General features: G+C 66.7%; 53 protein-coding genes, 2 pseudogenes and 1 riboswitch (2 of these 56 cut by a window edge). Of the genes and pseudogenes, 28 read left to right on the plus strand and 27 right to left on the minus strand.

All coding sequences use genetic code 11. From position 1 onward, the window contains the following. The 13 genes from CHB73_RS17045 to CHB73_RS02880 all read right to left on the minus strand — a co-directional run. Nucleotides 1–1619, minus strand: partial view of an efflux RND transporter permease subunit gene (locus CHB73_RS17045; protein ID WP_179216866.1) — the 5' portion only. The gene continues 1075 nt to the left of window position 1, outside the view; 1619 of the gene's 2694 nt are visible here — the first part of the coding sequence; it begins with the start codon at nucleotides 1617–1619; its stop codon lies off the left edge, out of view. Nucleotides 1620–1673: 54 nt separating this feature from the next. Then, nucleotides 1674–2138: a MarR family transcriptional regulator gene (locus tag CHB73_RS02825; protein ID WP_089271845.1), complete on the minus strand. Its 465-nt coding sequence runs from the start codon at nucleotides 2136–2138 to the stop codon at nucleotides 1674–1676. Between the two features lie 207 nt (nucleotides 2139–2345). Continuing rightward, nucleotides 2346–2588, minus strand: coding sequence for a DUF2188 domain-containing protein (locus CHB73_RS17305; protein ID WP_089271847.1), 243 nt, complete (start codon nucleotides 2586–2588; stop codon nucleotides 2346–2348). A gap of 60 nt (nucleotides 2589–2648) precedes the next feature. Then, nucleotides 2649–4709 carry a ribonucleoside triphosphate reductase gene (locus tag CHB73_RS02835; protein WP_089271849.1) on the minus strand — a complete coding sequence of 687 codons (2061 nt, stop codon included), beginning with the start codon at nucleotides 4707–4709 and terminating at the stop codon, nucleotides 2649–2651. Continuing rightward, complete coding sequence (locus tag CHB73_RS02840) at nucleotides 4657–5331, minus strand: anaerobic ribonucleoside-triphosphate reductase activating protein (protein ID WP_089271851.1); 675 nt, start codon at nucleotides 5329–5331, stop codon at nucleotides 4657–4659. The genes CHB73_RS02835 and CHB73_RS02840 overlap by 53 nt, the downstream gene beginning before the upstream one ends. A 459-nt stretch (nucleotides 5332–5790) precedes the next feature. Continuing rightward, complete coding sequence (gene proB / locus CHB73_RS02845; protein ID WP_089271853.1) at nucleotides 5791–6957, minus strand: glutamate 5-kinase; 1167 nt, start codon at nucleotides 6955–6957, stop codon at nucleotides 5791–5793. Next, nucleotides 6957–8072 (minus strand): GTPase ObgE, encoded by a 1116-nt coding sequence (gene obgE, locus CHB73_RS02850; protein WP_089271855.1) that lies wholly within the window; start codon nucleotides 8070–8072, stop codon nucleotides 6957–6959. Before obgE ends, proB begins: the two co-directional genes overlap by 1 nt. Before the next feature lie 90 nt (nucleotides 8073–8162). After that, on the minus strand, nucleotides 8163–8432 hold the full coding sequence (gene rpmA, locus CHB73_RS02855) for a 50S ribosomal protein L27 (protein ID WP_089271857.1): 270 nt from the start codon (nucleotides 8430–8432) through the stop codon (nucleotides 8163–8165). Nucleotides 8433–8449: 17 nt separating this feature from the next. Further along, a complete protein-coding gene (gene rplU, locus CHB73_RS02860) occupies nucleotides 8450–8761 on the minus strand; it encodes a 50S ribosomal protein L21 (RefSeq protein ID WP_089271859.1) in 312 nt (103 codons plus the stop codon). Nucleotides 8762–8854: 93 nt separating this feature from the next. After that, a complete protein-coding gene (locus CHB73_RS02865; RefSeq protein ID WP_089271861.1) occupies nucleotides 8855–9592 on the minus strand; it encodes a ComF family protein in 738 nt (245 codons plus the stop codon). Further along, nucleotides 9585–10199, minus strand: coding sequence for a flavodoxin family protein (locus tag CHB73_RS02870; protein ID WP_089271863.1), 615 nt, complete (start codon nucleotides 10197–10199; stop codon nucleotides 9585–9587). The genes CHB73_RS02865 and CHB73_RS02870 overlap by 8 nt, the downstream gene beginning before the upstream one ends. Next, nucleotides 10196–10387: a hypothetical protein gene (locus CHB73_RS02875; protein WP_089271865.1), complete on the minus strand. Its 192-nt coding sequence runs from the start codon at nucleotides 10385–10387 to the stop codon at nucleotides 10196–10198. Before CHB73_RS02875 ends, CHB73_RS02870 begins: the two co-directional genes overlap by 4 nt. 70 nt (nucleotides 10388–10457) lie before the next feature. Further along, entirely contained in the window at nucleotides 10458–11084 is a 627-nt protein-coding gene (locus tag CHB73_RS02880) for an MBL fold metallo-hydrolase (protein WP_089271867.1), read from the minus strand. Nucleotides 11085–11366: 282 nt separating this feature from the next. On the opposite strand from CHB73_RS02880, the gene CHB73_RS02885 reads away from it, so the two are divergent. The 7 genes and pseudogenes from CHB73_RS02885 to CHB73_RS02910 all read left to right on the plus strand — a co-directional run bounded on the left by CHB73_RS02885 (nucleotide 11367) and on the right by CHB73_RS02910 (nucleotide 21608). Next, nucleotides 11367–14528: a bifunctional diguanylate cyclase/phosphodiesterase gene (locus tag CHB73_RS02885; protein WP_089271869.1), complete on the plus strand. Its 3162-nt coding sequence runs from the start codon at nucleotides 11367–11369 to the stop codon at nucleotides 14526–14528. Between the two features lie 23 nt (nucleotides 14529–14551). Beyond that, entirely contained in the window at nucleotides 14552–15805 is a 1254-nt protein-coding gene (locus CHB73_RS02890; RefSeq protein ID WP_089271871.1) for a THUMP domain-containing class I SAM-dependent RNA methyltransferase, read from the plus strand. Nucleotides 15806–15883: 78 nt separating this feature from the next. After that, the gene (locus tag CHB73_RS02895; RefSeq protein WP_235641480.1) at nucleotides 15884–16669 is read left to right on the plus strand and encodes a LytR/AlgR family response regulator transcription factor; all 786 of its coding nucleotides are present in this window, start codon (nucleotides 15884–15886) and stop codon (nucleotides 16667–16669) included. Between the two features lie 12 nt (nucleotides 16670–16681). Next, nucleotides 16682–18394, plus strand: a complete 1713-nt coding sequence (locus tag CHB73_RS02900; protein ID WP_089271873.1) for a LytS/YhcK type 5TM receptor domain-containing protein — start codon at nucleotides 16682–16684, stop codon at nucleotides 18392–18394. Between the two features lie 189 nt (nucleotides 18395–18583). Next, nucleotides 18584–19354 (plus strand): annotated as a pseudogene (locus CHB73_RS17310) (carbon starvation CstA family protein); the annotation flags it as partial. Between the two features lie 129 nt (nucleotides 19355–19483). Then, a pseudogene (locus CHB73_RS17315) lies at nucleotides 19484–20005 on the plus strand (carbon starvation CstA family protein); the annotation flags it as partial. A gap of 178 nt (nucleotides 20006–20183) precedes the next feature. Next, on the plus strand, nucleotides 20184–21608 hold the full coding sequence (locus CHB73_RS02910; protein WP_089271877.1) for a carbon starvation CstA family protein: 1425 nt from the start codon (nucleotides 20184–20186) through the stop codon (nucleotides 21606–21608). Between the two features lie 85 nt (nucleotides 21609–21693). On the opposite strand, the gene cmk is transcribed toward CHB73_RS02910, so the two are convergent. The 3 genes from cmk to CHB73_RS02925 all read right to left on the minus strand — a co-directional run bounded on the left by cmk (nucleotide 21694) and on the right by CHB73_RS02925 (nucleotide 24042). After that, nucleotides 21694–22371: a (d)CMP kinase gene (gene cmk, locus CHB73_RS02915; protein ID WP_089271879.1), complete on the minus strand. Its 678-nt coding sequence runs from the start codon at nucleotides 22369–22371 to the stop codon at nucleotides 21694–21696. Then, complete coding sequence (hisC, locus tag CHB73_RS02920; protein ID WP_235641481.1) at nucleotides 22364–23464, minus strand: histidinol-phosphate transaminase; 1101 nt, start codon at nucleotides 23462–23464, stop codon at nucleotides 22364–22366. Before hisC ends, cmk begins: the two co-directional genes overlap by 8 nt. 134 nt (nucleotides 23465–23598) lie before the next feature. After that, the gene (locus CHB73_RS02925; protein WP_089271883.1) at nucleotides 23599–24042 is read right to left on the minus strand and encodes a universal stress protein; all 444 of its coding nucleotides are present in this window, start codon (nucleotides 24040–24042) and stop codon (nucleotides 23599–23601) included. A gap of 334 nt (nucleotides 24043–24376) precedes the next feature. Here CHB73_RS02925 and CHB73_RS02930 point away from each other — a divergent pair, with 334 nt between their 5' ends. Further along, a complete protein-coding gene (locus CHB73_RS02930; protein WP_089271885.1) occupies nucleotides 24377–24874 on the plus strand; it encodes a hypothetical protein in 498 nt (165 codons plus the stop codon). Here the strand turns inward: CHB73_RS02930 and thpR are convergent. Together thpR and CHB73_RS02940 are read right to left on the minus strand one after the other, a co-directional pair. Next, nucleotides 24871–25488 carry an RNA 2',3'-cyclic phosphodiesterase gene (gene thpR, locus CHB73_RS02935; protein WP_089271887.1) on the minus strand — a complete coding sequence of 206 codons (618 nt, stop codon included), beginning with the start codon at nucleotides 25486–25488 and terminating at the stop codon, nucleotides 24871–24873. The two genes, CHB73_RS02930 and thpR, sit on opposite strands and share 4 nt — an antisense overlap. Nucleotides 25489–25494: 6 nt before the next feature. After that, entirely contained in the window at nucleotides 25495–26028 is a 534-nt protein-coding gene (locus tag CHB73_RS02940) for a CinA family protein (protein WP_235641483.1), read from the minus strand. A gap of 65 nt (nucleotides 26029–26093) precedes the next feature. On the opposite strand from CHB73_RS02940, the gene CHB73_RS02945 reads away from it, so the two are divergent. From CHB73_RS02945 to CHB73_RS02960, 4 genes are all read left to right on the plus strand, one after another. Continuing rightward, entirely contained in the window at nucleotides 26094–26546 is a 453-nt protein-coding gene (locus CHB73_RS02945) for a hypothetical protein (RefSeq protein WP_089271889.1), read from the plus strand. 102 nt (nucleotides 26547–26648) lie between these two features. Next, complete coding sequence (serS, locus tag CHB73_RS02950) at nucleotides 26649–27926, plus strand: serine--tRNA ligase (RefSeq protein ID WP_089271891.1); 1278 nt, start codon at nucleotides 26649–26651, stop codon at nucleotides 27924–27926. A 320-nt stretch (nucleotides 27927–28246) separates the two neighbouring features. Next, nucleotides 28247–28464, plus strand: a riboswitch (cobalamin riboswitch). A gap of 129 nt (nucleotides 28465–28593) precedes the next feature. Next, nucleotides 28594–30774: a ribonucleoside triphosphate reductase gene (locus tag CHB73_RS02955; RefSeq protein ID WP_089271893.1), complete on the plus strand. Its 2181-nt coding sequence runs from the start codon at nucleotides 28594–28596 to the stop codon at nucleotides 30772–30774. A 26-nt stretch (nucleotides 30775–30800) separates the two neighbouring features. Further along, the gene (locus tag CHB73_RS02960; RefSeq protein WP_235641484.1) at nucleotides 30801–31514 is read left to right on the plus strand and encodes an anaerobic ribonucleoside-triphosphate reductase activating protein; all 714 of its coding nucleotides are present in this window, start codon (nucleotides 30801–30803) and stop codon (nucleotides 31512–31514) included. A gap of 64 nt (nucleotides 31515–31578) precedes the next feature. Here CHB73_RS02960 and CHB73_RS02965 read toward each other — a convergent pair whose 3' ends face one another. Next, nucleotides 31579–31869, minus strand: coding sequence for a hypothetical protein (locus tag CHB73_RS02965; protein ID WP_089271897.1), 291 nt, complete (start codon nucleotides 31867–31869; stop codon nucleotides 31579–31581). Nucleotides 31870–32399: 530 nt separating this feature from the next. Then, entirely contained in the window at nucleotides 32400–33704 is a 1305-nt protein-coding gene (rimO, locus tag CHB73_RS02970) for a 30S ribosomal protein S12 methylthiotransferase RimO (protein WP_089271899.1), read from the minus strand. Between the two features lie 154 nt (nucleotides 33705–33858). On the opposite strand from rimO, the gene CHB73_RS02975 reads away from it, so the two are divergent. The 4 genes from CHB73_RS02975 to CHB73_RS02990 are packed head-to-tail and all read left to right on the plus strand — an operon-like array spanning nucleotide 33859 to nucleotide 39352. Then, nucleotides 33859–35343, plus strand: coding sequence for a two-component system sensor histidine kinase NtrB (locus CHB73_RS02975; RefSeq protein ID WP_235641485.1), 1485 nt, complete (start codon nucleotides 33859–33861; stop codon nucleotides 35341–35343). A gap of 9 nt (nucleotides 35344–35352) precedes the next feature. After that, nucleotides 35353–35985: an XTP/dITP diphosphatase gene (locus CHB73_RS02980; RefSeq protein WP_089271903.1), complete on the plus strand. Its 633-nt coding sequence runs from the start codon at nucleotides 35353–35355 to the stop codon at nucleotides 35983–35985. Between the two features lie 34 nt (nucleotides 35986–36019). Continuing rightward, a complete protein-coding gene (glmS, locus tag CHB73_RS02985; protein ID WP_089271905.1) occupies nucleotides 36020–37846 on the plus strand; it encodes a glutamine--fructose-6-phosphate transaminase (isomerizing) in 1827 nt (608 codons plus the stop codon). A 54-nt stretch (nucleotides 37847–37900) separates the two neighbouring features. Then, nucleotides 37901–39352 carry a sensor domain-containing diguanylate cyclase gene (locus CHB73_RS02990; protein ID WP_218819329.1) on the plus strand — a complete coding sequence of 484 codons (1452 nt, stop codon included), beginning with the start codon at nucleotides 37901–37903 and terminating at the stop codon, nucleotides 39350–39352. On the opposite strand, the gene pabB is transcribed toward CHB73_RS02990, so the two are convergent. The 3 genes from pabB to rpmB form a co-directional block, all read right to left on the minus strand. Then, a complete protein-coding gene (gene pabB, locus CHB73_RS02995; RefSeq protein WP_143337295.1) occupies nucleotides 39349–41007 on the minus strand; it encodes an aminodeoxychorismate synthase component I in 1659 nt (552 codons plus the stop codon). The genes CHB73_RS02990 and pabB overlap by 4 nt on opposite strands. A gap of 161 nt (nucleotides 41008–41168) precedes the next feature. After that, entirely contained in the window at nucleotides 41169–41654 is a 486-nt protein-coding gene (locus tag CHB73_RS03000; protein WP_089271909.1) for a C-GCAxxG-C-C family protein, read from the minus strand. A 192-nt stretch (nucleotides 41655–41846) separates the two neighbouring features. Next, nucleotides 41847–42062, minus strand: coding sequence for a 50S ribosomal protein L28 (gene rpmB / locus CHB73_RS03005; RefSeq protein WP_089271911.1), 216 nt, complete (start codon nucleotides 42060–42062; stop codon nucleotides 41847–41849). 178 nt (nucleotides 42063–42240) lie between these two features. Here rpmB and CHB73_RS03010 point away from each other — a divergent pair, with 178 nt between their 5' ends. The 12 genes from CHB73_RS03010 (at nucleotide 42241) to CHB73_RS03065 (ending at nucleotide 51662) form a co-directional block, all read left to right on the plus strand. Beyond that, the gene (locus CHB73_RS03010; protein WP_089271913.1) at nucleotides 42241–42759 is read left to right on the plus strand and encodes a YceD family protein; all 519 of its coding nucleotides are present in this window, start codon (nucleotides 42241–42243) and stop codon (nucleotides 42757–42759) included. A 63-nt stretch (nucleotides 42760–42822) separates the two neighbouring features. Continuing rightward, entirely contained in the window at nucleotides 42823–43002 is a 180-nt protein-coding gene (rpmF, locus tag CHB73_RS03015; protein WP_089271915.1) for a 50S ribosomal protein L32, read from the plus strand. Continuing rightward, a complete protein-coding gene (gene plsX, locus CHB73_RS03020) occupies nucleotides 42995–44035 on the plus strand; it encodes a phosphate acyltransferase PlsX (RefSeq protein WP_089271917.1) in 1041 nt (346 codons plus the stop codon). The genes rpmF and plsX overlap by 8 nt, the downstream gene beginning before the upstream one ends. Nucleotides 44036–44114: 79 nt before the next feature. After that, on the plus strand, nucleotides 44115–45104 hold the full coding sequence (locus tag CHB73_RS03025) for a beta-ketoacyl-ACP synthase III (RefSeq protein ID WP_089271919.1): 990 nt from the start codon (nucleotides 44115–44117) through the stop codon (nucleotides 45102–45104). 85 nt (nucleotides 45105–45189) lie between these two features. Further along, nucleotides 45190–45933, plus strand: a complete 744-nt coding sequence (gene fabG / locus CHB73_RS03030; RefSeq protein WP_089271921.1) for a 3-oxoacyl-[acyl-carrier-protein] reductase — start codon at nucleotides 45190–45192, stop codon at nucleotides 45931–45933. Between the two features lie 38 nt (nucleotides 45934–45971). Continuing rightward, complete coding sequence (acpP, locus tag CHB73_RS03035) at nucleotides 45972–46202, plus strand: acyl carrier protein (protein WP_089271923.1); 231 nt, start codon at nucleotides 45972–45974, stop codon at nucleotides 46200–46202. A gap of 120 nt (nucleotides 46203–46322) precedes the next feature. Beyond that, complete coding sequence (gene fabF / locus CHB73_RS03040) at nucleotides 46323–47561, plus strand: beta-ketoacyl-ACP synthase II (protein ID WP_089271925.1); 1239 nt, start codon at nucleotides 46323–46325, stop codon at nucleotides 47559–47561. Nucleotides 47562–47613: 52 nt separating this feature from the next. Then, nucleotides 47614–48852: a serine hydroxymethyltransferase gene (glyA, locus tag CHB73_RS03045; RefSeq protein WP_089271927.1), complete on the plus strand. Its 1239-nt coding sequence runs from the start codon at nucleotides 47614–47616 to the stop codon at nucleotides 48850–48852. Nucleotides 48853–48935: 83 nt separating this feature from the next. After that, nucleotides 48936–49400 carry a deoxycytidylate deaminase gene (locus CHB73_RS03050; protein ID WP_089271929.1) on the plus strand — a complete coding sequence of 155 codons (465 nt, stop codon included), beginning with the start codon at nucleotides 48936–48938 and terminating at the stop codon, nucleotides 49398–49400. Next, nucleotides 49366–50541, plus strand: coding sequence for a bifunctional diaminohydroxyphosphoribosylaminopyrimidine deaminase/5-amino-6-(5-phosphoribosylamino)uracil reductase RibD (gene ribD, locus CHB73_RS03055; RefSeq protein WP_235641486.1), 1176 nt, complete (start codon nucleotides 49366–49368; stop codon nucleotides 50539–50541). The genes CHB73_RS03050 and ribD overlap by 35 nt, the downstream gene beginning before the upstream one ends. After that, nucleotides 50542–51204, plus strand: coding sequence for a riboflavin synthase (locus CHB73_RS03060; protein ID WP_089271933.1), 663 nt, complete (start codon nucleotides 50542–50544; stop codon nucleotides 51202–51204). 53 nt (nucleotides 51205–51257) lie between these two features. Further along, a complete protein-coding gene (locus tag CHB73_RS03065; RefSeq protein ID WP_089271935.1) occupies nucleotides 51258–51662 on the plus strand; it encodes a hypothetical protein in 405 nt (134 codons plus the stop codon). Nucleotides 51663–51754: 92 nt separating this feature from the next. Here CHB73_RS03065 and ilvN read toward each other — a convergent pair whose 3' ends face one another. The 4 genes from ilvN to CHB73_RS03085 form a co-directional block, all read right to left on the minus strand. Further along, nucleotides 51755–52090, minus strand: a complete 336-nt coding sequence (gene ilvN / locus CHB73_RS03070) for an acetolactate synthase small subunit (RefSeq protein WP_089271937.1) — start codon at nucleotides 52088–52090, stop codon at nucleotides 51755–51757. 12 nt (nucleotides 52091–52102) lie between these two features. Then, nucleotides 52103–53872 carry an acetolactate synthase large subunit gene (gene ilvB, locus CHB73_RS03075; RefSeq protein WP_089271939.1) on the minus strand — a complete coding sequence of 590 codons (1770 nt, stop codon included), beginning with the start codon at nucleotides 53870–53872 and terminating at the stop codon, nucleotides 52103–52105. A 323-nt stretch (nucleotides 53873–54195) separates the two neighbouring features. Further along, on the minus strand, nucleotides 54196–55158 hold the full coding sequence (locus CHB73_RS03080) for a chemotaxis protein (RefSeq protein WP_089271941.1): 963 nt from the start codon (nucleotides 55156–55158) through the stop codon (nucleotides 54196–54198). Between the two features lie 58 nt (nucleotides 55159–55216). Continuing rightward, nucleotides 55217–55461 carry the final stretch of an N-acetylneuraminate synthase family protein gene (locus CHB73_RS03085; protein WP_089271943.1) on the minus strand. Its footprint extends 850 nt past the window's final position, so the window shows 245 of its 1095 coding nt (coding positions 851–1095); its start codon lies beyond the right edge, outside the window; its stop codon occupies nucleotides 55217–55219.

Here is a 55461-nt window from a genome sequence, read left to right on the forward strand (position 1 = left end):
GCCGCTGCGCGGGAGAACAACTCATCCGTGCTGGCCGCCTTGGCGGCAACGGCCTCCACGCGCACGGCCAGGGTCCGGGCGCAGTCCTGCGCAAGTTGGCCGCCGTCGGGAATTTCCCGCGCAGCCTGTTCCAGCCGATGGGTCAGGCGCTCCACATCGGTGTTCGAAGGCGCTTGCGGCGCGGCGGTGAGCACCAGGGAGGCGGAGTACACCCCGCCGAAGTGGCTGTTGATGGCGGTGTCGGCCTCGCGGATGGGGTGGCCCGTGGCGAAGCGCTTGGCGTAGTTGTCGTTCACCCGCACCTGGGACACGCCCCAGGCCGAACCCAGCATGACAAGCGCGCACAGCGCCAGCACCAGCCTGGGCCTGCGGCAGGCCAGGGCCCCCATGCGCGCCAGGGGACCGGCCAGGCGCGAGGGCTTCTGGGCCTGGCGGGCCGCATGTCCGAACCGTGACAAAATCCTGTCTGGCAGCAGCATGATGTAGGCCGGAACAAAGATGATGGTCACCAGCCAGGCCACAAGCACGCCCACGCCCACGAAAACGCCGAACACGCGGGCCGGCGGAATTTCCGTGCTGACAAAGGAGAAGAATCCGGCCGCCGTGGTGAGCGAGGTGTAGAGCATGGGCATGAACAGGGTGCCCATGACCTCGCGCACGCTTTGGACGCGGCCCTTCTCAGGGGTGTACACCTCGTAAAACTCCGAGAGGAAATGAATGGAGTCGCAGAGCGAAATGGACATGAGGAAGACGGGCAGCATGGAGCTCAGGATGTGCACGGGGAAGCCCAGCCCCACCATGGCCCCGAAGGTGATGACCACGGCCGCCGTGGACACGATCATAGGCAACACCACGATGCTCCAGCGGCGGAACATGACGTAGAGCAGGCCGAAGAAGAGCACCATGGTCAGGGGGGTGGCCACAACCATCTCGCTGAACATCTCCACGCCGATGGCCCCCTCGGCCACGGGCAGGCCCGCAATGTGGTAGCGCTCAGAACCGCCGAATTCAGCGATCTTCTTCTGCAAATCCTCGTACACGCGGTAGCTCAGCAGCTTGTCCGTAAGGGGCAGATAGAGACACAACGCCTTGCCGTCACGCGAGACAAGCTGCCCCACCAGCAGCGGATTGGACAGCGCGCGTTCGCGCACGGCCAGCGCCTCCTCCCGCGTTTCCGGGGGGCCGGGCATAAGCCATTCAAAGGCGATGGACCCCGGCCCGTTCTGGCGCATGTGGTCCACCACGGAGGGGGCCACCATGTCCACCTCGATGACGCCCCCGCCGCGTCCGGGCTCGTCGGGATCGTCGTAGCGCAGCGTGGCGGCGTAGCGCGCCAGCTCGTACACGTGGCGCAGCGTTTCCGCATTGAACGCCCCGTCGGGATTCGCCTCGCAGGTCACGCCCACAAGGATGGTTTCACTCAGGTTGAAGCGCTTTTTGACTTCGTTGTGGAACACCCGGACAGGCTCGTCCGGCTCCAACAAGTTTTCTGGGTCCGTGTCCATGACCATGGACGGAAAGAAAGAGGCGCACACCGCCAGCAACGCCAGCAGTCCGGCCGCCACAAGCCTTGGTTTCAGCAGGCCCAGCGAGGTGAGCCAATCCCGGAGCGCATTCACGCATACCTCATTTAGTTAAGCAGATTAACCATTATGGCAAAAAAAGGGCGCGGCCTAAGGCCGCAACCGCCGGTCCAGCACATCGTCCAAGGCCTCCAACAACACGGAAACCGTGGAGATCTGGCCAAGAGAGAAAGCCTCCAGACGCTTGAGCAGCTCTTCCCGGTCCGCGCCGTGGAAGCGCTCATGGGCCTTCTGCACCTTTTCCCCAAGATCGGTAAGGCTCAGCTGGAACTCCTTGCCGCTGCGCGGAGACGGCTCCTTTCGCAGAAAGCCCTTGTCCACCAGGCGCGTCACGGTCTGCGACGCGGCGCTTTTGGTCACGCCGAAAAACTTCGCCAGCTCGGTGACGCTCATGTGCCCGCGCAGCCCCACAGCCTCCACGGCATGGGCCTCGCGCGTGGTCACTTCAAGCCCCTCCTCCACCGGAATGGGCATGTCCTCGATGCGGGCGTACTTGGCCGCAAAGCGCTGCAACTGGCGCACCGTGTTCAGAATGATCTCTTCCTTGCTTTCCATGGAGCCTCCCTGGCCTCGCCGTACGGCGTTCACGAGCCAACAAGTAAAGCAGCTTAACCATAGTGTCAAGCGCCGGTCACTCGTAAACAGCGAAAAACCACGGCGCCCTCTTCAGGGAATCGTTTTCTGCGATGGGAGGGCGAAGATAGCGGCAGCCTGATGCAAGCAGCCCCAGACAGCCTTGGGAACTTTTGCCGTTCCAGTCGCTTAATGCTTGGAGTCTTGAGAAGATTTTGGATCGTTCCCCGGTGCAACGGTATCGGAATCTCTCCACTTCCCGTCATGGCCCTGTATGCGGACCTCACCGCCTCCAAGATTGGACACGATAGCTTTGGCGCGTCTCTCGGCCTCCGTCTGGGTGCCAAAAACTCCGCTGGCGCGTTCAGCACCAGCCTTTTTCACTGCCCAATCTTCGCCATGCCGTACCACGTAGCGGTCGTTCCCACCCATGGCGCACCTCCTCTGGTTGGCGGAAGCCAACAGGAAACCGAAATCGACACAGACCGCACCCTACCGCCCGCAGTCGCACAGCCCCGAATACACGACCCTGTCCGAGTATTCGGCCTGCTTGCCCTTGTTCCAGCGGGAAACCGGCCGGTAATAGCCCACAATGCGGGTGAAGACCTCGGCCTCGGCCCCGCAGGTCGGACAGTGCTCGTGCTCTCCGGGGATGTAGCCATGGTCCTTGCACACGCTGAAGGTGGGCGTGATGGACAGAAACGGCAGCTTGGTGTTGCGGAAGCTCGTGACGATGAACTCGCGCAAGGAGGCCACATCGGCCACGGACTCGCCCAGGAAGGTGTGGAACACGGTGCCGCCGGTGTACAGCGGCTGGAGCTGGTCCTGGTGCTCCAGGCAGGCGAGCACGTCGTTGGAGTGGCCCACGGGCAGGCAGGTGGAGTTGGTGTAGTACGGGGTGGCGTCGCCGCTGGTGATGATGTCCGCGTAGAGGTTGCGGTCGATCTTGGCCAGGCGGTAGCTGGTGCCCTCGGCGGGGGTGGCTTCGAGGTTGTAGAGGTTCCCGGTCTCCTCCTGGAAACGGCTGGTGATGTCGCGCAGGCGGTTCAGGGTGCGCCGCATGAGGCGCATTCCGTTGTCGGTCTCGATGCCTTTGCCGATCAGGTTCAGGCAGGCCTCGTGCCCGCCCAGCAGCCCGATGGTGGAAAAGTGCCCGCGGAAGCCCTGCTTGAGGTAGCGCCGCGTCCAGGGGAACATGCCGCGCTCCAGGTTGCCGGTGATGAGCTTGCGCTTGAACTCCAGCGCGTCCTTGGCGAGGCTGGCGTACTCCTCCACCAGGGTCAAAAACTCGTCCTCGCCTTGGGAAAGGTAGGCCAGCTTGGGCAGGTTCAGCGTCACCACGCCGATGGAGCCGGTGAGGTCGCCCGCGCCGAAGAGCCCGCCCACCTTGTTCCGCAGCTCGCGCAGGTCCATCTTGAGGCGGCAGCACATGCTGCGCACGTCCTCGGGGGAAAGCTCGGAGTTGATGAAATTCTGGAAGTAGGGCGCGCCGTACTTGGCGGTGAGTTTGAGCAGCAGCTCGCCGATGCGCGACTTCCAGGGGAAGTCCTCGGTGACGTTGTAGGTGGGGATGGGGAAGGAGAAGATCTGGCCGGAGTAGTCGCCGTCGAGCATGACCTCAAGGAAGGCGCGATTGAACATCTCCATTTCCTCGGCGTATTCGCCGTAGGTGGAGTCCATGAGCTCGCCGCCGATGATGACGGCCTCGTTCGCAATATGTTTGGGCGGGGTCAGGTCCAAGGTGAGGTTGGTGAAGGGGCTCTGGCCGCCCCAGCGGCTGGTGGTGTTCAGGTTGAACACGAACTTCTGCACGGCCTGCCGCACCTTTTCATAGGAGAGGCCATCGTGCCGGATGAACGGCGCGAGGTAGGTGTCCACGTTGTTGAAGGCCTGGGCGCCGGCCCACTCGTTCTGCAGGGTGCCAAGAAAGTTCACCATCTGGCCCATGGCGGAGTCGAAGTGCCGGGCTGGTCCGGCGCAGGAGCGGCCCTCCAGGTTGAAGCCCTCCAGCAGCAGGTCGCGCAGGCTCCAGCCCGCGCAGTACCCGGCCAAACCGAAGGACAGGTCGTGGATGTGGAAGTAGCCGTGCTCATGGGCCAGGCGAATCTCCTCGGGATACTTCTCCAGGGCGTAGCGCGCCTGCACCGTGCCGGAGAGGTGCAGCATGAGGCCCTGGAAGCTGTGGCTCATGTTGGAGTTCTCGGCCACGCGCCAGTCGCTCTTGTCCAGGTACTCGTCGATGGTCTCCTTGATGTCGAGGAAGGCCTCCTGCTGATTGCGAAGCTGGCGGCGCTTCTCGCGGTACAGAATGTACTTGCGCGCCACGGAGAACTGGCGCGACTCCATAAGCACCAGTTCCACCATGTCCTGCACGTGCTCCTGCTCCGGAATGTCCACATCCTTGAGCTTGGCCTCCACCTTGTGGGCAAGGCGGCGGCCCAAAAGCGGGTCCTTGATGCCGCTGGCCGAAAGGGCCTTGAAAATGGCCTGGGCGATGCGGTCAGTGGACCAGGTTTCCAGGCGTCCGTCGCGCTTCAGAATCTGCGAGGGCATGTGGCCTCCTTGGCGGGATGTAGTCTTGCAGGGTCAGGGCGAAGCCGGGGGGCAGCAGGTCGCGCACGGTTTCGATGTCGGCGTCGTCGAGCAGAGGCACCTTGGTGGTGCGGAAAAAGAAGGCATCCGGGCGTTTCTCGGCCATGGCAAAGATGCGTGAGAGATTCCTGCGCGCGGCGACCTCGTCCACCGCGCCGCCGGTGAGGGCCGGATACTTGGCAAAAGGGCCTTTTACGTCCACGGCGAAGCGCTGCACCAGCCCCTCGGCCAGCATACACTCCACCACCTCGGGCAACATGCCGTTGGTGTCGAGCTTCACGGGCAGGCCGCTCTTGGCCAGTTCGTGCAGCACGGCCCCCACGCCCGGCACCGTGGTCGGTTCGCCGCCGCTGACCGTGATGCCCGCAAGCCAGCGCGCGCGGCGTGCCAGAAAAGAACGCAGAGCAGGCCGCTCCACCACGGGCAGGGTTTCCATGCTCCAGGCCAGGGCGCCGTTGTGGCAGGTGGGGCAGCGCAAGTTGCAGCCCCCAAGAAAAACTACGCAGCAGGGATGGCCGGGCCAGTCGCACAGACTGAGAGGGGTCAATCCCCGCACATGGTTCCAGGCGATGCTGTCGCTCATTCCCGGTGGTCTCCCCCTGCAAGTGGCGTTTGCCGCGGCCTCTGCACAGGCCCGCCCCAAGGCGACGGCACACAAGTGGAGACCCTACTGCAACAGGAGTTTTCTGTACAGGCGTTGCACGGCCTTCGGCCATCGCCACAAGCTATTTTCAGACTTTTTGACCGATTATTGTCAATGAGCAACAAAAATATCTATTTTTCCACAGGGAGAAAGCATTGCGTGGGCCGGAATACTCACATTTATTTCTAGACAAGGTGTAGAAGAAAATTCCCTGCCTCGCCTGCCCGGCGTTTTCGACATGCCGACCTGTCGGCAGGCTGGGAAAAACGCCTAAAAGCCGCGCGGGAACTCAGCTCGGTCCTCAACACCCCGGCCAATTCCCGCCACAAGCGCACGGGCCGCCCTGTCCCGGAGAGGAACAGAGCGGCCCGTCATGGCTGCCGCGTCGGAAAAAGACGCTCAGAGCGCCGCGTCCAGCAGCAGATTGTCGCGATGGATGGCCTCGGCAAAGGGTGCTTGGCCCAGGACTTCCGCAAGCTCTGCGCTCTTCCTGCCCATGATGCGGCGCATCTCGGCGGCGGAATAGTTGGACAGGCCCACGCCCACTGTGGCCCCGGCCTCGTCCTCAATGCGCACCAACGCGCCGCGCGCAAAGCGCCCCTCAACGGCGCGCACGCCGGCGGGCAACAGGCTCTTGCCCTTTTCGCGCAGGGCCTTGGCCGCGCCCACGTCCACCTGCACGCTGCCGGCCGGGGTGTCGTGGTAGGCCAGCCAGAACTTGCGGTGCGACACCGTGCGCGCCAGGGGCAGCACGAGCGTCCCCAGGGCCTCGCCCCGGAACACGCGGTCCAGGGGAATACCCTCGCGCCCGGAGACGATGAGCGTGGCCACGCCCAGTTGCGCGGCCCGGCGGGCGGCCCTCAGCTTGGAGTACATGCCCCCGGAGCCCACGCTGGTCTTGCCGTCGCACATGCCCTCGATATCCAGGGACTCCACGTCCTCAATGACCGGCAGACAGCAGGCGTCCGGGTGCTTGTCCGGATTCTTGTCGAACACGCCGCCCGCGCTGGTAAGGTTCACAAAAAGCTCCGCGCCCACCAGATCCACGATGAGGCTGGCCAGGGTATCGTTGTCGCCGAACTCCAGCTCGGCCACGGCCACTGTGTCGTTCTCGTTGATGACCGGGATGACGCCCCAGTCCAGCAGGCGGCGCATGGTGTTGCGCGCGTTCAAAAAGCGCTTGCGGCTCTTGAGGTCCTCCCGCGTGAGCAGGATCTGCGCCACGGTCTTGCCGAAGCGGCCGAACTCTTGGTCGTACTCGTGCATGAGGCGGCTCTGCCCGATGGCCGATGCGGCCTGGCGGGAGGGCAGTTCGGAAAAGTCTATGGACTCGGCCCCGGCCACGCTCTGGCGGATGCGCGTACGTCCGGCGGCCACCGCACCGGAGCTCACCAGCACCACCTTGAGGCCCCGGTCGTGCAGCATGGACAGCTGGTCCACCAGCCGCCCGATGGCGCGGGCGTCGAGCCCGGCTCCGCAGGTGAGCACCGCGCTGCCGACCTTCACCACCACTGTGCGCGCACGGGACAGGATGTCCGCACGCAGGCTCTCCGCCGCCCCGACCATCACTCCTCCTCGTCCTCGAAGCCCGCTGCTTCGCCCCAAGGCTCGGCGCCGAAATTCCGCGCCCCTTCGGCATCGGCCTGGTCCTCTTCAGCCCAGTCGACGGCGCCGGCGTCGCCCATGCGCCGCCACATCTCGTCCAGAAGCGCGGGCAGCCCCTCTCCCGTAAGGGCGGAGACGAAGAGCACGCCTTCAGGCGCGTTGGCGCGCAGGGCCTCCATACGTTCAGCGGACAACACGTCGATTTTGTTGATGACGCGGATCTGCGGCTTTTGGGCCAGCTCCGGGTCAAAGGCGCGCAGTTCCTCGTCCAGCATGGCGAAGCCCGCAGCCGGGTTCTCCGGGTCGGCGTCCTCGCCGCTCAAGATGTGCACCAGAAATCGCGTGCGCTCCACGTGCTTCAAAAAGGTGTGGCCCAGGCCCAGGCCTTCGCTGGCCCCCTCGATGAGGCCGGGAATGTCGGCGATGATCAGCCTGCGTCCGGCGAGCTCCGGGGTCTGGCCCTCCACCACGCCGAGGTTTGGCGTAAGGGTGGTGAAGGGGTAGGCGGCGATCTTGGGCCGCGCGGCGGAAACGGCCGAAAGGAAGGTGCTCTTGCCCGCGTTGGGCAGGCCGAGCAACCCCGCATCGGCAATGACCTTGAGCTCCAGGCGCAGGCGTTTCTCCTGGCCTGCCCTGCCCGCCTCGGCGCGCTTGGGCGCACGGTTCACGGAGCTCTTGAAGTGCAGGTTGCCGCGTCCGCCATCGCCGCCGGGGCAGGCCACGAAGCGCTGGCCCGCGCGGCGGAGGTCGGCCAGCATATGGCGCTCGCCGTCGTCGGCCTCGAAGAACAGCTGCGTGCCCACGGGCACCTCGATGACCAGGTCCTCGCCACCGCGCCCATTCTTGTCCTGGCTCTGCCCGTTCTGGCCGTTTTCGGCCTCGAACAGGCGCTGGGCGCGGAAGTCGTACAGGGTGAGCAGCCGCGGGCTGGCGCAAAAGACCACGTCGCCGCCCTTGCCGCCGTCGCCCCCGTCGGGGCCACCCTTGGGCAGGTTCTTAGCGCGGCGCAACGAGGCGCTGCCGTTGCCGCCCTTGCCCGAGCGAACCGTGATGACCGCCTCGTCCACGAATCTCATGTCGCTGCACCCCGAAATGGAAAACGGGCAGGAGCCGCTGTGTCAGCCGCTCCTGCCCGCGCTATGGTTCAATCCTGGAGCCGCCTGCGATTAGGCGCTCACGGGGAGGATGTGCACCCTGGTCTTGACCTTGTTGTTGCGGGTGTACTTCTCGTACTTCACCTCGCCGTCAACAAGGGCGAACAGGGTCCAGTCCTTGCCCACGCCCACGTTCTTGCCGGGGTGGATGCTGGTGCCCACCTGGCGAACGAGGATGTTGCCAGCCAGGACTTTCTGGCCGCCGAAGCGCTTGACGCCGCGGCGTTGGCCGGCGCTGTCGCGTCCGTTTCTGGAGCTGCCGCCCGCTTTCTTGTGAGCCATTGTCTCCTCCTTGCCTCTTAGGCCTGGATGGCCTTGACCTTCAGGCTGGTGTAGTCCTGACGGTGGCCGGTCTTCTTGTGGAAGTCGTTGCGGCGCTTCTTCTTGAAGATGATGATCTTCTCGCCACGACCATGGCCCAGGACCTCGCACGCCACGGTGGCGCCTTCGACGTACGGGGCGCCGATCTTGGCCTGGCCGCCGTCGGACACAAGCAGGACTTTGTCCAGGTTCACCTCGGCGCCGGGATCGGCCTGAAGAAGCTCAACCTTGAACTCGAGTCCCTGTTCCACGCGGTACTGCTTACCGCCGGTCTCGATGATTGCGAACATTGCGAATACCTCCATCGCGTAAGAGGCGTTCTCTTATCTTGAGGTTCATCAAAAAGTCAAGGGCCGTGGCCGCATTTTTTCGGCTCCGGCCTTTTATGCGCGCGCAACGGCCAGCACGTCCACACTTTTCGCACCAGCGGCAAAAAGGATCCTGGCGCACTCCTCTAGGGTCGCGCCCGTGGTCATGATGTCGTCCACCACAAGCAGGGCCGCGCCGGACACCCGCCATTCCCCGGCGGCAAAGGCCCCACGGATGTTCTGCGTCCGCTCCTCGCGGGCCAGGCGCATCTGCGGGGTGGTGCGCCGGACGCGCCGCAGGGCATGGTCCCATATGGGCAGATCGTGGCGCGCGGCGATGCGCCGGGCCAACTCACGGCTCTGGTTGAACCCTCGGGCGAGCAACCTGCGCGGATGCAGCGGCACGGGCGCAAGCGCATCGTAACGCCCCGCGCCGCCAGCAACACCAGCTTCATAGGCGCGCAGGGCGAAATCCTGCAGCAACCGTCCGCACCCAAGGCGTCCCTCGAACTTGTAGGCCCAGATCAGCTCCTTGAGCCGCCCCTGGTAGCGCCCGTAGCACAGCGCCCGGCCCCAGGCGCGCGGCGTCTCCAGGCAGCGCGCGCACAGCGCCCCCCCCAAGGACGGGACGGGCAGGGGCTCGCCGCAGCCCAGGCAACATGCGCCCGCTTCCGGGGCAAGCTCCTCCCGGCAATCGGGGCACAGGCCGTCACCGGGCACCGACAGCACCGCCCCGCACGCCGCGCAGCGCGATTCCGCAAGCAGCAGTCCGCCCCAAAGCCCGCGCGCGCGCATCGCAAGCGATTCACGCATTGCGCGCCGCCTGCACGGCCGCCTGCCCGGCTTGGCGACCCAGCCCGCGCACCGCGTCCAGGGCATCGGCGTTGGCAGCGAATTCGCCCCGCGCATCCACACCGCGCAGGCCCAGGGGCTCGGCCAACTCCAGGCCGAAATTCACCAGAAAATATTTGAGGGTGAGCCGCGCGCCCTCGAAAACCATCCGCCCGCCCGGCTGCCCCGCCACCAGGCAGGCGAAGGCCCGGCGCTGCGGCAGGGCCGCGATCCAGGCCTCGCCCTTGCGCCGCGCCTCCCAGAAACGCTGGGAGCGGTCCACCCAGGTTTTGCAACGCGACGGGAGCCCATAAAAGTAGATTGGCGACGCCACGACCACCGCATCCGCGCGCATGAGCGCGGCGAAAAGTTCCTCGGCCTGGTCCTTCCCGGCCAGCACGCAGCGCGAGCCGTTGTCCTTGGCGCAGGCCAGGCAGGCCAGGCAGGGCAGTACGGAGAAATCGCGCAGGGCCAATACGCGCGCCCGCGCTCCGGCCTGGCCCGCAGCTTCGGCCACAACCTGCGCCGCGGCGTCGGAATTGCCGCCCGCCCGGTGGCTGCACGCCAGCACCAACACCTCGCCCGTCATCGATCGTTCCCCGGCTTGCGGCGCGCCACGGCCGTCACCTGCCCCTTGTCCTCATCCGCGCGGTCCCATTCCAGCGTCCAGCCACCGGCGATGAACACCGCGTCCTCCACGTTGGGCGCAAGCTGCGGCTTCACCAGAAACAGCAACTCGTCCTCGCGGCTCAAGCGGAGGTGCCACCCGACCTCCATGCCAACGCCTCAGCACTTGTCGCGCAAATCTATGGTCGCCATGGGCTCCCCTGTACCGTCTCCCGCCGACCTAGAACATATCGTGCAGAAAGAACGGGTTGTGCGTACGTTCCGCAGCCACTGTGGTGTCCAGGCCATGGCCGGGGTACAGCGCGGTATCATCCGGCAGGGTGAAGATTTGCTCCAGCACGCTTCGTTTGAGCGCCTCGGCGCTGCCGCCGGGGAAATCCGTGCGGCCGACGGAGCGGTAGAAGATCAGGTCGCCCACAAAAGCGGCCTTGGCCTGGGGGAAATAATAGGTGACGCTTCCGGGCGTGTGCCCCGGCGTGGCCAGGCAGCGGCATTCCAGGCCGATGTAGCGGGATTGTCCAAGCGGAACAGGCTGGCTCGCAAAGGGGGTGACCACGGGAAACCCGAACACGCCGCCCTGCCCCAGTTCGGTGTCCATAAGATAGGCGTCCGCGGCCGGGGCCAGCACCGGCGCGCCAGTGGCCTCGGCCAGGCTGGCGCAGCCGTAGATGTGGTCAAAATGCAGATGCGTGACGAGGATGTGCTCCACGCTGAGCCCTTCCGAACGCAAAAAAACGAGCGCCTCGGCGGGATCGCCGCCAGGATCCACCACAAGGGCGCGGCCCTGGTGATCCAAAATGTGGCAATTGGTCTCAAGCGGTCCCAGGGGGAAGGACGTGATGCGCATGGGGACAAGCCTCCGAAGGCGTTCTTGACCGTACGGTAGCCGCAAGCCAGCCCCCTTGGCAAGCAGCCCCTTCACAAGACGGCCCCACTTCCTGTACTGTACGTATATGGGCAATACCTCCGCGCGGCAGCATTCCGGAATCACAAACAATACTTGGAGCCACACCGCGAATGAGGAAATGCCCGCCTTTTTTCTGCTCCGCATGGTACAAATGGACACTGTTTTGATATACACTCGGCTTCCCGCCGGACAGGGCGGAGACCGCAGCCTCACGGGACACGGATGACGCTACGCAAGGCAACCTTTCTTTGGCTGACCGCCAGCACCCTGGCGCTCATCGGCGCGCTGGCGCTCATTTTACATCTGGTCATCAGCTCCACCTTCAGCGGGCTGGAGCGCGAGCACGCCATGCGCGACATGGAGCGCGCGCGCAACGCGCTGGCCCAGGAGCTCGCCGCCCTGGACGAGACGGCCGTGGACTGGGCCGCCTGGGACGACGCCCGCGAGTTCTTGCTCCGCAAAGGCGGGCACGACTTCGTGGAATCGAACCTGAACGACCGCACGCTGGCCTCGCTCCGGCTTTCGGCCCTCGCCTTTCTGAACCGCCAGGGCGAGCCCGTGTGGGCTCACGGCTTTGTGCCCATGCAGGGCACGCAGGCGCCCCTGCCCCGCGAGCTGAGCGACGAGTTCACGCCCGGATCGCCCCTTTTGGCGGCGAACAGCGTCGAGGACCGCGTCAAGGGCTACATGCTGCTGCCCCAGGGGCCGATGCTCGTGGTCGCCTGCCCGGTCACCGGCAGCGAAGGCGTTGGCGAACCCGTGGGCACGCTGGTGATGCTACGCGCCCTGGGACCGCAGGAAACGGCGGCCCTGGCCGAGCGGGTGCGTCTGTCCCTCTCCATAGAACGGGCGGACGCGCCGCCCAGCGCCGATGTGTCGCAAATCGCCGGCACACTCACCGGCGGCATGGCTCTGGGTCCGGTTTCCCCGGAGCGGTACTGCGCCGTACGGATCCTGCCGGACCTCTGGGGTCGGCCGGCCCTCCGGCTGGTGCTGCGCGACACGCGGGAGATCATGAACCTGGGCGACAGGGCCATGCTCGTCTCCCTCGCCTGGATGATCGGCGGGGCGGTGCTGGCCTTCGTGGCCCTTTTGGCCCACCTGGAGCGACACCTGCTACGCCGTCTGCGGCTGCTCAACGAGCAGGTGAAAAACATCGGGGCGGACGCCGACATCCTGCTGCCGGAACTGGGTTCGGCCTGCCCCATCTCCGTTCCGCTGGGCCGCGTGGACCTTCACGGAAGCGACGAGTTGTCGGCCCTGGCCATGCGCATCAACGGCGCAATCCGGCAACTGGAACGCTCACGCGAGGGGCTGGCCACCCAATGCGCGCTTACCCAGGAGCAGGAAAGCTATCTCCAGCAACTGCTCGACTCCATTCAGGCCGGGGTGATCCTCATCGACCCGGACACCCGCCTCATCCGCGAGGTCAACGCCTTTGCGGCGGCAAGCGTCGGCCGCACGCGCGACGAAATTGTCGGGAACCTGTGCCACGGATTCATCTGCCCCACCGCCGAAGGCAGATGCCCGGTGGCCGACCTGGGCAAACCCGGCGAGCACGCGCTGGGCACGCTCCTGCGCGCCGATGGTTCGCAGCTTCCCGTGCTCAAAAGCGTCTCGCGCATTGAGCGCAGCGGCAAGCCCTTGCTCCTGGAGACCTTCATCGACATCACCGACCTGCAACAGGCCCAGGAGGCCCTCAAGCGATCCGAAGAGAGCTACCGCGCCATCTTCATGAACACCGGCACGGCGACCATGCTCGTCGACCCGGACACGACCATCGCCCTCGTCAACCAGGAATTCGAGAAGCTCTCCGGCTTCTCCAAGGCCGAGGTGGAGGGACGGCGCAGGTGGACGGAGTTCTTTGTGGCCGACGACGTGGAGTGGATGCTCCAGCACCACGTGCGGCGCCGCCAATCGCCGGAGCTGGCCCCCCGCAATTATGAAGCGCGCTTCCTCACCAGCAGGGGCGACGAACGCGTGGTGCGCATGACCGTGGGCATGATTCCGGAGACCAAGGTCAGCGTGGCCTCCATTGAGGACATCACCGAGCGCAAGAAGGCGGAAGAGCAGTTGCTCCACCAGGCCCTGCACGACGGCCTCACCGGTCTGCCCAACCGCCAGCTGCTGCTCGACCGCCTGGAGCACGCCATAGAATCGGCGCGCGGCGAGGGGCATGAGCTGGCTATTCTGCTCATGGACCTGGACCGCTTCAAGGACGTGAACGACTCCCTGGGGCACGGCGCCGGGGACCGGCTGCTCAGGATCGTGGCCGGGCGGCTGCGCGAGGCCGTGCCCCGCAGCGACACCGTGGCCAGGCTGGGCGGCGACGAGTTCATCGTGGTGGCCGATTGCGCCCATGGCCGGGAGACCGGCGCGCAGCTGGCCGAAACGCTGCGCGCGGCCTTTTCGGCCCCCTTCGAGCTGGATGGAGAAACGCTGCACATGGACATCTCCGTGGGCATCGCGCTGTTCCCGGCCCACGGCGAAACCCCAGAAACGCTCCTCAAATGCGCCGATCTGGCCATGTACCGGGCCAAGGAAGGCGGACGCAGCACGTACGCCTTCTTCACCAGGGAGCTGGACGAGCAGGTGGCGCGACGCATGACCGTGGAAGGCTGGCTGCGGCGCGCCCTGGACACCGGGGGCGTGGAGGTGTTCTTCCAGCCCAAGATATCGCAGCCCGGAAACCGCATCGCCGGGGCCGAGGCCCTTGTGCGCCTGCGCCATCCCGATGGCGCGCTCATCCCTCCGGCGGAGTTCATCCCCGTGGCCGAAAACACCGGCCTCATCATGCCCCTTTCCGCCCTGGTGCTGCGCGAGGCTTGCCGCTGCGCCACCGCCTGGCGCACCGGCCCCCACCAGGACTTCGTCATGGCCGTGAACCTCTCGCCCAGGCAGTTCCAGCAGCCCGGCCTGGCGGACCGCATCCGCGCAATACTGCAGGAAACCGCGACCCCGCCGGAAGCCCTTGAATTCGAGATCACCGAAAACCTGCTCCTGGACAACAGGCCGGAAACCCTGGAGACGCTCTCCGAACTGCGGCGCATGGGCGCGGGCATCGCCCTGGACGACTTCGGCAAGGAATATTCGTCCTTAAGCTACATAAAGAAGCTTCCCGTCCAGGCCATCAAGATCGACCGCTCCTTCATCGACGGCCTGCCGGGCGACGAGGACGACGCCAGCATCGTCAAGTCCGTGCTCTCGCTGGCCCAGGGGCTGGAGCTGCGCGTGGTGGCCGAGGGCGTGGAAACCCGCGCCCAGCTCGATTTCCTTGTGGGGCTCGGCTGCAGCGAATTCCAGGGCTATCTGTTCAGCAAGCCCCTGCCCGCCGTTGACATGCAGACGCTTCTGGGGCAGTCGGACCCGTTCCCCCTGCCCTAAGCACCTTCGCACAAAGGACCGCCATGCCGTTCTCCTCCGCCCAGCGCCAACTGCTCGTCACCTGCCCCAAAGGGCTGCCCCCGCTGCTGGCGAAGGAAATCGCCGCGATGGGCCTGCCCGCGCGGGAGCTGACCGCCGGCGTGCTGACCACTGGAGACATGCGCCAGTGCATCCGCCTGAATCTGGCCCTGCGCACCGGCCACCGCGTGCTTCTGGAGCTGGCGAGGCTGCGCGCCCCGGACCCGGCCGCCCTGGAGCGGGAGCTTTCCCGCCTGCCCTGGGAGGACATGATCCCGGCGGACGGGCACCTGACCGTTGATTCCAGCGTGCAGAACGAGCATGTGCGCGATGGCCGCTTCGCCAACCAGAAGGCCAAGGACGCCATCGTGGACCGCATCGCCTCGCGCAGGGGGCGCAGGCCGAACTCCGGGCCCGAGCCGCTGGGCGCGTGCGTGTTCCTGCACTGGCGCGGCGATGCCGCCACCGTGTACCTGGACACCACCGGCGCGCCCCTTGCCCGCCGGGGCTACCGCAAAATGCCCCACAGGGCCCCCCTGCAGGAGACGCTGGCCGCGGGCATCGTGCTGGCCACGGGCTTCGACGGCTCCGGGCACTTCCTTTCCCCCATGTGCGGCAGCGGCACGCTGGCGGTGGAGGCGGCCCTCGCCGCCCTGGGCCGCGCGCCGGGGCTTCTTCGGCCGGACTTCGCCTTCCGGCACCTGCTGGGCTTCGATCCAGAGGCGTACGCCGCGCTCCGGCGGGAGGCCCAGGCCGTGGCGCGCAAGACCTTCCCCGGCCGCATCGTCGCCAGCGACAACGACCCCGAGGCCGTGGCCGCGGCCCGGCAAAACGCCCGCACGGCAGGCGTGGAGGAGCACATCGAATTCGCCGTGTGCGACTTCCGCGAAAGCCCCGTGCCCGACGAAGGTTCCGGCGTGTGCGTGTTGAACCCGGAATACGGCGCGCGCCTGGGCGACACGCCCGGACTTGAGGCCGTGTACGCGGGCATCGGCGATTTCTTCAAAAAGCGGCTCGCCGGATGGCGCGGCTTCGTGTTCACCGGCAACCCAAGCCTGGCCGCGAAGGTGGGCCTCAAGCCCCGCCGTAAGACGCCCTTCTTCAACGCCAAGATCGAATGCCGCCTGCTGGAGTACGAACTGTACGCGGGCAGCCGACGGACCCCGCGCCCCGGCCAGGACGAAGCGTCCGGCCAAGTCGAAGCGTCCGGCCAGGCCGAAGGCCCGATGCAGCCAGCCGGGCCTGAACAGGCCGATTGACTCCGGAGCGCGGCAAAGGTAGTCCACGGCCATGCGCCCGCCACTTCGGCCCGGAGCGCCACCGCACCGGAGAATCCCGTGACCGCACCGCATCTGCGCGCCCTCATCGTGGACGACGAGGCCCCTGCCCGCGACGAACTGCTGTATCTGCTTGAGGCCCACCCGGACGTGGAGGCCGCGCAGGCGGCAGGCGCGCGCGAGGCCATGTCGGCCCTGGCGCACGGCGGCTTCGACCTCGTGTTCCAGGACATCCAGATGCCCGGCGAGGACGGCTTCGCCGTGCTGGCTGCGGCCCAGGAACTGGAGCGGCCGCCCCTGTTCGTCTTCGTCACCGCCTTTGACCAGCACGCCATACGGGCCTTCGAGGAAAACGCCGCGGACTATCTGCTGAAGCCCGTGGCCCCGGACCGGCTGGCCAAAAGCCTGGGCCGCGTGCGCAGGGCGCTTGCCGAACCCGCGCCCCAAGATCTGAGCCTGGCCATCGAACGCCTGCTTTCTTCGGCCGGAAGAGACGCCGCGCGGCCGCTCGGGCGCATCGCCGTTGAGCAGGGGGGCCGCATCGCCCTCATCCCCACGTCCAGCATCCTCTTCATCGAGGCCGACGAAAAGCGGCTGGTGGCCGTGACTGCCTGCGAGCGCCTGACCTGCCACGGCCTGCCCACCCTGGCCAAGGCGGCGGAGCGTCTGACCGGACAGGCCTTCTTCCAGGCCAACCGCGCCCAGTTGGTGAACCTGGAGCACATCGTCGAGTTCACGCCCTGGTTCGGCGGCAAGTACTGCGTGGTCATGGCCGACCCCGCCAGAACCGAAGTGACCGTGAGCAGAAACCGCGTGCGCGCCTTCAAGCAGCGCCTGGGCATCTAACACGCCGCCGTCATGAACGACTTCTTCAATCCCCAGGTTCCGGAGCTGTTCCTCAACCTCTCCCAGCGCTTCGGCCTGCTTTTGGCGGGCTGCTTCGCGGTGATGACCGTCACCGCCATCGACAAGCTGGGGCCGCGACGCGACAGGCCCGCCTGGGCCACGGCGCTCTTGACCGTGCTCTTCGGCCTTTTCGGGGTGCTGGGCACCTATTCCGGCAACACGGTGTTCCAGTCCTTCGCCAATCTGCGGGGCATGGTGGTGGTCACGGCCGGGCTCTTCGGCGGTCCAGTGGTGGGCGTCGGGGCCGGGCTTATCGCCGGGGGGCACCGCTACCTTATGGACATCGGCGGGTTTTCCGCCCTGCCCTGCGGATTGGCAACGCTGCTGGAGGGCGCCGCAGCCGGGTTCATCGCCCACAGACGGCAAGCCCACGCGCTGGACTGGCGCCTGGCCATGCTGCTGTGCCTGGGCGGCGAAGCCATACACCAGCTGCTGGTGCTGGGCCTGGCGCGCCCCTTCCCCACCGCCGTGGCCGTGGTGCAGGTCATCGCCCTGCCCATGATCGTGTTCAATTCCCTTGGCGCGGCGCTACTGGTGCAGGCGCTGAACCTGCAAATGAGCTACCGCCAGGCCAGAAACCGCGACTTGGCCCGGCAGATCCTCTCCATCGCCAACCAGACCCTGGCGCACCTGCGCTCCGGGCTCACCGAGACCTCGGCCCGCGCCACCGCGGCCATCATCCTGCGCGAGGCGCAGGCGCCCGCCGTGGCCGTGACCAGCGGCCTCACCATCCTGGCGCACCTGGGCGCTGGCGAGGACCACCACACCATCGGCTGTGAGGCGCGCACCAAGGCCACCCACAAGGTCATCGAGACCGGCGAGCCGCTCTTCGTGCGCGACAAAAGCGACATCTGCTGCTCCGACCCCAATTGCCCCCTCACCGAGGCCATCATCGTGCCCCTGCGCAAGGGTGATGGCATCCTCGGCTGCCTGAAGCTTTACGGCACCCGCCGCCAGCCCCTGGACGAGACGCTCTTCGAACTGGCCAAAGGCCTGGCCGACCTCTTCTCCACCCAGCTGGAGCTGGAGAACATCGGCATCAAGAACCAGCTGCTGGCCCACGCGGAGATCCGCCGCCTGCAGGCGCAGATCAACCCGCACTTCCTGTTCAACTCGCTGAACACCATCGCCAGTTTCTGCCGCACCGCGCCCTCCCAGGCCCGCGAACTTCTGCTGGACCTCTCGCGCTACATGCGACGCAACCTCGACTCCAGCCGGGGGCTCATCCGACTCTCGGACGAGATCGAGCAGACAAACGCCTATCTCGCCATCGAACAGGCCCGCTTCGGGCAACGAATCCGCGCAGAGGTGGACATGGGTCCCGGTGCGGAGGACTGCGTCACCCCCCCGCTCATCGTCCAGCCCCTTGTGGAGAACGCCGTGCGCCATGGCCTTCTGCCCCGGCCAGAGGGCGGACTGGTGAAGCTCACCGCCTGGAGGGAGGACGGGCACCTGCTGGTGGAGGTGCACGACGACGGCGTGGGCATGAGCCCGGAGCAGGTGCGCGCCATCACCACCGCCACGGAGCTGGAGTCCTTGAGCGAAGGCGTGGGCGCGCGCAACTCCAACCAGCGTCTGGTGCAGCTCTATGGCCCGGCCTACGCCATGGTGGTCATGAGCTCTCCGGGCGAGGGCACCAGCATCAGCCTGCGCATTCCGCAGTAGTCCCACCGCCGCTTCATCCGCCGGATTCGCCCTTTCATACGCCGAAGACGCCATTTCGGCTCCGGCCCATTGCTTCTTCCGCCCGGCGTGGCCTAATGGTGCCGTAATCCCAAATGCGGACGCGTCCTCCGGCTGGCCGAAGCGCGCGCCCAACACGAACATATTTCCCCCAGGAGGCAGACGCCCATGATGATCTTCCTGTTGTGCACGGCCGCGCTCATCGTCGGCTATTTCACCTACGGCGCCATGGTGGACAAGCTCTTCCAGCCGGATGTCTCGCGCACCACGCCCGCCATGTGCATGGCCGACGGCGTGGACTATGTGCCCATGTCCAAGCCCAAGATATTTCTCATTCAGCTTCTGAACATCGCGGGCCTCGGCCCGGTGTTCGGCCCCATCCTGGGCGCGCTGTACGGCCCGGCGGCCCTGGTGTGGATCGTCATCGGCACCATTGTGGCCGGCGGCGTGCACGACTACTTCTCTGGAATGCTCTCCCTGCGGTACCGGGGCGAAAGCATTCCCGACGTGGTGGGCTACAACCTGGGCAACGGCTTCAAGCAGTTCATGCGCCTGTTCTCGCTGATTCTGCTGCTGCTGGTGGGCGTGGTCTTCGTGCTCGGCCCGGCCAAGCTTTTGGGCAAGCTCTCCGGCATCGAGGTGGGCCTGTGGGTGGCGGCCATCTTCGCCTACTACTTCCTGGCCACCATCCTGCCCATCGACAAGATCATCGGCCGCCTGTACCCCGTCTTCGGCGCCATTCTCATCTTCATGGCCGTGGCCATGCCCCTGGCGCTGATGAATGAAGGCTACAACATGTTCCCCAACCTGACCCTGGCCAACCTGCACCCCAAGGAGCTGCCCATGTGGCCGCTCATGTTCATCACCATCGCCTGCGGGGCCATCTCCGGGTTCCACTCCACCCAGTCGCCGCTCATGTCGCGCTGCGTGTGCAACGAGCGTGAAGGCCGCTTCATCTTCTACGGCGCCATGGTGGCCGAAGGCTTCATCGGCCTGGTGTGGGCCACCGTGGGCATGAGCTTCTACCAGACCCCCGAAGCCTTGAACGCCGCCCTGGCCGCAGGCGGCCCGGCCAACGTCGTCAACGAGGCCTGCACCACGCTTCTGGGCGGCTTCGGCGGCGTGCTGGCCATTCTGGGCGTGGTGGTGCTGCCCATCACCTCCGGCGACACGGCCTTCCGCGCCGCGCGCCTGCTCATCGCCGACTTCGCCAAGTACTCCCAGAAGCAGGCTGTAAAGCGCCTGTACATCGCGGTGCCGCTCTTCGTCGTCGGCTACGTCATCTCCCTGGCCAACTTCGACGTCATCTGGCGCTACTTCGGCTGGGCCAACCAGAGCCTCGCCGCCATCGTGCTCTGGACCGCCGCGGCCTACTGCGTGAAGCATGGCAAGCCCCACTGGATCGCCACCGTGCCCGCCGTCTTCATGACCGCCGTGTCCAACACCTTCATCCTGAACGCCACCATCGGCTTCAACCTGCCCTTGAGCGTGTCCACACCCATCGGGGTGGCCTCCTCCGTGGCGGCGCTGGCCGCGTTCCTCTATGTTTTCCGCTCCTCCAATCTCGCCAAGATGGAGCCGGACAACGCCTAACACGCCTTTGCTCACGAAAATGCACGGCCCCCGGAAGTCCGCTTCCGGGGGCTTTTTTCCGCCCAAGACCCTTTGACCCTCATGGGTCAAGGGCGTACGAATCCTCTGGGCATTTTCCCGGCTCCCGACACCAGGGTCACGCCACGCCAGGCGACGGCCCGCAACATACGGACGCCCCATGTCAACCTTCCTTCTCTGCGCCGCAGCCCTCGTCCTTGGCTACTTCGCCTACGGAAGCCTGCTGGACAGGCTGGTCCGGCCCGATGCCTCCCGCCCCACGCCCGCCCTGAGCATGGCGGACGCAGTGGATTATGTGCCCATGTCCACGCCCAGGCTCTTTCTCATCCAACTGCTGAACATCGCCGGGCTTGGGCCGGTGTTCGGGGCCATCCTCGGCGCGCTGTACGGCCCGCTCGCTTTGGTGTGGATCGTGGTCGGCTGCCTGTTCGCCGGGGGCGTGCACGACTACCTTTCGGGGATGCTCTCCCTGCGCGCTGGCGGCGAAAGCCTGCCCGACGTGGTGGGCCGCCACCTGGGCGGAGGCTTCAAGCACCTCATTCGCGTGTTCAGCCTGCTGCTGATGGTGCTGGTGGGCGTGGTGTTCGTGCTGGGGCCGGCAAAGCTTCTGGCCAAACTCTCCGGGCTGGACGCGGGCCTGTGGGTGGGGCTGATCTTCGCCTACTACTTCCTGGCCACCATCCTGCCCTTCGACAAGATCATCGGCCGCCTGTACCCCTTCTTCGGGGCGCTGCTGCTGTTCATGGCGGCCGCCATGCCCATCGCGCTCTTGGGCCGCGGCTACCAGGTGCTCCCGGAACTCGCCCTGTCCAATCTCCATCCGGACGGGCTTCCGGTATGGCCGCTTTTATTCACCACCGTGGCCTGCGGAGCCATTTCCGGCTTCCATTCCACCCAGTCGCCAATGGTCGCCCGCTGCATGAAGAATGAACGCGACGGGCGGCTTATCTTCTACGGGGCCATGGTGGCCGAAGGCTTGATCGCCCTGGTGTGGGCCACGGTCGGCATGAGCTTCTATCCCGGACCGGAGGCCCTGGGCGCGGCCCTTGCTGCCGGAGGTCCCGCCGTGGTCGTCAGCGAGGCCTGCACCACGCTCCTCGGCCCCCTGGGGGGAGTGCTGGCCATTCTGGGCGTGGTTGTCCTTCCCGTCAGCACCGGCGACACCGCGTTCCGCGCGGCGCGGCTCATCGTGGCGGACTTCTGCCACGCCCCGCAGCGCGAGCTGTCCAAGCGGCTCTTCATAGCGGTTCCGCTGTTCCTGGCGGGCATCGCCCTGTCCGGCGGCAGCTTCGAACTGCTGTGGCGCTACATGGGCTGGGCCAATCAGAGCCTGGCCACAGTGGTTCTGTGGACCATCTCCGCCTCCCTTGCGCGGCGGGGCAACGCCCACTGGATCGCCACGGCGCCCGCCCTGTTCATGACCGCCATGACCAGCGCCTACATCCTGGACGCTCCCATAGGCTTCAACCTGCCCATGGACATGGCCACGGGGCTTGGCATCTGCGCCAGCGGCGTGGCGCTGGCCTTCTTCCTGCGGGCGCGGCGTGGCGAGGCCGCAAGCGCCGCAGCCCCTGACCGGGCATAAGCTCCAGCGCCCACGCACGACAAAGGCCGACGGGACGTCCCATCGGCCTTTGTCGTGCGGCAGATTCGGTCAAACGGGAGCGCGGTCAGCGCAGGCCGCGGATGCGGTCAAGAACGGCCTCCAGCACCTCGCCTTCGGTAAGATGCGTGGTGTCCACAAGCATGGCGTCGGGCGCGGGCTTGAGCGGCGCAATGCTCCGGTTCCGGTCCTGATCGTCGCGCTGGCGTATGCTGGCGGCGATGGCGGCGAAGTCCGCCGGTCTGCCCTGCCCTTCCAACTGGCGGCACCGCCTGCGGGCGCGCTCGTCCGGGTCGGCATCCAGAAAGAACTTGTGCCGCGCGTCGGGGAACACCACGGTGCCCATGTCGCGGCCCTCGGCCACCAGCGAGGTGGTCCGGCCAAGAAAGATCTGGGCCATTTTCATGTACGCGCGCACAGAAGGGACAACCGCCAGCTTCGAGGCCCAGCGGCCGGTCTCCTCGCTGCGGATGGCCTCGGGCAGAGGCTGGCCTCCGAGCAGCAGTTCGGTGTTTTCGCCGCTGCCGCGCAGGGAGAATTCGAACGCGCCCAGCTTCTGCTGCAACACGCCCTGGGGCCAATCCCAGGCGCCTTCCCCAAGGGTGAAGGCGGCGGCGCGGAACATTGCGCCGGTGTCCAGAAAGGCCAGGCCGAGCTCTCCGGCGAGTTTTCTGGCCAGGGTGCTTTTGCCCACCCCGGCCGGGCCATCCAGAGTCACGATGAGCGGAGCAATGGAGCTAGCCATGGAGGATTTCCTCCAGAGCCTTGAGAAAGGCCTCGTTTTCGGCCTGCGCGCCCACGCTGACGCGGATGTTCTCCGGCAGACCGAAGCTTTTGAGATGACGCACAATGACCCCCCGTTTGAGCAGTTCCTCGCAGACCTGATCCGCCGGATACGGGGGTCGGAACATGACGAAGTTGGCCTGGGAGGGCCACGCCTGGCAGCCAAGTTCCGGCAGGCGCTTCAAGAACAGCTCGCGGCCCTTGAACACCACGCTGAGGGTCTCGGAATAGAAGGCGTCGTCCTCCAGCACGGCCAGCGCGGCCTCCTCGGCCAGCAGGTTCACCGTGAAGGGCGGGCGGGCCCGGCGCACGTGCTCGGCCAGCCACAGGGGCAGCGCCCCGTACCCCAGGCGCAGGCCGGCCAGGCCGTAAGCCTTGGAAAAGGTGCGCAGCACGGCCACGTTCTTCAACTCCGGCACGAAGGCCAACATGCTGTACTCCTCCGGCGGCCAGGAGAAGTCCATGTAGGCCTCGTCCACCACCAGAAGCGCCCCTTCGGGCAGCACGCCGGAGAGCACTTGCAGTTCCTCCGCCTTGGCTGCCAGGCCGGTGGGATTGTCCGGGCTGGTGACGAAGACCATTTTCGTGTTCGCGTCCACGGCCTCGGCCAAGGATTCCAAGGGCAGACGGTAGTCCTCGCCGCGCGGAACCTCGCGGTACTCCACCCCGCACAGCCTGGCGGTGAGTCCGTACATGCTGAAGCAGTGCTCGTAGCAGACCACGTTGTCCTTGCCGGGCTGCGCCAGCACGCGGAAAAGCAAGTCGATGACCTCGTCCGAGCCGTTGCCCGCCACGATGTGCGCCTCGGCGATCCCCATGGCCTTGGCTATGGCCGCGGCCAGCCTGGGGCTGTGGTTCTGCGGGTAGCGGAACATGCGCCCGGCGGCACGGGCCACGGCCTCGCGCGCCAGAGGCGATGCGCCCAGGGGATTTTCGTTGCTGGCCAGCTTGACGACCTGCTTAAGGCCATATCGTTCCTTGATCTCCTCCTCGCTCAACCCCGGCACATAGGGCTTGAAGTCGAGGATTTCCGGCCGCACGCGCTGGCTGGACATGAGGTGCTCCATTTGGCTTGGGCGCGACCTTGGGCGCGCCATGGACAAAACAGCGCGGGGACGGCCCTTGTCCGGGTCGCCCTGCCGCGCCAGAGAAAACGCGTCCGCCCGGACGCTCCGGGCCGGATCGGCCGCTACTTTGTCGGGCGGATGGTCATCACCGGACACTTGGCGCCCTTGACGACCTTCTCGGCCACGGAGCCGAACAGGATGCGGTCTATGCCCTTGCGCCCGTGGGTGCCCATGATGATCATGTCCGCGCCTTCCTTGTCGGCAACGCCGAAGATCTCTTCGGCGGCGTAGCCGGTGACCACATGGCCATCGGCCTCAACTCCCTGGAAGTTCTCGCTCAGAAACGCGCTCATGGTGGCCTCGGCCCCGGTGACGATCTCGCCCACGAAGTTCTCTATGGAGCTGGGGGGGACATGGAAGCCCACATACTGCGACAGGGACGGCGCCACGTACAGGCACACGATCTTCGCTCCGAGACCCTGGGCCAAAAGCCGTGCGTATTCGGCCACCGAGGGACTGTACTCGGAAAAGTCCACCGCGCAGAGTATCTTCTTGATCTGGGCCATAACACCCTCCCTTGTCGTTTGAAACACCAATTGCCCCCCGTTTGCGCAGGGGGGATGCGAAGACAATGTGAAAATAATCACCCAGCTTCGCTAACGCAAGGAAAAATCGCGTCGATATGTGTTGTGCCGGGGCAGAAGCTTCGCGCGCATGGACAAGGCCCGCATCATGGGGTAGCCAGACGCCATGGGGCCCATCCCCCTGCCGCCGCAGGCCCGGCGGAAAGTTTTTCCTCCCCACTGGATGCACAATATGCCGGAATCAAAATGCATTCTTATACGCAGACCTTGGCATGGTCTCTGCACAATCCTGGCAAACCACGGATGAGGAGCAGCCATGAAGATCCTTCCTGACCAGTTGGAGAGCGTCCGCCTGGACCAGACCACCCAGACGGGCAGAGCAGCTCAATCCGGCGCCGCCTTCGGCGACATCCTGAACCAGGAGGTCTCCAAGCCCGGCGCGCAGTCCTCTTCCAGCACCGCACCCCTGCCCCCTCCGGGCGGACTTGGCACCCTAAGCGCCCTTATCGGGGTTCAGGAGGTCGAGGCCACTGCCCCGGTAACCCAGGCGGAGAATGCGATCATGGACAAGGTGGACAGCGTGCTCGACAAGTGGGACCAGTACGCGCAAAGCCTTGGGAGCACGGACGGTTCGTCCAGCCTCAAGCAGGCTTACGGCGTGCTCGACGACATCGACGGGGCCGTGCGGCAGATCCGGGGCGACAACCCCGACCTGGCCGAAAAGCACCCCGTCCTGCAGGGCCTGGTCTCGGAGATCGAGGCCATGACGGTGACGGAACGCATCAAGTTCAACCGCGGGGACTACATGGCCTAGGCCTGTCCCCCATCCGGACCCCCGCCGTGGTCGCGGGCCGGATACACTTCCAGGACGGCGTACTTGGGCCCGCCGGGTCCAAGTACGCTGCTCAAAAGCGCCATCTCTTCCACACGCCCCGGCGCGGACAGCGCGCCCGAAAGAGCCACGGCGATCTCGCCTTCCGCGTTTCCCCAGTCTTCCCCCGGCTCCGCCCGCCGCACCCGACCCAGGGTCACGTGCGGACGGAATGCGCGCGCCTCCGGGGCAAACCCCAAAGGCTCCAGCGCAGCCTCCACGCTCCGGGCCAATTCCGCACAGGGACCGCCACCCTCCGCCAGCCCCAGCCACAGCACGCGCGGCGCGCCGCGGCCGCCAACGCCACTGCCGCCTGGCCCAAGCCTCGCTCCGAATGGCGCGAAGCGCACCGCGCGCAAGGCCTGCCGGACGGCGTCCACGCGCCCCTGCTCCACCTCGCCCAAAAACCGCAGGGTCACATGCCAGTTGCCCGGCCGCGTCCAGGACACGCGCGAAGCCAGCCGCCGCGAAAGCGCCCCGCTCAGCGCGTCCAGACCGCGCATCCACGTTTCTGGCAAGGGCAGGGCCACAAAACAGCGGATGTTCCTTCCGGACATGGCCGCCTACCGGACAAAAGTCATCATGCCGAACAGGGCCCCGGCCACGCTTTGGGACTTTACGGAAGCCCGCGCGCCACGAAACAGGAAACACTCCGCCCGGCGGCCGCACGGCCAAGCCCAGGCCACCCACACCGTGCCCACGGGCTTTTCCCGCGTGCCGCCAGAAGGTCCGGCGATGCCGGACACGGCCACGGCGCAGCCACGGCCCTCGGGCATTCCGGGCAGGGCCAGCGCGCCCTGCGCCATGGCCAGCACCACGGGCTCGCTCACGGCCCCGTGCGCCAAGATGAGCGCCGGGTCCACCCCCAGCAGCCCGCTTTTGAGAGCGTTGGAATAGGCCACCACGCCGCCATGGAACCAGCCGGAGCTGCCGGGCAGGTTGGTCACCGTGCTGGCGAGCAGGCCGCCCGTGCACGATTCCGCCGTGGCCAGCATCCAGCCATGCCCGGCCACCAGTCGCCCGGCCTCGGAGGCAAGCCGTTCCAGGCGCAGGGCATCCTCCTGCTCCAGCATGTCCGCATGTGAGCCCTTCTTCATGATCCTTTCCTCCGTATCGCCGACATCTGTTTACAGGACCGCGTCCGGCGTGGCAATTGAAGCGCATGGACAGCGGCGACACCCCCTTGCGCCAGCGCGCGCAAAACCTCTGGCGACGGCTGCGGCTCACACGCCGCGAGCCTTGGAACTGGCTGGCCCAGAACCTTGCCGCCGCGCTGCTGCCGCCGGGCCTGCTCTTCCACAGCTGGCCGCTGGTGGTGCTCTCCCTGGCTGGCGTTGCCGCAGCCTGCCTGCCCCTGCCCCTGCCGCCCATGGAGCACACCGGGGCAAAGCGTCTGGCCCCGCGCATCGAAACCTTCATCGGATTGGAAAGCGCCTGGCTGGCCTTGCCCATGACGCCCCGCAAGAAACGCCAGTTGTGGCTGCTGGGGCTGGGCGCGCCGCTCACCGCGCTCTTTCTCTGGCTGCAGGATCTCGGCCCCATCGCCATCGCCCTGGCCGTGTGGACGCTTTTGGCCGTGCGCCGCAGGAACATCAAGGACGGCATCACCCCCTAGGCGCGCATTTTCCCCCTTTATTCCCGGCCCGGCTTTGGGTACACAGCCAAATGCGTCGGCGCCCATCGGCAGGGCCCGCGCCCCACTTTCAAGGAGAAGACCATGCTTGACCTGAAATTCGTGCAGAAAAACCTCGACGCCGTGTCCCAGGGCCTGGCAAGGCGCTGCAAAACCGAGCCGGACGTGGCCGAATTCGCCCGGCTGGACGAGGCCCGCATCGCCCTGATCCGCGAGGCCGAGGCCCTCAAGGCCGAGCGCAACTCCGGCTCCGCCGAAGTGGCCAAGCTCAAGCGCGCAGGGCAGGACGCGACCGAACTCATGGCCCGCATGTCCGCCATGGGCGAGCGGGTCAAGGAACTGGACGCGGAGCTTGCCGTCATTGAGGCTCAGGAACGCGACTGGCTCTTGAAAGTGCCAAACATTCCGCACGAATCCACACCGGACGGCTGCACCGAGAACGACAACCCGGTGCTGCGCCACTGGGGGGCCAAGCCGGAGTTCGCCTTCGCGCCCAAGGAGCATTGGGAGCTGGGCCAGGCGTTGGGCGGGTTGGACTTCGAGCGCGCGGGCAAGCTCACGGGCTCGCGTTTCTGCGTCAGCTTCGGCTGGGCGGCCCGGCTTGAGCGGGCCCTGGGCGCGTTCATGCTCGATTGCGCTGCCGAAAACGGCTACACCGAGGTCATTCCTCCATACATCGTGAACAAGGCCTCCATGACCGGCACGGGCCAGTTGCCCAAGTTCGAGGAGGACCTCTTCAAGATCCAGGGCCAGGACTACTACCTCATCCCCACGGCCGAGGTGCCGGTGACCAACCTGCACGCGGGCGAAGTGCTGGAGGAGGACCAGCTGCCCCTGGGCTATTGCGCGCTCACCCCCTGCTTCCGCAGCGAGGCCGGGAGCTACGGCAAGGACACCAAGGGCCTCATCCGCCAGCACCAGTTTCACAAGGTGGAGCTTGTGCGCTTCGCGCATCCGGACACATCCTTCGAGGAACTGGAGCGGCTCACCGGGCACGCGGAGATGGTGCTGCAGCGCCTGGGCCTGCACTACCGCGTCATCCAGCTTTGCGGCGGCGACCTGGGCTTCTCCTCCTGCAAGACCTACGACATCGAGGTCTGGCTGCCCGGACAGGACAAATACCGCGAAATCTCCTCCTGCTCCAATTTCCTGGACTTCCAGGCCCGGCGGGCGAACATCCGCTTCAAGGCCAAGGGCGCGAAGAAGAGCGAGTTCCTGCACACCCTGAACGGCTCCGGCTTGGCCGTTGGCCGCACCCTTGTGGCCGTGCTGGAAAACGGCCAGCAGGCCGATGGGAGCGTTCTGCTGCCAGAGGCCCTGCGCCCCTACATGGGCGGCGTGGAGCGCATCGGGCCGAAATAGGCGCGGCGCGCGCTGGCGTTTCCAGAATCCTGGGGGCAAGGGCGGGACGCCTGCCCCCAGCACGAGCTGCAAAGCCCCGGAGACCAGGATCGGCGCAGCTTCGCCCGGGGAGCGGCCGCGCCCGCACGTCTGCCTGCGGCGGCAGTCCGGACCATTTTCAAGAATTTTTCTTGAAAATCTACAAGCTCTCACCAGCGGAAGTTCTGCCAGTAATTCATGGCCGTTGGCGCAATCCCCCACCCCTCCGGTCGGGAACAACAGCATTAAAAATCAACAGGTTACAGCACAATAAGCAGCTTGACTTCACGCTTCCGGACGCCCATAAGCGTTGGTGAGCTGGTGCCTGGACCTGGTCCGGGTGAAAAGGGAATCCGGTGCAAGTCCGGAACTGCCCCGCAGCGGTAAACGGGTACGCGTCCCCCCATCCGGAACGGATGGCATGACACTGGCGGCAAGCCGGGAAGTCGGCGGACGAAAACGGCGGCCACCGCCCCAAACGCCCGCAAGTCCGAAGACCTGCCCGCTCACGCCCGCTGCAACAACGCGGACGAACTGACGCAACAGCCTCGCGGGAGGGCGATGCGGCACACGGGTACGGGGCTTCGCCCCACTCCCTGCCGGTCCCCCCGCCGCTTCAAAGACACCACAGACGACATGGAGGAAGCAGATGCTTCACGCCGCAGACACCCCGTCCGATCCCATCTCCTCGCAGCCAGCACCGGTGCTCACCCCTCTGCGGCCCATCGCTCCCCCCGTCCAGGTGCGCAAGCGCAACGGCGAAACCATCGCCTTCGACGCCACCAAAATCCGCTCGGCCATCCGCCGCGCCGGGGCGGCCACGGGCGAATTCGACGACGACGAGGCGAGGCTCATCACCGCGCAGGTGGTGAAGGTGCTCTCCCACCGCTTTTCCGGACGCGTGCCGGACATTGAGAACATTCAGGACGCGGTGGAGCAGGCGCTTATTTCCGCCAACCACTTCAAGACCATGCGCGCCTACAGCGTGTACCGTGAACAGCGCGCCAAGCTGCGCCACGACAGAAAGACCGTGGTGGACGTGGCCGCCAGCGTCAACGAATACCTGGACCGGCTGGATTGGCGGGTGAACGCCAACGCCAACCAGGGCTATTCTCTGGGCGGGCTGATCCTGAACGTCTCCGGCAAGGTGACGGCCAACTACTGGCTGAACCACGTCTACCCGAGGGAAGTAGGCCAAGCGCACCGCGAGGGCGACCTGCACATCCACGACCTGGACATGCTGGCCGGCTACTGCGCGGGCTGGTCGCTGCGCACACTTTTGACCGAAGGCCTGAACGGCGTGCCGGGCAAGGTGGAGGCCAAGCCGCCCAAGCACCTCACCAGCGCCGTGGGGCAGATAGTGAACTTCCTTGGCACCCTGCAGAACGAATGGGCGGGAGCGCAGGCCTTCAGCTCGTTCGACACCTACATGGCCCCCTTTCTGCGCAAGGACGCGCTGGCCTATGAAGATGTCCGCCAGTGCATCCAGGAACTCATCTACAACCTCAACGTGCCCTCGCGCTGGGGCACGCAGACCCCCTTCACCAACCTCACCTTCGACTGGACCTGCCCGGACGACCTGAAGGAGCAGCGCCCGGTCATCGGCGGCGAGGAGATGCCCTTCACCTACGGCGAGCTCCAGCCGGAAATGGACATGATAAACCGCGCCTACATCGAGGTGATGACCGAGGGCGACGCCAAGGGCCGCGTGTTCACCTTCCCCATCCCGACGTACAACATCACCAAGGACTTTCCCTGGGACGGGCCCAATGTGGACCTGCTCTTTGAGATGACCGCCAAGTACGGCCTGCCGTACTTCCAGAACTTCGTGAACTCCGACCTTACGCCCAACATGGTGCGCTCCATGTGCTGCCGCCTGCAGCTCGACCTGCGCGAACTGCTCAAGCGCGGCAACGGGCTCTTCGGCAGCGCGGAGCAGACCGGCTCGCTCGGCGTCGTCACCATCAACTGCGCACGCCTGGGCTACCTGTCGCGCGGCAGCGAACGCGACCTGTACGCCCGCCTGGACGCCCTGCTCGACATCTCGCGCACCAGCCTGGAAATAAAGCGCAAGGAGATAGAGCGCCGCATGGACGCGGGACTTTTCCCCTACACCAAGCGCTACCTGGGCACCCTGCGCAACCACTTCTCCACCATCGGGGTGAACGGCATCAACGAGATGATCCGCAACTTCACCGCCGGGGCCGAGGACATCACCACCGAGGCGGGCTACGCCCTGGCCGTGCGCTTCCTGGACCACCTGCGCGCGCGCATCACCGGCTACCAGGAGGAGACCGGGCACCTGTACAACCTGGAGGCCACCCCGGCCGAGGGCACCACCTACCGTTTCGCCAAGGAAGACCGCAAGCGCTTCCCGAACATCCTCCAGGCGGGCACCCCGGAACAGCCCTACTACACCAATTCCTCGCAACTGCCGGTTGGCTTCACGGACGACCCCTTCGAGGCCCTCACGCGGCAGGAGCAGCTCCAGCGCAAATACACCGGCGGCACGGTGCTGCACCTGTACATGGGCGAACGGGTTTCGAGCGCAGCGGCCTGCATGGAGCTCGTGCGCCGGTCGCTCTCCCGCTTCGCGCTGCCCTACATCACGGTAACGCCCACCTTCTCCGTGTGCCCCACCCACGGCTACCTCGACGGGGAGCGCAAAACCTGCCCCACATGCTCCGCGGAGGGCCGCGAGCAGCCCTGCGAAATCTGGACCCGCGTCATGGGCTACTACCGGCCCCGCTCGGCCTTCAACATCGGCAAGAAGGGCGAGTATGACGAGCGGGTGTGCTTCCGCGAACCGCTGCCCCTGGCTGCGGAATGAGCCGGAACCCGAACGGGGAGGCGGCCTTGAACGTTGGCGGCCTCCTGCCCTTGAGCACCATCGACTGGCCGGACAGGCTTTCGGCTGTGGTGTTCTGCCAGGGCTGCGCCTGGAACTGCCCGTACTGCCACAACGCGGCCCTGCGCCCCTTCGGCCCCGGCGACCGCACCTGGGACTCCGTTGCGCAGTGGCTTGATACACGACGCGGCCTGCTGGAAGCTGTGGTCTTCTCCGGCGGGGAGCCGCTGCTCCAGCCGGGCCTGGCCGACGCCATGGCCCAGGTGCGCGACATGGGCTACGCGGTGGGACTGCACACCAGCGGCATGGCCACGCAGGCCATGGCCCGCGTGTTGCCCCTGGCGCACTGGGTGGGCATGGACATCAAGGCCCCGGCTCGGCTTTACGAGCGCGTTACCGGCGTCGCGGCCTCGGCGGACGCCGCCTGGGCAAGCCTGGCCCTGCTGCGAAAATCCGGCGTAGCCTTCGAGCTGCGCACCACCTGGCACCCGCAGGTGCTCACGGAACACGATCTTCTGGAGCTGGCGGGAGAACTGCGCCAAGGCTTGGCCAACGCCGCGCAGGAGGCCGAAAACGTCCCCTGGGTCATCCAGGCCTTCCAGCCCGATGGCTGCGAAGACGCCGCCCTGGCCGAAACGGGCCGCGGCCATGTGCCGCGTCAGCTCTCCGAAGCCCTGCAGACCGCCTTGGGCCAGCACGCCAGCCTCGTGGTGCGGCAGTAGGCCCGGGCCAGTGCGTGGCGTCAGGCTTCCGGAGCGCTGGCGCGCCCCGAAAGCCTGCGCCGGACTACTCGAAATTCTTCCCGTAGCTTCGTGCCCACAGTTCCCCGTTGGCGTCGAAGACAAAGCTGACGCCTGGGGAGTTCGGGTCGCGGTGGTACAAGACGCAATTGCCCGCCTTGTCCCGCTCGACGACAACGTCCGTCTTTGGGTCGAACCCCTTGCAGGGTTTGCCCTCCTTCACCTTCCTGGCCGAAGCCGCCTTCGCCTTCTGCCCGCCCTGCTCAGCGGCCTGGCCGCTGACCGCGAAGGCCAGAATGGCGAAAAGCGCAGCCAAAGCCCAGAACCCTTTCTTCATGCCCCATCTCCTGCTGGCTTGAAGCCGCGACCCGGCGTCCCCCAGGGACTCGGACGCGGTTCCTGTCCGGCCGCGACGGCTCACCGCCCATGGCTCCCCGTTCTGCACGCATCGGGGCTGACCGGGCGCACGCCGGGGCAGCGGCCACGCCCCATTGCAGCGGAAGGCATATACGTATTTACGCCACAGAGTAAAGCGCCCAGACCGACACCGAGCTGACAACCGTTCGCTAAAAAAACTCAAGAGACTGTCTGGAAAAATTTGCCGGGTGCCAGGTACGCGGCGCGGCAGGATGTTCCGGGTCCACCCGATCCGGGGACGGCGGGCGCAGACGCAACCCCTTGGACCGGCACGTCCGGGGGCGCAGAAGCAGGCGCTGCGTACCTCCTCAATTGCGGGGAAAAGCAGAAAGGCTGTCTTGGGCAAACGCCCGTCGTTGCCGTTGAACCGAAGACGGCGCCGCCCGGCGGGCCCTCTCCGGCGCACAGGCGAACCGCCGCGAAGGCGAACCGATCCTGGCTGCCTGACGGCTAGGCCAGGGCCACCAGGTCGTAGCTCTGCGCCTGCTCGATGTCGGCCAGAAGAAGCCTGCCGGGCTTGACCTTGGGACCGCTCACGTAGGTCACGCCGTCCACCTCCGGGGCCTGGAACCACACGCGTCCCACGTGCAGCCCCGGCCATTCCGGGCTCTCGTCCTCCACCAGCACCTCCTGCCGGGAGCCGACAAAAGCATCCAGGCGTTCGCGGCTGATGGACTCCTGCAGCTTCATGAGGGCATTCCGGCGGCGGGTCTTGGTCCCCTGCGCCACCTGGCCGGGCAACTCCGCCGCGCGGGTGCCCTCCTCCTGATGATAGGGGAACACCCCCAGGTTGGCGAAGCGCGTACGCGCCACAAAGTCCCTGAGCGCCGCGTAATGCCTGTCCGTCTCGCCGGGGAAGCCCACGATGAGGCTGGTGCGCAGGGCGGCGTCCGGGAAATGCCTGCGCACGCGGTCCACCACAAGGGAAGGATCCTGCGCGAAGGGGCGGCCCATGGCGGAGAGGATCTCCGGGTGGGCGTGCTGAAGCGGAATGTCGAAATAGGGCAGAAACGGCCTGCCCAGCCCGGCCATGTGCTTGAGCAGCCCGTCCGTGAGTCCCGCCGGGTACAGGTACATGAGCCTGAGCCACTTGAGCCCCTTGATGGGCATGAGCCGGTCGAGCAAGCGCGCCAGACCGTCCGTCATGTCCAGGTCGCGGCCGTAGGACGTCACGTCCTGGCCCACCACGACCAGCTCCGGCACGCCGCCCTCCTCCACCAGAAGCCGCGCCTCGCGCTCCAGGTCGTCGAGCCCCCGGCTCACGTGGCGGCCGCGTATGGCCGGAATGGTGCAGAAGGCGCAGCGGTGCGAGCAGCCTTCGCTGATCTTGAGATAGGCATAGGCCGGGCCGGTGGAAAGCCGCCGGGGACCGAGGGTCTCCAGCCTTTTGCGCCCCAGCGCCGCGCCGATGCGCTCCGGCCACTGGTCCATCTCTCGGGTGGAGAGCCACAGGTCCACCTCCGGCAGGTCGGCCGCCAGGGCCGCCCGGCCATAGCGGCTCACCAGGCAGCCCGCCACGGCCAGCAGCGGGCGCTTGGGCGCATCCCCGGCCTCCTGGATGGCGGAAAGGATGGTGTTCACGCTTTCCTCCACCGCCGGGCGGATGAAGCCGCAGGTGTTCACCAGCACAAGGTCGGCATCGGCAACGCCCTCGGCCGGGACAAGCCCTTCGCCCAAAACGCCCAGCAAACATTCTGTGTCCACGCGGTTCTTGGGGCAGCCGAGGCTGACGGTGTGGACGCGGATGGGCTGCATGAATCGACTCCTGGTTGTTTTGGGGAAGTTGGGACGGAGGTGTTGCGCTTTGCCCGGACTCGTGTAGGATTCTTCCTCAAGCACCCTTCCACGCATCCTCCAGAGCACCTTTCGACGCGCGCCCCCCATCCGGCGCGAGGGGAGGCCCGGCACGGTGGAATCCCTGCGGGCGGAGAAGCAATACCGCATCGGCCTCATAGGCGACAAGCATTCCCTTGCGCCTTTCTGGGAGCTTTTCGCCTCGCTGGGCAACGAGCGCATGTTGCGGCGCATGGGCTTCGAGGCCCTGGCCCTGCGAGAGGAACGCGCAGACCACGGCGGTTTCGGCGGCACCATGGAACTGCCTGTGCACGCCAACTGGCGCGACATGCTCGCCGCGCACCCCGGGCTCACCCTCGTCATAGAGACCACGGGCGATCCGGCGCTCCTGGGGGAGCTCCGGCACGGCCTGCCCCTGGACATCGCGCTGGTGGAGCGCGGCGCGGCCAGTTTTTTCGTGCGCCTTTTGTCCACCGACCAGATGTGGATGGCCTGCAAGGTGGACCTGCTGCACACGCAAACCCTGCTCAAAGGCATCATCGACCAGTTGAAGGAAGAAATCGTCCTGGCCGACGCGGAAGGCCGCGTCATCGACTGCAACAGGGCCGTTGAGCTGGCCACGGGCCTGTCCAAGGCGGACATGGCGGGCAAACCCCTCAGGCGGTTCTTCCGCATCGAATCCACCAGGACCGGACCGCCCGGACGCAACGTCGCGCCGCCTTTGGAGCGGGCCCTGGCATCCCGGCAGGCCGCGGAGGACACCCTGGCCCACGTGGACGATTCCGGCCGGATGCACTACACGCGGGAATACATCTACCCCCTGAGCGCCGACACGGAATCGGGCGTGAGCTTTCTGTGCATCCGCCGCGACATCACCGGCCGCACGGAAATGGAGCAGCGGCTCCAGCAATCCGAGCGGCTTGCCTCCATTGGTGAGCTGAGCACCTACATCGCCCACGAGATCAGAAACCCGCTGTTCGCCATCGGCGGCTTCGCCAACCAGTTGCTGCGCATCGTGGCCGAGCCCGCCGCCCGCGAAAAGATCGAGATCATCATCGAGGAGGCCAAGCGCCTGGACGGCATCCTCAAAAGCATCCTCACCTTCGCCCGGCCGCTGGACCCCGGGCACCGGGGCCTGGCCGACGTGAACCGCATCGTGCGCGAGACAATGGAACTCATGGGCATGGCCTGCGAAAGCAAAGGCATCCAGCTTGACCTTGAACTTGGAGAGCACATCCCCCTGGCCGAGGCCGACCCGGAACTCGTCAAGCAGTGCCTCATCAACCTGGTCAAGAATTCCGTGGAAGCCATGCACGGGGGCGGGCGGCTCACCGTGCGGACCGCTGTGGACGACGCGCGCGTGCTGCTTGAGGTGGAGGACACCGGCCACGGCATCGCTCCGGAGCTGCGCGACAAGGTCTTCAGCCCCTTCTTCAGCACCAAGGGCAAGGGCTCGGGCCTTGGCCTGGCCATGACCAAGAAGATAATGGACGAGGTGGGAGGAACGGTGGAGCTCTCCAGCCTGCCGGGGCAAGGCACGCGGGTCGCCCTGCGCCTGCCCCCCCAACTCGCTGTTGCGAAACCGGGGACGGACGGATAGACTGTCCGGATGACCGCAGCCAAGCCCCTCCCAAAGAAGACCCTTGTCCTGGCGACCCGCAACGCGGGCAAAATCCGCGAACTGCAGGCCCTGCTCTCTGGCCTGGGGTTCGAGATACTCGGCCTCGACTCTTTCCCGCACATGGGAGAGATTGAGGAGACCGGCAGCACCTTTGCGGAAAATTCGCTGCTGAAGGCGCGCACCGTGGCCACGGCCACGGGCCTGGTCGCCCTGGCCGACGACTCCGGCCTGGAGGTGGACGCCTTGGACGGCGCGCCGGGGGTATACTCGGCACGCTATTCCGATCCCGGCGCCACAGACGAGAAGAACAACCAGAAGCTCCTCGACGCCCTGCGCACCGTGCCTGAAGAACGGCGCGGCTGCCGTTTCGTCAGCGTTGTGGCGGCCTCAGCGCCCGGCGGGGCCGAGCTTCTGGCCGAGGGCCGCTGGGAAGGCCGCGTGCTGACCGCTCCCCGCGGGGCTGGCGGCTTCGGCTACGACCCGCTCTTCCTGGACCTGGAGCTGGGCCAAAGCGCGGCCGAGCTCGCTGCAGACGAGAAAAACGCCCGCTCGCACCGGGGCCGCGCCCTGCGCGCCCTGCTGACCCAGTGGCCCGCCTTCTGGGAACGGGTCCAGGGCTGACATCCCCCCCACTTTTCGCCAACGGAGAAACAGCATGTGCGGAATCATCGGTTACTGCGGACACAGGCCAGCCGTCCCCCTTGTGGTTGAGGGCCTGCGCCGTCTCGAATACCGGGGCTACGACTCCGCCGGGGTCAGCTTCGTGGCCGGGGGCGAACTTTCGGTCATCCGTGCCGAAGGCAAGCTTTCCAGCCTGGAGCGCAAGCTGGAGCGCCAGCACGTGTTCACCGCCACCTCCGGCATGGGCCACACCCGCTGGGCCACCCACGGCCCCCCGGTGGAACGGAACGCCCACCCGCACCTGGACCACACGGGCCGACTGGCCATCATCCACAACGGCATCATCGAGAACTACCAGGAAATCAAAGCCGAACTCGCCCAGAAAGGCGTGGAGTTCCGCTCCGACACCGATTCCGAAGTGCTGGTCAACCTCATCTCCGACTGTCTGGAGGACGTTGGCGGCGATGTGACCCGCGCCATCTCCAAGGCGCTTTCCCTGGTGGAGGGAGCCTACGCCATCGTGGTCATGAGCGCCGACCACCCCGGCACCCTCTGGGCCACCCGCGCGGCCAGCCCGCTGGTGATGGGCGTGGGCACCGGCGAAAACTTCCTGGGTTCGGACATCCCGGCCTTTCTGCCCTACACCCGCGACGTGGTCTTCCTGGAGGACGGCGAACTGGTCAAGATCACCGCCACCACCTGGGAGGTGCTCAAGACCGACACCCTCGCCCCCGTGGACAAGACGGTCAGCCGCATCAACTGGGATGTGCAGGCCGCCGAAAAGGGCGGATTCAAGCATTTCATGCTCAAAGAGATCTTCGAGCAGCCCAAGGTCATCCGCGACTGCCTGCTGGGCCGCGTGGACCAGCAAAGCGGACAGGTGCGCCTGCCCGAGCTGGACGGACTGCCCGTGCCGGAGCGGCTGCACATCGTGGCCTGCGGCACCAGCTACCACGCCGGTCTTTGGGGCCTGTACCTGCTGGAGAAGCTTGCGGGAATTCCCGTGCAGGTGGAGATCGCCTCCGAATTCCGCTACCGCGACCCCATCCTGCCCAAGAACGGCGTGGTGCTCGCCATCAGCCAAAGCGGCGAGACCATGGACACCATGGCCGGGGTCAAGCTGGCCAAAAGCCGCGGGCTGCCGGTCATCGGCCTGTGCAACGTGGTGGGGTCGAGCATCTCGCGCGAGTCGGACTACGTGGTCTACAGCCAGGCCGGGCCGGAAATCAGCGTGGCCTCCACCAAGGCCATGTGCAGCCAGCTTTGCGCCCTGCTTCTGCTCACCCTCTATTGGGGGCGCAGGTCCGGCCGCCTGGACACGGCCCAATGCACCGCCATTCTGCGCGGCCTGCAGGACATGCCGCGGGTGCTCGAAGACGCCCTGCCCTCCCTGCGTGCAGAAGCCCAGCGCCTGGCCCGGCACTACGCCGAGGCCACCAGCTTCCTCTACCTGGGGCGCGGACCAAGCTACCCCCTTGCCCTGGAAGGCGCGCTCAAGCTGAAGGAAATCAGCTATATCCATGCGGAAGGCTATGCCTCCGGCGAAATGAAGCACGGTCCCATAGCGCTTATCGACCCGCGCTTCCCCACCTTCGCCATGGCCCTGGACGACGAGTTCTTCCCCAAGGTGAAATCCAACCTGGTGGAGGTGCAGGCGCGCGCGGGCGAAATCATCGCACTTACCAACGAGGGCCTGGACCTCGCGGTGGAGCACCCCTGGTTTGTGCCCAAGGCCCAGGCGCCGCTCTCGGCCTTTGTAGTCTTGCCAGCTCTGCAGCTTTTCGCGTATGAAATGGCCGATTACCTCGGCAAGGACGTGGACCAGCCGCGAAACCTGGCCAAGAGCGTCACCGTCGAGTAGCAACCGCGGCCGAACGAGCCGCCAAACCGGACCAGACGCCGGAGAACGCCCGTCATGTCCCAAATGGCCCTGCCACGCAAACGCCCCGTGCTGCTCCTTGTCTCGCTGTTCCTGGCGCTCGGCTTCCTGGGCACCACGCTTGTGAGCTACCACGTCTCGCGGCAGGCCATCCGCGACTCCATACTCACCCAGGAACTGCCGCTGACCTCGGACAACGTGTATTCCGAGATCCTGAAGGATCTGGTGCGGCCGGTGTTCGTGGCCTCCATGATGGCCAGCGACACCTTCCTGCGCGACTGGACCCTGGACGGCGAACGGGACCAGACCCGCCTTACGCGCTACCTGCGCGAGGTCATGGGCAGGTACGGGGCTTTCACGGCCTTCTTCGTGTCCGACAAGAGCGGCAACTACTACCACCCCTCCGGCGTGCTCAAGCGGGTGAACTCCCTTGAGAACCGCGACGCCTGGTACTACCGCGTGCGGGCCATGAAGGAGCCCTACGAGATCAACGTGGACCCGGACATGGCCAACCGGGACCTGTTGACCATCTTCATCAACTACCGCGTGCTGGACTACAAGGGCGAATTCCTCGGCGCCGCCGGGGTGGGACTTACCGTGGAGGCCGTGCGTTCCGCCATCGGCCTGTACCAGGCCCGTTTCGACCGCCGCATCTCTTTCGTGGATCCGCAGGGGCGCATCCTGCTGGCGGGCGACAAGGCCGCCTATCCGGACAGCAACATCCACTTCGTGGAAGGCCTGCGCGAGCTGGCTCCCGCGCTGTTGAGCCAGAAGAGCGGCTCCTACGAATACGTTCGCGACGGGGCCACACACCTGCTCAATGTGCGCTACATTCCGGAACTCAAATGGTTCCTGTTCGTCGAAAAGACGGAAGACTCGGCGTTGGAAGGCATCCGGCGCACCCTGTACGTGAACTTGGCGGTGTGCGCCCTGGTCACCCTGCTCGTGGTCTGGATCACCGGGGTGGCCATTACCCGCTACCAGCGGCGCGTGGAGGAAATGGCCACAACGGACAAGCTCACCGGCCTTTTGAACCGGCAGGCCCTGGATGTCCTCTTTCAGCAGTCCCTGAGCCTCGCCAAACGCTCGGGCGACCCCCTGTGCGTGGTCCTGGCCGACCTCGACCACTTCAAGGACATCAACGACCGCCACGGCCACATGGCCGGAGACCAGGCGCTCCGCCGCACGGCGGCCCTGCTGCGGCAAACCCTGCGCGCCTCCGATGTGATCAGCCGCTGGGGTGGCGAAGAATTTCTGATGGTATTCAAGGGCTGCGACCGTGATGCGGCCGCCGCCCTGGCCGAAAAGCTGCGCGTCAGCCTTGAGCGCGACCCCGAACTGGCCATAGTGGCCCCGGAGGGCGTCACCCTGAGCTTGGGCGTGGCCCAATACGCGCCGGGAGAGAGCGTGGAAAGCCTTGTGGGCCGCGCCGATGCAGCCCTGTACCAGGCCAAGCAGCAAGGCCGCAACCGGGTGGTTTTGGCCTAGCCGACGCCTCCCGCCAGCTCGCACGCCATCCACCAGCGCACGGAGTTCACCAGCCATGCCCGCGTGGCCCGCCGCACATCGTCCGGGGTCAGCGTGCGCTCCCGCGCAATCCCCCGTGCAAGCAGCCGTTCCCGAAACACGCCGGGCAACAGGCCGCAGCGCAGGGGCGGCGTCGCCAGCTCTCCATCAAGCAGCAGCACCAGGCTGGCCCGCGTGCTTTCGGTCACCTCGCCGCGCCGGTTCACCAGCAGCACATCGTCGCAATCCGGGCGCGAGGCCAACGCCGCCTCGAACAAATCGCGGCGTGTGGTCTTGTGCGCCAGCAGTTCATCGGACTCGTCCACTGGCCTTGGCGCAAAGCCCAGACGCACCCGCGAGCGCCCGCCGGACAACGGCGCGGCCTCGAACCGCAGCGCCCCGTCGCGCGGGAGCAGCAACCTAGCCTTCAGGCGTCCGCGCGGATGTCTGCGCGCCAATTCCGCCAACGCGCGCCGCACCGCCGCGCCATCGTACACGAAGCCGAAGTGCCCGGCCGACCGCGCAAGCCGCTCCAAATGCCACTCCAAGAGCGGGTAGCAGCCATTGCGCAGCAGCAGGGACTCGAGGAGCTCGAATTCCGCCTGCGGCTCAAGAGCAAAGCGCAGCTTGGTCAGGCACTCGGCGTATTCGCCCGCTGCGTTCGAGTCGTAGGTCACGCCGCCGCCCACGCCAAGCCGGGCCAGACTGCTCTCGCGGTCCAGCTGAATGGTGCGGATGGGCACGCTGAAGCAGCCCCGGACGCGCCCCGCTGGCGAAGGCTCAAGCAGCCCTATGGCCCCGCAATACAGCCCGCGCGGCTGCGGCTCCAGCTCGCGTATCAGCTCCGTGGCGCGTATCTTGGGCGCTCCGGTGATGGAGCCGCACGGAAACAGGGCGCGCAGGACCTCGGCCAACCCGGCGTCCGGCTTCAGGCGCGCGCGCACGTCCGAGGTCATCTGGAACAGGGTGGGGTACTCCTCCACATGGAAAAGCCTGGGCGCGCGCACGCTGCCGGGCTCGGCCACGCGGCCCAGATCGCTGCGCAGCAAATCCACGATCATGACGTTTTCCGCCCGATTCTTGGGGCAGGCGAAGAGCCCCTCCCGAAGGCGGCGATCCTCGGCCTCCGAACGGCCGCGCGGCGCGGTGCCCTTCATGGGCCGCGCCAGCACCCCGCCCTCGCCATCCAGGCGGAAGAACAGCTCTGGCGACAGGGACAGGATTTCAAAACGCCCCAGGTCCAGCCAAGCGCAAAACCCGCCAGCCTGGGCGCGGGCCAGCTCCACGAACCAACCCAGGCCGCTGCCGCCCATGCGGGCCTCGAAGGGCAGCGTGTAGTTCACCTGATAGGTCTCGCCCTCTGCTATCCATTCACGCAAGCGGGCGAAACGCTCGGCATAGCGCCGGGGCGGGACCAGGGCGCGCCAAGGGCCTGCCTGAAAGGCCGCGTGCTCCTGCGCAAGCTCGGACCAGGCCAGCGGGGCGGCATGGTAGGCCGCCCAGGCCAAAGGCAATCCGTTCATGGAGCTGTGGACGCACAGGGCGGCATCGAAGGCGGGCGCAGCCTCGTAAGCCAGGGCGAGGACCACCCAGCGCCCGGCGAGGCTCTGGGCCTCGGCCCACTGTACAAGTGCCACGACCTCCGGATGCGCCCAGGCGTGACGAATCGCAAGGGGCTGTCCGAAAGCCAGGGTCCGGCCCCAGCCGCCGTCGCTTCCTCCTGCCGCGCCCGTCTTGGCCGAAGCATCGAAAAACACCGCGCCATGGCGGGGAGGCGACGGTTGCCCAGGGTGCCGCGTCACGGTAGGGTGTCCTTGAGGATGCGCAGCACCTGGGCGGCGCTCTGTTCCACCACGTCCAGGCAGCGTTCCCTGGCTCCGCTGGGGCCGAAGGCCAGACGGCCCTCGTCGGTGTCCAGGCGGCAGCCGCAGACCTCGGAACAGCGGTCCGACCCGAAGCGCGACAAGAAAAAGCATCGAAATTCCTGCACAGAGGCGTAGCACTGGTCCAGCTCATCCTCCGCGCCATCGCGTCCAAGGGCCAAGCCAAGGGCCATGACAGCCCCGGCAAGCGCACCACAGGGGCCGTCGGTGCGGGAAAGGCCGCTGCAGAACCCCGTGGCCAGGCGGGGCAGCAAGGGGGAGCGGACGCCCAGTGCCTCGGCGCAGGCCAGGAGCACGGACTCCGCGCATAACAGCGGGGGCTGCGAGCCGAAGCGTTCGCGCGCACGCGCGCCAGCGGCGGCGGGGTCACAATATGGAGAAACAGTGCTGCAGCCCGGCATGGTCCTTCGCCTCACACGTTCATGGTTGGACGCGGAGAGCGCGTCCGGCGAAAGGCGAATGTGCCAAAAGCCCGCCCGGCAGTCCAATGGGAATGCGTGATGCGGGTCTTTCACGCTGCTAATGGCGCAAGGAAACGAAAAAAGCCCCGGCGCTGCCGGGGCTCTCTCGTTGCTGATGGGCAATGGCGAGTCTTAGGCCGCAACCACCGGACGGGGGGCGGGCTTCACCACCGCGCCGCTGCGGATGCAGCGGGTGCAGGCGCGGACGTAGCGCACTTCGCCGGAGGGAAGAACGGTCTTGACGCGCTGCAGGTTGGGCAGAAAACGACGCCGGGTGCGGTTGTTGGCGTGGCTCACGTTGTTGCCGGAGCTGGGGTGCTTGCCGCAAATATCGCACGTCTGGGACATATGGGGATCCTCCTGAAACATTGCTCTATGTAGGGGCACGGCCAGCGCCGCGCCGTACCGGAGATAGCTTTCCGGACTCGGGGAAGTGGACTTTTAGCCCCGCGCCGGGAAAAACGCAAGTGCTTTTTTCTTGACAAACAAAAAGCCCCCCGTATAGACATGCGACCTGCGAGGAGACATGAGCGAACTGTGGATCCCATTGGGCGACATCCCGGCCGAGGGCCGGGAATTTCATTTCACGGACCAGTCCCTGTGGACCGGGCCGATGAAGGAGCTGCGCGTTCCCGGCGCGGTGCGCCGTCCGTTCGAGGCCGACATGCGCATCGTCCCGCAGGACGACGGATTCCTGGTCACGGGCGGTTTCTCCGGATCGCTCATCGTGCCCTGCGGCCGCTGCGCCGAGGACTTCGAACTGGCGCTCGGCGGCGACTTCGAGAGTTTCGAAGCGCCGGACGCTGACGAAGGCCTTGAGGGCGAGGGCCGCCTGCGCATGAACGCCGGCCAGCCGGAGTTCGACGCCGGGGGCTACCTGTGGGAGCAGTTCATCCTCGCGCTTCCGGAGACCCCGGTCTGCGCCGAGGACTGCAAAGGGCTTTGCCCCACGTGCGGCGTGAACCGCAACCAGACAACCTGCGCCTGCAGCCGGGACGATGGCGACCCGAGGCTTGCGGTCCTGCGCAACTTGAAGCTATCATAAGAAACGCGAACGCGCGGGTTCCGCACCCGCCGCGTCCCAAGCACCAATAAAAGGAGCGCCACCATGGCCCTGCCCAAGAAAAAGACCTCCAAGTCCCGCAAGAACATGCGCCGCGCCCACGACCACGTGGCCACCCCCAATGTCGTGCTGTGCAAGTGCGGCGAGCCCGTGCTGCCCCACCGCGCCTGCTCCGCCTGTGGCAACTACAAGGACCGCCAGGCCCTGACCCCCGCGAATGCTTGAGAAAGCGCCCCGCATAGCCGTTGACGCCATGGGGGGCGACATAGGCCCCAGGGTCAACGTGCCCGCCGCTGTGCAGGCCGCCCGCGAAGGAATCAACATCACCCTGGTGGGAGATGAAGAAATCCTTCGCGGCGAGCTTGCGCGCATTGACGGGGCCGACGCCCTGCCCATCGACATCCGCCACGCCTCCCAGGTGGTGGAGATGGAAGAAAAACCCTCCGATGCGCTCCGGCGCAAGAAGGATTCCTCCATTCAGGTGGCCTGCCAACTGGTGAAGGAAGGTCTGGCCGACGGCGTGGTCAGCGCGGGCAATTCCGGGGCGAGCGTCGCCTGCGGCATGTTCGTGCTCGGCCGCATCAAGGGCGTGGAGCGCCCGGCCCTGGCCAGCATCATGCCCACGGAGAAGGAGCCCATAGTGCTGCTGGACGTTGGCGCCAACGTGGACTCCAAGCCCTTCCACCTGGCCCAGTTCGGCCTCATGGGCGATGTGCTGGCGAGAGATGTGCTGGGCGTGGACAAACCCCGCGTGGGGCTCCTGTCCATCGGCGAGGAAGAAGGCAAGGGCAACAGCACGGTCAAGGAAGCCTTTGACCTGCTGAAGCAGACCAAGCTGAACTTCGTCGGCAACGTGGAGGGACGCGACATCTTCACCGGCGACCTTGACGTGGCCGTGTGCGACGGGTTCGTGGGCAACATCTGCCTCAAGCTCTCCGAAGGCTTGGCGCGCAGCTTCGGCCGCGTGCTCAAGCGCGAGCTGAAACGACACATGCTTTCCCGCATGGGCGCGGCGCTCTCCATGCGCTCGCTCAAGAACTTCGCCCAGATGATGGACTACGCGGAATACGGCGGCGCGCCGCTTCTGGGCCTGAAGAGCATCCTCATCGTCTGCCACGGGGCCAGCAACATCAAGGCCGTCACCAACGCAACGCGCATGGCCGCCACCTTTGTGGAACGAAAGGCCCACGAACACTTGGCCGCCAAACTCGCCGCCCACAGCGAACTCGGGCAGTTCAGCAGGCACAAGGCCTCTTAGAGCCCCGGACCTGAGACCGCCCCGATTCCGCATAACCCTGCCGATCCCCCTCGGCGAGAGCCCGGAACAGAGCACCCACATGAATACCCCCTGCTACATCCGCGCAATTGGCCACTGCGTGCCGGAGCGCATCCTCACCAATGCCGACTTCGAGCGCATGGTGGACACCAACGACGAATGGATCGTTACCCGGACCGGCATCCGTGAGCGCCACGTGGCCCTCAATGGCGAAACCTGCGTCGACCTCTGCCTCGGCGCCAGCCAGGCCGCCCTGGCCCAGGCGGGCATGGACGCCCAGGAACTCACCCATGTCATCGTGGGCACCTTTTCGGCCGACTCCGTCATCCCCTCGGCCGCGTGCATGTTGTCGCACAGGCTGGGCATCTCCGGCCGCATGGCCATGGACCTTTCCGCCGCCTGCTCGGGCTTCCTGTACGCGGTGGAGACCGCGCGGGCCCTGCTGATGCTGCACCCCAAGGCGAAAATCCTCGTGGCCGCCTGCGACATCGTGTCCTCCCGCGTGGACTACACCGACCGCAGCACCTGCGTGCTCTTCGGCGATGGCGCCGGTGCGGTGATCCTCACGGCGGAGCCGGGGCAGGGATCGAGCGAAGTGGTGGATGTGCTGCTCGCCGCGGACGGCGCCGTCGGCGACCTGCTGACCGTCAAGGGCGGCGGCTCGGGCACGCCGTACAAGCTGAATGACGCCATCCGCAAGGATTTTTTCGTGGAGATGAACGGCCGCGAGGTGTACAAGCACGCCGTGCGCAACATGAGCGGCATTTGTGAGGAAATACTCACAAAACACGGCCTCACCGACAGGGACGTGGACGTGTTCATCCCGCACCAGGCCAACCTGCGCATCGTGGAGGCCGTGGGCAAGCGCCTGAACCTGCCCGAAGAGCGTGTGTTCACCAACCTGCAGAAATATGGCAACACCTCCGCCGCGTCCGTGCCGCTGGCCCTTTCAGAGGCCGTGGGCGAAGGGGTCATAAAACCCGGACACACGGTGCTGCTGGGCACCTTTGGCGGCGGCTTCACCTGGGGTTCCGCCCTGTTGCGCTTCTAGCTCCTGCGCGTTTGCAGTCCGGCGGATTTTCGGGTAGGTAGCCGTGGCAATCATCCATCAAACCAGGACCACGAAGGGAGAGCACATGAGCGACATGCCCAGGGTTGCACTCGTCACCGGCGGTTCGCGCGGCATTGGCCGCGCCTGCGCCGAACGCCTGGCCAAGGACGGCTTCGAGGTCTACCTGACCTATGTCAGCCGCCCGGAAGAGGCCGAGAAGACCGTGGCCGCCATAGCCGAGGGCGGGGGCGAGGCCAGGGCCTTCCGTCTGGACGCCACCAGCCGCGAGGCCGTGAGCGCCTTTTTCGCCGAGGAGATCAAGGACAAGGTGGAGCTGGCCGCGCTGGTGAACAACGCGGGCATCACCAAGGACGGGCTCATCATCCGCATGAAGGACGAGGACTGGGACCGCGTCATCCAGGTGAATCTCACCGGCGCCTTCGCCTGTCTGCGCGAGGCCGCCAAGATCATGGTCAAGCAGCGTTCCGGCCGCATCATCAACATCGCCTCCGTGGTGGGGCAGATGGGCAACGCCGGCCAGGCCAACTACTGCGCCGCCAAGGCCGGCCTCATCGGGCTGACCAAAAGCGCCGCGCGCGAACTGGCGGGACGCGGCATCACCGTCAACGCCGTCACCCCTGGCTTTGTCCAGACCGACATGACTGCGGTGCTGCCCGAAGCCGTTGTTTCCAAAATGCTTGAGAGCATCCCCCTTGGCCGCCTGGGCTCGACCGAGGACATCGCAAGCGCCGTCTCGTTCCTGGCGGGACCTGGCGCGGGCTATGTCACCGGGCAGATCCTGGCCGTCAACGGCGGGATGTACATGTAACCGTATTCAACAAGTAAACCACACCTTTTGGAGGGACCATGTCCGTAGCCGAGAAAGTCAAAGCCATCGTCGTGGAGCAGCTGGGCGTTTCCGCCGACGAAGTGAAGCCCGAGGCCTCCTTTGTCGAGGATCTGGGAGCCGACTCCCTGGACCTCACCGAGCTGATCATGGCCATGGAAGAGGCTTTTGACATCGAGATCGATGACGAAGAGGCGCAGAAGATCCTCAAGGTCAAGGACGCCATCGACTACATCGAAAAGCACAAATAGGGACAGGACTCCGGGTCCTTCCCGCCACGACATCTTCGGAGCGCCCTGCCTGCGTTGGGCTGCGGGGCGCTCCGCCATTTCACCGCACGGGCTGCCCCCGAAAATAACGGATACGTCTGCATGAACAGGGTTGTCGTCACGGCCGTGGCCGCCATCACCCCCCTTGGAAACGATTCTGATGCAAGCTGGGAGAACCTGCTGGCCGGAAAGTCCGGCATCGCCAAGGTTTCCAGCTTCGATGCGACCGGCCACGACACGCAGATCGCCGGTGAGGTGAAGGGCTTTGACCCCACCAAATACATCAACGCCAAGTCCGCGCGCCGCATGGAAAAATTTGTTCAGTACGCTGTGGCCTCCTCCAAAATGCTCATGGAACGCGCGGGGTACAGCATCCCGCCGGAACAGGGCCACAGGGCAGGGGTCATCATCGGCGTGGGCCTGGGAGGGCTGGACGGCATCGAGCACCAGCACCAGAAGCTCATCGATGCCGGTCCGGGGCGCATCACCCCCTTCTTCATCCCCACCATCATCGCCAACATGGCGGCGGGCATGGTCTCCATCGAGCACGGCGCGCGCGGCACCAACATTTGCACCACAACGGCCTGCGCCTCCGGAACGCACGCCATCGGCTGCGCGTTTTCGGAAATCAAGCTGGGCCGCAACGATGTCATGATCTGCGGCGGAGCCGAGAGCACCATCACCCCTCTGGCCTTCGCCGGGTTCAACGCCATGAAGGCGCTCAGCACCCGCAACGACGACCCCGAGCACGCTTCGCGCCCCTTCGACAAGGAGCGCGACGGCTTCATCATGGGCGAGGGCTGCGGCTTGCTGCTGCTGGAAAGCCTGGAACACGCCAAGGCGCGCGGGGCCGAGATTCTGGCCGAGGTGGTGGGCTTCGGCGCTTCCGGAGACGCCTACCACATGACCGCCCCGCCCGAGGACGGTTCCGGCGCGGCCATCGCCATGCAAAAGGCCGTGGAGGAGGCAGGCATAGCCCTGACCGAGGTGGACCACATCAACGCCCACGGCACCAGCACCTACCTGAACGACCTGTGCGAGACGCGCGCCATCAAGACCGTGTTCGGGGCGCACGCCAAGAACATCGTCATCACCGCCAACAAAGGCCAGACTGGGCATCTGCTCGGTGCGGCGGGCGGCGTGGAGGCCGTGTTCAGCGTCATGACGCTCACGACCGGCGTCATTCCCGGCACGGTGAACCAGATTACCCCGGACCCCGAATGCGACCTGGACTACTGCGCAGACGGGCCGAGGAACAAGCAGGTCGGCTACGTGCTCTCGAACTCCTTCGGGTTCGGCGGCACCAACGGCTGCCTGCTCTTCAAGCGCTACGAGGACTAACGGGCGCGCACACGGCCGCCCGGCACGAAACATCGCCACACGAGGACGCACCATGGAAGAACTCTTCATCCAGGATCCGGAGATCGCCGCCGCTGTCGCGGGGGAAATCGACCGGCAAGTCGGCAAGCTCGAACTCATCGCCTCGGAGAACTTCACCTCCACGGCGGTGCGCCAGGCCATGGGCAGCGTGCTCACCCACAAGTACGCGGAAGGTTATCCCGGCAAGCGCTACTACGGCGGCTGCGAATTCGTGGACCAGGTGGAGGAGCTTGCCCGCGAGCGCGCCAAGCAGCTCTTCGGCGCCGGCTACGCCAACGTGCAGCCCCACTCCGGCTCCCAGGCCAACATGGCCGTGTACTTCGCCGCGTGCAAGCCCGGCGACACCGTGCTCGGCATGAACCTGGCCCACGGCGGCCACCTTACCCACGGCAGCCCGGTGAACTTCTCCGGCAAGCTGTACAACATGGTCTCCTATGGCGTCTCCCAGGACACCCAGACCATCGACTACGACGAGCTGGAAAAGACCGCCAAGGAGACCAAGCCCCGCATGATCATCGCCGGGGCCAGCGCCTATCCGCGCGTCATCGACTTCAAGCGCTTCCGGAAAATCGCCGACGAGGTGGGCGCGGTGCTCATGGTGGACATGGCCCACATCGCGGGCCTCATCGCCGCCGAGCTGCACCCCAACTGCATCGAGCACGCGCACTTCACCACCACCACCACCCACAAGACCCTGCGCGGCCCCCGCGGCGGCATGATCCTCGCCTCAGAGGACCAGACCAAGGTGCTGAACTCGCAAATCTTCCCCGGAATCCAGGGCGGCCCGCTCATGCACGTCATCGCGGCCAAGGCAGTGGCCTTCGGCGAGGCCCTGCAGCCTGGCTTCAAGCAGTACCAGGAGCAGGTGGTCAAGAACGCCGGGGCCCTGGCAGGGTATCTCAAGGACGCCGGCTTCGACCTCGTGTCCGGCGGCACGGACAACCACCTCATGCTGGTGGACCTGCGCAGCAAGAAGATCACCGGCAAGGACGCGGAGATCGCCCTGGACAAGGCGGGCATCACCGTGAACAAGAATGGCATTCCCTTCGACACCACGCCGCCCACCGTGACCTCCGGCATCCGCATCGGCACCCCGGCCCTCACCACTCGCGGCATGATCGAAGAGGACATGCTGGCCGTGGCCGAGGCCATCACCGCCGCGCTGGACAACATGGACAACGACTCCGTGCTCGATGAAATCCGCCTGGAGGTGGAGGACTTCGCCCGCGAGTTCCCCCTCTTCGCCTGGTAGAGACCGTTCCCGCCGCCCGGACCGACAGCGTGAAGCCCGGTCCGGGCGGCTTTTTTCCCCCAAGGCTTCGGGAGGCCCTGCACATGAGCGAACGCATCCCCTGGCCCGTCTACTTCATGCGCATCGCGCACCTGGTGGCCGAGCGCTCCACCTGCCTGCGCAGGAAGGTTGGCGCGGTGGCCGTGCGCGACAAGCGCATGATCGCCACAGGCTACAACGGCACCCCCACAAACGTGCCCCACTGCGCCGAGGTCGGCTGCATCCGCGAGCGCCTGGGCATTCCGTCCGGACAGCGGCACGAGCTGTGTCGAGGCCTGCACGCAGAGCAGAACGTCATCATCCAGTGCGCCCTGCACGGGCTGTCCTTGGCCGGCGCTGAAATATACTGCACCACCGAGCCCTGTCTCATCTGCACCAAGATGCTCATCAACTGCCAGGTCAAGGCCATCTATTTCGCCGAGTCCTACCCGGACGAACTGGCCAACGCCATGCTCAAGGAAGCGGGGGTGGAACATGCCCACATGCCTGGGGACTACCGGAACTCCTGACGCCTTCATGCGCCGCGCGGCCGAGCTGGCCCTGCGCGGACGCGGGGCCACGGCCCCGAATCCCTGCGTGGGCGCCGTGCTGGTGCGCGGCGGCGACATCGTCGCCGAAGGCTGGCACAAGGCCCACGGCGGCCCCCACGCCGAGGTCAACTGCCTGGCCGATGCGGCTCGCAAGGGCGTGAACCCGGCCGAGTGCACGCTCTTCGTCACCCTTGAGCCATGCAACCACCATGGCAAGACACCGCCCTGCACGGGCGCCATCCTGAAGGCGGGCGTCCAAAAGGTCGTGGTGGGCTGCGTGGACCCCAACCCCGATGTTGCGGGCGGCGGCATTGCGACCCTGCGCGCCGCCGGGGTGGAGGTGGCCGTGGGCGTGGAGGAGATCCTCTGCCGCGACCTCATCCACGAGTTCGTGATCTGGAAGACCACCGGCCGCACCTGCAACATCCTCAAAATGGCCAGCACCTTGGACGGCAAGATCGCCGCGCGCGGCGGACGGCCCCAGGCCGTCAGCGGCCCGGAGGCGCAAAAGGACGTGCACCGGCTGCGCGCGCAGGTGCAGGCGGTCATCGTGGGCGGCAACACCTTCTACGGCGACAATCCGCAGCTTACCTGCAGGCTGGCCGAGCCGGACCAGGCCGCCCTGACAGAGGGCTTTTGCCAGCCGTACGCGGTCATCGTCACCAGCAGCCTGCCCAAAGCCTACTCCAACTTCACCATTCTGCGCCAGCGGCCGCAGCAGGCCCTGTTCTGGACCAGCGAATACGCGGCAAAGACCCCCCTGGCAGACGAACTGCGCGAACGCGGCACGCGCATCTGGGGCCTGCCGGAACTTCCGGGCGCGGGCGGGCGCGGGCTCGACTTCGCCCCGGCCTTCGAGCGCCTGCGCCAGGAGCTTTCCTGCCACCTGACCCTGTGCGAGGGCGGCGGGCACCTGGCCCTGAGCCTATGCCGACAGATGCTGGTGGACGAGTTCGTGCTCTACCTGGCCCCGCGCGTGCTGGGCGACGCGGAGGGCAAGAGCCTCTTCGCGGGCGAGGCGGTGCAAAGCATGGAGCAGGCCCTGCCCTTCCGGCTGGCCCACGCGTCCTCCTGCGGGGAGGACTTGAAGCTCACCTACAAACCCCGCGGGGAGGCGTAAATGTTCACCGGACTGGTGCAGGGCATGGGCCGCGTGGAGGCAGTGGAGCCCAAGGGCAAGGAGACGCGCCTGAAGCTGCGCGCCCTGTTCGACTTGGCGCACATCGTTCCGGGCGAGTCCATCGCGGTGAACGGCGCGTGCCTCACCGTGGAGACCTTCGGCGACAAATGGTTCACGGCCTACGCCAGCGCCGAGACCCTGGCCCACACCAACCTGGGCGGCCTCAAAAGCGGCGATGCCGTGAACCTGGAGCGCGCCCTGGCCCTGGGCGACCGCCTGGGCGGGCATCTGGTGAGCGGGCACGTGGACTGCCTGGCCACGGTGTCCTCCATAGAACCCGCCGGAGAGAGCCGCGTGTACTGCCTCTCCTTCCCGGCGGAGCACGGGGCCTTTGTCATCCCAAAGGGCTCGGTGACGCTGGACGGCATCAGCCTGACGGTGAACGCCTGCGGGCCGGACAGCCTGTGCGTGAACATCATCCCCGCCACCCAGCGCGAGACCACCATCTCCGGCTGGAAGCCCGGCGCGAAGGTCAATATGGAGACCGACCTCATCGGCAAATACGTGCGCAACATGCTGGCCGCCTGGATGGGCGGCCAAGCGCCCGAGGCCAAGCCGACATCGCGGCTCAGCCTGGACTTTTTGAAGGAGCACGGATTCTAGCACCGCGCGGCGCAGCGCCCATGCCTGCGCCGCCGCCCCATACGGAGGACCAGATGCCGCGACGCCTCGCCGCCCTGCTCGTCCTGCTGCTGCTGGCCGCCTGCGCCAGCGCCACCAATCTGCGCCCCGGCCCGGAAGGCCCGCCGCCCGGCGGCCTGACCATGCTCTATCCGCAAAAGCCCGAGGCCGTGCTCGAGGCGGCCATCCGCGGCCTGCCGCACATCGGCCTGCATGTGGTGGAGATCGACCCCGCCGGGCGCTACCTGCTGGCCGAGCGCGGCATCAACGCCATGAGCAACGGCGAGAACGTGGGCGTGTACATCGCGCCCTCGGGCGAGGGCTCCAGCGTCACCGTGGTCTCGCGCCGCAAGACGGCAACCAACATCGGGGCCAAGGACTTCACCATGCCCGTGCATTTGCAGCTTGGGCTGGTGCTCGGCCGGGCCATGCCCAAGTAGGGGGGCACCGCACCTCCCAGCACGTCGAAAGCCCCGAAGCGGACGCGCGTCCACTCCGGGGCTTTGCCCTTTGGCCCGGCAGGGGCCGCCGCTTACGCCGCGCTCTGGGCGCTGGGACCGGCCGCCTCCCACCCTGCCATGCACGCGTCCATGCGCGAAAGCGCGCTGCCGTCGGCCTCGAAGGCCAGCACCTCCAGCACGTCGTAGAGCTTGCGCACCTGCCGGATCATCTGCTCCAGGCGCTCGTCGCGGTGGACGAGCAGCCAGATGCGGCTGGTTCCGGCCGCGCCCCCGCCGCTCTGCGGGGTGCACAAAATGCCCTCCACGTTGAAGGCGCGCCGGGCGAAAAGCCCGCACACATGCGTCATCACGCCGGGGTGGTTGTTCACGGTAAGACGCAGGGCCATGAGTTTGTCTTCGGCGGTCATCGCTGTGCCTCCTTATGCGTTGGTGCTGGCCGCGCAGGCGGCAGGGGCGTCCTGGCAGATCATCTCGGTGTTGGCGGCTCCCGGCGGGACCATGGGGTACACGTTCTCGCGGGCGTCCACGGGCACGCGCACCAGGCAGGGGCCTTCGCGCAGCAGCGCGCGCTCAAGCTCGGCCATGGGGTCGCGGGCCTGGGACAGGTCCACGGCGCGCACGCCGAAGCCCTCGGCTATTTTGAGGAAGTCGATGTGATGGCGATAGGTGGAGGCGAACACGCGCCGCCCGTAGAAGAGGTCCTGCTGCTGCTGCACCAGACCCAGGGACCCGTTGTCGGCCAGCACGATGGCCACGCTGGCCCCGGTCTCGGCCGCGGTGGCCAGTTCCTGGATGTTCATCTGCAGGCTGCCGTCGCCGGTGAAGCACACCACCCGGCGGCCCGGATTGGCCAGCGCCGCGCCAATGGCCGTGGGCAGGCCGAAGCCCATGGTGCCAAGCCCGCCGGAGGTGAGCCAGGCGCGCGGCTTGAGGTCCGGATAGGCCTGGGCGGCGCGCATCTGGTGCTGGCCCACATCGGTGACCACGATGGCCCCGTCCTGCCCGGCGCCGTCCGCTGCGGAGGTGAGGATATCGCCGGAGCAGCGCACCAGTCCGTAAGGGGTCAGCGGATTGCCCGCGCCGGGCAGATCCTGCGGGTTCTCGGCCTTGCAGGCGGCCACGCGCGCCAGCCAGGCGGCGCGGTCCGGGTTCTTTGCCCCGCCTGAGACCAGGGGCAGCATGGCCGTCAGGGCGGTGCGCACATCGGCGCGGATGGCCAGGTGCGCGGCCTTGAGCTTGTCCAGCTCGCTGTGGTCGATGTCCAGATGGATGAGCGCGGCGTTGGGGCAGAACTCGTCCAGGCGGCCCGTGGCGCGGTCGTCCAGCCGCGCGCCCGCCACCATGAGCAGGTCGCACTCGCCCATGAGGGTGTTTGCCGCGCGGGTGCCGTGCATCCCAAGCATCCCGATGTTCAGGGGATGGGCATCGGGCAGGATGCCCAGGCCCAGAAGCGACATGGTGACGGGCAGCCCCGCGGCCTCGGCAAAGGCGCGCGCGCCCGGCCCGGCTCCGGAGGCCGCGACGCCAGCGCCCAGCAGCAGGATGGGCCGCCGCGACTGGGCCAGCATCCGCGCGGCCCGTTCCAGCGAGGGCTGGTCCGGCGGCTCCACGGGATCGGGCCCGCCGGGCTCGGGCAGGCGCTCCACGCTGATGCGCGCGGCCTGCACATCCTTGGGGATGTCCACCAGCACCGGGCCTGGACGGCCGGAGGACGCGATGCGAAACGCCTCCGGGATGACGCGCAACAGCTCCTCGGCGCTGCGCACCAGGAAGTTGTGCTTGGTCACCGGAATGCTCATGCCGTAGATGTCCACTTCCTGGAAGGCGTCGGTGCCGATCATGGAGCTGGGCACCTGGCCGGTGATGCAGATGACGGGCACGGAGTCGAGCTTGGCGTCGGCCAGAGCGGTGAGGGTGTTGGTGGCGCCGGGGCCGGAGGTGGCGAAGAACACGGCGGGTTCGCCCGTGGTGCGGGCCATGCCCTGGGCCATGAACCCGGCCCCCTGCTCGTGGCGGGCCAGCACGTGGCGGATGGCCGTGCTGCGGGACAGGGCATCGTACAGGGGCAGGTTGGCCCCGCCGGGAATGCCCGGAATGATGCGCACGCCCTGGCGTTCCAGCAGGCGGATGACGAGCTCGGCTCCGGTCATGGACATGGGGGTCGGCTGGCCTTTTGCGGCGGTCGGCATGAGACACCTCCCTTCTGTGGGGGCCCCGGCTGCGCTGTCGGTGTGGTGGCTTGGCTGTTCTCCCCGAATTGTGGCCCACCAGGGCCGGGAGAACGGAAAACCCCCGCCGACTCGCGCCGACGGGGGTTTGGGTTTGCGAAGAAAACCTGCCCGCTACGACGCGATGTCGCCTACGACGCCTACTACGACGATGACGGCGCAGGCGCGCAGGGCCGGGGCGGCTAGGGCCAGGGCAAGAGCGGCGGTGCGGTTCATCGTGGTTCGGCTCACAGGTTGCGGGTTTGTCTGCTGAACGTGTCCTTACGCCCAATCTCGGAAAAAGGTCAAGCTCCCGCCGCACCACGGCGCTCAAGAATCATGTCGCGCACCTGGTGGGTAAGCCCGCCGAACTCCGGCTTGGTGATCTGGGCGTCGGCCCCAACGCTTTGCCCCTTGTGGAGCAACCCCTTGGAAATAAGCGAGGAAAACAGGATCACCGGCAGTTCCTTGAGCACGGGATCGCTCTTGATGCTCTTGGTCAGGGTATAGCCGTCCATGCGCGGCATCTCCACGTCGGAGACAACGGCGTCCAGCAGGCGCGGAGCGGGAACGCCAAGACGCTGCGCCTCGGCCTTGAGCCCCTGCAAATGCGCCCAGGCGTCCTCGCCGTTGTTCTTGACCTCGACCTCGAAGCCTGCGGCCTCGAAGTTGCGGCGCAACAGAAAGCGCACGGAGGTGGAGTCGTCCACAAGAAGCACGCGCAAGGGGTCGTCCAGGCTGGGCGCGGGGATGCTTTCGGGTTCTTCGTTGGGCAGGGCGTTCAGCTCGGCCAGGGCGCGCTCCAGGTCCAGCAGCAGGGCGAAATGGTCGCCCAGGCGCACGGTGCCGGTGATGCAGTTGCCGGGCATGTCGGCCAAATAGCGGCTGGGCGGCTCCACCTCGCTCCAGCTTACGCGGTGGATCATGGTGACGCCGGAGACGAGGAACCCGGTGCGCACGCCGTTGAATTCGGTCACGAGGATGGGCTCGTGGCTGGACGGGGCGCGGGTGACGCCGAGCCACACGGACAGGTCCACCACGGGCAGGACCATGTCGCGCAGGGGAATGACCCCGAGGTAGCTGGGGTGCGCGGCGGAATCGCACGGCTCAAGCTGCGGCGGGGACTCGATGATCTCGAGCACCTTGGCCACGTTGACGCCGAAGTAGGCGTTCTCCGCCAAGCCGCCTTCTCCGGGCTGGGCCAGGTAGAGTTCGATGATCTCCAACTCGTTGGTGCCGGACTCCAGCAGAATGTTGGTCTGGTTCATGCGGGCTCGCCCCTGCTCCTGGTGGCCGATGGCTCCGGCCCGGTGTTCGATACGGGTCCTAGGTGGACTGGGAGGCCGCGCTGGCGTGGCGCACAGGCAGGGCCAGGTGCTCCCACTGCAGGGGCTCCTCGTGCTTCACGCTGCGCAAAATGGCCGCGCCGAGCACCTCGTCCCAGTGAACGGGGGAAATGCCGTCCAGGGGGCTGCGCGTGGTCAGGTCGGCCGGGGTCAGCACGTGGCCGGCGGGCAAATCGCGCGAGAAGACCATGCACTTGCGCAGTTTCTTGGCCGCGGCCTGTTCCT

It is taken from the genome of Humidesulfovibrio mexicanus, from assembly GCF_900188225.1.
Taxonomy (GTDB): Bacteria; Desulfobacterota; Desulfovibrionia; order Desulfovibrionales; family Desulfovibrionaceae; genus Humidesulfovibrio; species Humidesulfovibrio mexicanus.

What these genes read in the sequence shown, in the direction of transcription:
- CHB73_RS02825 (WP_089271845.1), bottom strand. Translation starts at nt 2,138, where the DNA reads ATGGAAAGCAAGGAAGAGATCATTCTGAACACGGTGCGCCAGTTGCAG.
- CHB73_RS17305 (WP_089271847.1), bottom strand. Translation starts at nt 2,588, where the DNA reads ATGGGTGGGAACGACCGCTACGTGGTACGGCATGGCGAAGATTGGGCA.
- CHB73_RS02835 (WP_089271849.1), bottom strand. Translation starts at nt 4,709, where the DNA reads ATGCCCTCGCAGATTCTGAAGCGCGACGGACGCCTGGAAACCTGGTCC.
- CHB73_RS02840 (WP_089271851.1), bottom strand. Translation starts at nt 5,331, where the DNA reads ATGAGCGACAGCATCGCCTGGAACCATGTGCGGGGATTGACCCCTCTC.
- proB (WP_089271853.1), bottom strand. Translation starts at nt 6,957, where the DNA reads ATGGTCGGGGCGGCGGAGAGCCTGCGTGCGGACATCCTGTCCCGTGCG.
- obgE (WP_089271855.1), bottom strand. Translation starts at nt 8,072, where the DNA reads ATGAGATTCGTGGACGAGGCGGTCATCACGGTTCGCTCGGGCAAGGGC.
- rpmA (WP_089271857.1), bottom strand. Translation starts at nt 8,432, where the DNA reads ATGGCTCACAAGAAAGCGGGCGGCAGCTCCAGAAACGGACGCGACAGC.
- rplU (WP_089271859.1), bottom strand. Translation starts at nt 8,761, where the DNA reads ATGTTCGCAATCATCGAGACCGGCGGTAAGCAGTACCGCGTGGAACAG.
- CHB73_RS02865 (WP_089271861.1), bottom strand. Translation starts at nt 9,592, where the DNA reads ATGCGTGAATCGCTTGCGATGCGCGCGCGCGGGCTTTGGGGCGGACTG.
- CHB73_RS02870 (WP_089271863.1), bottom strand. Translation starts at nt 10,199, where the DNA reads ATGACGGGCGAGGTGTTGGTGCTGGCGTGCAGCCACCGGGCGGGCGGC.
- CHB73_RS02875 (WP_089271865.1), bottom strand. Translation starts at nt 10,387, where the DNA reads ATGGAGGTCGGGTGGCACCTCCGCTTGAGCCGCGAGGACGAGTTGCTG.
- CHB73_RS02880 (WP_089271867.1), bottom strand. Translation starts at nt 11,084, where the DNA reads ATGCGCATCACGTCCTTCCCCCTGGGACCGCTTGAGACCAATTGCCAC.
- CHB73_RS02885 (WP_089271869.1), top strand. Translation starts at nt 11,367, where the DNA reads ATGACGCTACGCAAGGCAACCTTTCTTTGGCTGACCGCCAGCACCCTG.
- CHB73_RS02890 (WP_089271871.1), top strand. Translation starts at nt 14,552, where the DNA reads ATGCCGTTCTCCTCCGCCCAGCGCCAACTGCTCGTCACCTGCCCCAAA.
- CHB73_RS02900 (WP_089271873.1), top strand. Translation starts at nt 16,682, where the DNA reads ATGAACGACTTCTTCAATCCCCAGGTTCCGGAGCTGTTCCTCAACCTC.
- CHB73_RS02910 (WP_089271877.1), top strand. Translation starts at nt 20,184, where the DNA reads ATGTCAACCTTCCTTCTCTGCGCCGCAGCCCTCGTCCTTGGCTACTTC.
- cmk (WP_089271879.1), bottom strand. Translation starts at nt 22,371, where the DNA reads ATGGCTAGCTCCATTGCTCCGCTCATCGTGACTCTGGATGGCCCGGCC.
- hisC (WP_235641481.1), bottom strand. Translation starts at nt 23,464, where the DNA reads ATGTCCAGCCAGCGCGTGCGGCCGGAAATCCTCGACTTCAAGCCCTAT.
- CHB73_RS02925 (WP_089271883.1), bottom strand. Translation starts at nt 24,042, where the DNA reads ATGGCCCAGATCAAGAAGATACTCTGCGCGGTGGACTTTTCCGAGTAC.
- CHB73_RS02930 (WP_089271885.1), top strand. Translation starts at nt 24,377, where the DNA reads ATGAAGATCCTTCCTGACCAGTTGGAGAGCGTCCGCCTGGACCAGACC.
- thpR (WP_089271887.1), bottom strand. Translation starts at nt 25,488, where the DNA reads ATGTCCGGAAGGAACATCCGCTGTTTTGTGGCCCTGCCCTTGCCAGAA.
- CHB73_RS02940 (WP_235641483.1), bottom strand. Translation starts at nt 26,028, where the DNA reads ATGAAGAAGGGCTCACATGCGGACATGCTGGAGCAGGAGGATGCCCTG.
- CHB73_RS02945 (WP_089271889.1), top strand. Translation starts at nt 26,094, where the DNA reads ATGGACAGCGGCGACACCCCCTTGCGCCAGCGCGCGCAAAACCTCTGG.
- serS (WP_089271891.1), top strand. Translation starts at nt 26,649, where the DNA reads ATGCTTGACCTGAAATTCGTGCAGAAAAACCTCGACGCCGTGTCCCAG.
- CHB73_RS02955 (WP_089271893.1), top strand. Translation starts at nt 28,594, where the DNA reads ATGCTTCACGCCGCAGACACCCCGTCCGATCCCATCTCCTCGCAGCCA.
- CHB73_RS02965 (WP_089271897.1), bottom strand. Translation starts at nt 31,869, where the DNA reads ATGAAGAAAGGGTTCTGGGCTTTGGCTGCGCTTTTCGCCATTCTGGCC.
- rimO (WP_089271899.1), bottom strand. Translation starts at nt 33,704, where the DNA reads ATGCAGCCCATCCGCGTCCACACCGTCAGCCTCGGCTGCCCCAAGAAC.
- CHB73_RS02980 (WP_089271903.1), top strand. Translation starts at nt 35,353, where the DNA reads ATGACCGCAGCCAAGCCCCTCCCAAAGAAGACCCTTGTCCTGGCGACC.
- glmS (WP_089271905.1), top strand. Translation starts at nt 36,020, where the DNA reads ATGTGCGGAATCATCGGTTACTGCGGACACAGGCCAGCCGTCCCCCTT.
- CHB73_RS02990 (WP_218819329.1), top strand. Translation starts at nt 37,901, where the DNA reads ATGTCCCAAATGGCCCTGCCACGCAAACGCCCCGTGCTGCTCCTTGTC.
- CHB73_RS03000 (WP_089271909.1), bottom strand. Translation starts at nt 41,654, where the DNA reads ATGCCGGGCTGCAGCACTGTTTCTCCATATTGTGACCCCGCCGCCGCT.
- rpmB (WP_089271911.1), bottom strand. Translation starts at nt 42,062, where the DNA reads ATGTCCCAGACGTGCGATATTTGCGGCAAGCACCCCAGCTCCGGCAAC.
- CHB73_RS03010 (WP_089271913.1), top strand. Translation starts at nt 42,241, where the DNA reads ATGAGCGAACTGTGGATCCCATTGGGCGACATCCCGGCCGAGGGCCGG.
- rpmF (WP_089271915.1), top strand. Translation starts at nt 42,823, where the DNA reads ATGGCCCTGCCCAAGAAAAAGACCTCCAAGTCCCGCAAGAACATGCGC.
- plsX (WP_089271917.1), top strand. Translation starts at nt 42,995, where the DNA reads ATGCTTGAGAAAGCGCCCCGCATAGCCGTTGACGCCATGGGGGGCGAC.
- CHB73_RS03025 (WP_089271919.1), top strand. Translation starts at nt 44,115, where the DNA reads ATGAATACCCCCTGCTACATCCGCGCAATTGGCCACTGCGTGCCGGAG.
- fabG (WP_089271921.1), top strand. Translation starts at nt 45,190, where the DNA reads ATGAGCGACATGCCCAGGGTTGCACTCGTCACCGGCGGTTCGCGCGGC.
- acpP (WP_089271923.1), top strand. Translation starts at nt 45,972, where the DNA reads ATGTCCGTAGCCGAGAAAGTCAAAGCCATCGTCGTGGAGCAGCTGGGC.
- fabF (WP_089271925.1), top strand. Translation starts at nt 46,323, where the DNA reads ATGAACAGGGTTGTCGTCACGGCCGTGGCCGCCATCACCCCCCTTGGA.
- glyA (WP_089271927.1), top strand. Translation starts at nt 47,614, where the DNA reads ATGGAAGAACTCTTCATCCAGGATCCGGAGATCGCCGCCGCTGTCGCG.
- CHB73_RS03050 (WP_089271929.1), top strand. Translation starts at nt 48,936, where the DNA reads ATGAGCGAACGCATCCCCTGGCCCGTCTACTTCATGCGCATCGCGCAC.
- ribD (WP_235641486.1), top strand. Translation starts at nt 49,366, where the DNA reads ATGCCCACATGCCTGGGGACTACCGGAACTCCTGACGCCTTCATGCGC.
- CHB73_RS03060 (WP_089271933.1), top strand. Translation starts at nt 50,542, where the DNA reads ATGTTCACCGGACTGGTGCAGGGCATGGGCCGCGTGGAGGCAGTGGAG.
- CHB73_RS03065 (WP_089271935.1), top strand. Translation starts at nt 51,258, where the DNA reads ATGCCGCGACGCCTCGCCGCCCTGCTCGTCCTGCTGCTGCTGGCCGCC.
- ilvN (WP_089271937.1), bottom strand. Translation starts at nt 52,090, where the DNA reads ATGACCGCCGAAGACAAACTCATGGCCCTGCGTCTTACCGTGAACAAC.
- ilvB (WP_089271939.1), bottom strand. Translation starts at nt 53,872, where the DNA reads ATGCCGACCGCCGCAAAAGGCCAGCCGACCCCCATGTCCATGACCGGA.
- CHB73_RS03080 (WP_089271941.1), bottom strand. Translation starts at nt 55,158, where the DNA reads ATGAACCAGACCAACATTCTGCTGGAGTCCGGCACCAACGAGTTGGAG.